The organism is Streptomyces sp. NPDC058653, assembly GCF_042716895.1.
GTDB lineage: Bacteria > Actinomycetota > Actinomycetes > Streptomycetales > Streptomycetaceae > Streptomyces.
Genome location: NZ_JBHXRM010000038.1, coordinates 1 through 57,671 on the forward strand (window position 1 = coordinate 1; position 57,671 = coordinate 57,671).

The following is a 57,671-nucleotide window of genomic DNA, read 5'->3' on the forward strand; positions in this document are numbered from 1 at the left end:
ATCAGACGGAGGCCGTGTTCACGTCCCCGGAATCCCCGTACGAGCGATCTCGTTCGGGGCATCGTTCGAGGGCAGACCATAAAGAACAAGCTGAGCGGGCGGCACAGCGCCGCCCAGCGGCCGTACCGCCCCCGTTCGACGCCCCCGCCGGCCTGCCCGGCGGCGAGGGCTCCCTTCCCGGCGGGCCGCTCCGGGGGCGACGCCATATCGTGGGTGGCGACGCACACGCGGCCCCCGGCCGCATCCCGTGCGGCCCCGGCCGCTCCGGCACCCACGAACCGAGGACCCGACACCCATGACCCGCGTGATCGCCGGCGCCGCCGGCGGACGCCGTCTCGCCGTACCACCGGGCAACGGCACCCGCCCCACCTCCGACCGAGCGCGCGAGGGTCTCTTCTCCACCTGGGAGGCGCTGGTCGGCACCTTCGACGGCCTGCGCGTCGCCGATCTCTACGCCGGCTCCGGCGCCGTCGGCCTCGAAGCACTCTCCCGGGGCGCCGCGCACACCCTCCTTGTGGAGGCGGACGCCAGGGCGTCCCGCACGGTGCGGGACAACGTCCGCGCACTGGGACTGCCGGGCGCCGAGGTCCGTACGGGCAAAGCCGAGCAGATCGTGACAGGACCGGCTCCCGGCGCCCCGTACGACATCGTCTTCCTCGACCCGCCGTACGCCGTCACCGACGATGATCTTCGCGAGATCCTCCTCACACTCCGCTCTCAGGGCTGGCTCAATGACGAAGCCGTCGCCACCGTGGAGCGCAGCACCAGAGGTGGGGAGTTCACCTGGCCGAAGGGGTTCGAACCGTTGCGGGCACGCCGCTACGGCGAAGGAACCCTTTGGTACGGTCGCGCCGCCGCACCCGAAGACGCCCGATGACCGGACCGGAGAGCGAGGGAATTCAGTTGCGCCGCGCCGTCTGTCCGGGGTCCTTCGACCCCATCACCAATGGTCACCTCGACATCATTGGCCGTGCCTCCAAGCTGTACGACGTCGTACACGTCGCCGTGATGATCAACCAGTCCAAGAAGGGACTGTTCAGCGTCGAGGAACGGATCGATCTGATCCGTCAGGTCACCGCCGAGTTCGGCAACGTCGAGGTGGAGGCCTTCCACGGCCTCCTCGTCGACTTCTGCAAGCAGCGCGACATCCCCGCCATCGTCAAGGGCCTGCGGGCGGTCAGCGACTTCGACTACGAGTTGCAGATGGCCCAGATGAACATCGGCCTGTCCGGCGTCGAGACCCTCTTCGTGCCGACCAACCCCATCTACAGTTTCCTCTCCTCCTCACTGGTCAAAGAGGTGGCGACCTGGGGCGGAGACGTCTCCCATCTGCTGCCTCCCCTCGTGCACGAGGCGCTGGCCGAGCGCCTCGGCGACAAGTGAGGGACGGGGCGCGGAACGGGGCCCCGGACCAGGTCCGTACCTGACGGCCCGTCATCTGGTGTCGGGCGCGCACCGACTGGCCGTACAGTCGTTGCGTCCGTCTCCAACCCGGCTGTAGAGAGTGGCGAGCACACGGTGGACGTGCAGAAGAAGCTCGACGAGATCGTCGACGCGGTGGGGAACGCCCGTTCCATGCCCATGTCGGCCTCCTGCGTGGTCAACCGCGGCGAACTGCTCGCCCTGCTCGACGAGGTACGGGAGGCCCTGCCCGGCTCCCTCGCCCAGGCCCAGGAGCTGCTCGGCGGCCACGAGCAGCTCTCCGAGCAGGCCCGCCAGGAGGCGGAGCGCATCGTGCAGGCGGCCCACGCGGAGCGGTCCACGCTGATCTCCGAGACCGTGATCGCCCGCACCGCGCAGGAGGAGGCGGACCGCATCCTCGCCGAGGCCCGCAAGGACGCGGAGGAGATCCGCGCCGAGGCCGACGACTACGTGGACTCCAAGCTCGCGAACTTCGAGGTCGTGCTCAACAAGACGATCGGCTCCGTCGACCGGGGCCGCGAGAAACTGCTCGGCCGGGGCCCGGGGCTCGACCAGGAGGGGTACGCCGACGAGGACGCCCCGGAGTACAGCGCCGACCCCGACACCCTGATCCGCCGCGCGGACGACTACGTCGACGCCAAGCTCGGCGCCTTCGAGGCCGTGCTCTCCAAGACCCTCGACGCGGTCGGCCGCGGCCGGCAGAAGCTGCACGGGCGGGTCGCCAGCGACGACCTGGGCCTGCACATGGCGGAGCAGGACGCGGCGGGGCGCCAGGGGCACACGAGCGACGCGGACTATCTCTCGGGTCTCGCGGAGGTGTCGGGGCAGCCGTCGCTCCAGAGCATCGGGGCGCCCGCGCACCAGCCGGTGGAGCCGGTTGCCGCGCACCGGATCCCGGAGCAGCCGGCCCAGGCCCCGATCCCGGCGCAGGCACAGGACCCGCAGCAGTACGCCGACCCCGCCGCGGCGCAGCAGTACGCGGACCCGTCCTACGGCGGCTACCAGCAGCAGGACGCGTACGCCTATCAGCAGCAGGACCCGTACGCGTACCAGCAGGCCCAGCAGCCGGTCTACGACCCCGCCGGCTACGACCCGAACTACAGCCAGGGCTACGGGCAGAACTACGACCAGGCGGCGCAGGGCTGGCAGCAGCACCCCGACGCCCAGGCGCAGCAGCCCCAGCACCAGCAGCAGGATTCCCAGGGCCAGGGCGCTCTCGACGAGACCAGCCTGTTCGACACGAGCATGATCGACATGGAGCAGCTGCGCCGGTACGAGCAGGGCCGCTGACCCCGCCCCGTGCCGGGCACGGGGCCCCGTACGGGGCGGGCGCCCGCGTACGACCGGATTGGGCTCACGGCGGCCCGTCAAGTATCCTGGCTCTTCGGTCGCGCGATGTCCGCGATCCGGCCGCCCCCTCGTCAAGCGACCCGGCGGCCCACCCCACGACTCGAAAGCAGGAGAAGCCCTGAACGCCCGCCTCGACCACCGCAACCCCCTCGTGTTCGACACACACGAGCTGGGTCGGCGTCCCGGCGCGCTCAAGCGGCTGACCCGCTCCGCGGCGGCGCCCAAGGACTTCGGCATCGACGGGGTCATCGGAGTGCCGGAAGGCGCCCCGATCGAGCTCAGGATGCGTCTGGAGTCGGTCATGGAGGGCGTGCTCGTCACGGGCACCGCCCGTGCGACGGCCGAGGGGGAGTGCGTAAGGTGTCTGGAGCCGGTGCGCCAGGACGTGGCAGCGGACTTCCAGGAGATGTTCTCGTACCCTGACGCCGACGACCGGGGCCGCAGCAAGCAGGCGGAACCGGCCGACGACGCCGAGGACGACGAGGACAGGTTCTTCATCGAGGACGGACTGCTCGACCTCGAACCTGTGCTGCGCGATGCGGTGGTGCTCGCACTGCCGATGCAGCCGGTGTGCCGGGAGACCTGTGCCGGCCTGTGCTCCGAATGCGGAATCAGGCTGGACGAGAACCCGGACCATCACCACGACGCCGTCGACATCCGGTGGGCGTCACTGCAAGGACTCGCCGAAACCATCAAGGACGGCGAGAAGGACAACATGGACGGCGCCGACCCGGGCGCCGACGAGAAGCAGGAGAAGTAGCCGTGGCTGTTCCGAAGCGGAAGATGTCGCGCAGCAACACGCGCCACCGCCGGTCGCAGTGGAAGGCTGCGGTCCCCACCCTGGTTTCGTGTGAGCGTTGCCAGGAGCCGAAGCTCCAGCACATCGCGTGCCCGAGTTGCGGCACCTACAACAAGCGCCAGGTCCTCGAGGTCTGAGCGGCTGGTGAGAGGCTCGATGTCTGAACTGTCCAATGCCAAGAAGGCAGACAACGTCAGCACGGCCTCGTCCCACACGCTTCTGGAAGGGCGGCTCGGCTATCAGCTGGAGTCCGCCCTTCTGGTGCGTGCGCTGACCCATCGCTCGTTCGCGTACGAGAACGGCGGTCTGCCCACCAACGAACGGCTGGAGTTCCTCGGGGACTCGGTGCTCGGACTGGTGGTCACCGACACGCTGTACCGCATCCACCCCGACCTGCCCGAGGGCCAACTGGCCAAGTTGCGGGCCGCGGTGGTCAACTCGCGTGCGCTGGCGCAAGTGGGGCGCGGCCTCGAACTCGGCTCCTTCATCCGGCTCGGCCGCGGTGAAGAGGGCACGGGAGGCAGGGACAAGGCGTCCATCCTCGCCGACACCCTTGAAGCGGTGATCGGCGCGGTCTATCTCGATCAGGGCCTCGACGCGGCGTCCGAGCTGGTGCACCGGCTCTTCGACCCGCTCATCGAGAAGTCCTCGAACCTCGGTGCCGGTCTGGACTGGAAGACCAGTCTCCAGGAACTGACCGCGGCGGAGAGTCTCGGCGTCCCCGAGTATCTCGTCACGGAGACCGGTCCTGACCACGAGAAGACCTTCACTGCTGCCGCCCGCGTCGGTGGTGTCTCGTACGGCACCGGCACCGGCCGCAGCAAGAAGGAAGCGGAACAGCAGGCCGCGGAGACCGCGTGGCGGTCCATCCGGGCCGACGCGGACGAACGGGCGGCGGCGGCGAAGGCCGCTGTCGAGGCCGAGAGCGGGACCGGCACCGGCACCGGGAGCGGGGCCGCTGTCGACATCGTTTCCGAAGAGGCCGCCGACACCTCTTCGGTGGCGGCTCCGCGCTCCGCCGACGCGGCCGAGTCCTGACCCTGGGCCGAGCTGTTACGTTCCCTTCCCGGTGCGCCCCTCGTGTCGAATACGGCACGAGGGGCGCAGCTCGTGTCCGCCCCGTCCCTGCCCGTCACCGCCCGCCCCTCCTCTTTCCTCCCGCGCCGGATCCCCCAACTCCCGCCCCGTGTTCGGCCAGTTGGCACCGGAGCGGGCGAACTCACCGCCCCCACCGCACCCCTGAAGGAGCATCGTGCCCGAGCTGCCCGAGGTCGAAGTCGTACGGCGCGGACTCGAACGCTGGGTCGCGGGACGGACGGTGGCCGAAACCGAGGTGCTGCATCCCCGCGCCGTACGGCGCCACGTGGCCGGCGGTGCGGACTTCGCCGCCCGCCTGAAGGGACACCGGTTGGGCGTCGCGCGCCGCCGCGGCAAGTACCTGTGGCTGCCGCTCGCCGACACGGACTCCTCGATCCTCGGGCACCTCGGTATGAGCGGTCAGCTCCTCGTCCAGCCGGAGTCCGCGCCCGACGAGAAGCACCTGCGAATCCGGATCCGCTTCGAGGACGACCTCGGCACCGAGCTCCGCTTCGTCGACCAGCGCACCTTCGGCGGGCTGTCGCTGCACGACAACACTCCCGACGGGCTGCCCGACGTGATCGCGCACATCGCGCGCGACCCACTGGACCCGGAGTTCGACGACGCCGCCTTCTACGCCGCGCTGCGGCTGCGGCGTACGACCATCAAGCGCGCGCTGCTCGACCAGTCCCTCATCAGCGGCGTCGGCAACATCTACGCCGACGAGGCGCTGTGGCGCGCCAAGCTCCACTACGACCGTCCGACGGCCTCGCTGCCCCGTCCCCGCGCGGTGGAACTGCTCGGTCATGTACGGGACGTACTGCAAGCCGCGCTCGCGGACGGCGGCACCAGCTTCGACAGCCTCTACGTCAACGTGAACGGCGAGTCCGGCTACTTCGACCGGTCGCTGGACGTGTACGGCCGCGAGGGCGAACCGTGCCGACGCTGCGGCACCCTGATCCGCCGCCGCCCCTGGATGAACCGGTCGAGCTACTTCTGCCCCCGCTGCCAGCGCCCGCCCCGCACCCGCCCGCCCCGCCTCGGCTCGTAACGCCGCGTATCGGCTCGTAACGCCGCCCCCGGGGCCGTCGTGGCGCGCGTGGACGCGGGCAGTGGACGCGGGCGCAGCACGGCATGGGCGAGGCCCGCGACGTCGTGCTGCCGCGGGCCTCGCCCATGCCGTGCTGCTGCTGGTGTGACGGCGACCGCGGGGACGCGACCGCCGGGCTGTCTCAGAAGCCGAAGTCCTGCGTCCACCACGGGCCACCGTCGGCGAAGTGCGCGCCGATGCCGATGGTCTTGTAGTCGCAGTTCAGGATGTTCTCGCGGTGGCCCTCACTGGCCATCCAGGAGGCCATCACGGCCTGCGCGTCGGCTTGGCCCCGGGCGATGTTCTCGCCGCCCAGGTTCGTTATGCCCGCCTGGTCGGCGCGGTCCCAGGGGGTGTTGCCGTCCGGGTCGGTGTGGTCGAAGAAGCCGCGGTCCGCCATGTCCTTGCTGAACGCCTCGGCCAGACCGTTCAGCGCGTTGTCCGCGCGGAGCGGCTGACAGCCGACCTTCGCCCGCTCCTGGTTGACCAGGGCGAGCACCTCCGCCTCGGCGCTGGACGGGGCGGAGGTGGACGGTGGCGTCGTCCGCGGTGGCGTGGTGACGCGGTCCTGGGTCTTCTCGGGCACCGGGGCGCTGCTGGAGGGCTTGGTGCTCGCGTTCTCGCTCCGGCTCCGTGTGGGATCGCTCTCCGGCGTCTTCGGCGTCTTGGCCGGCTTCGACGGCGTCGCGGAGGCGGACGGCTTGTCCTGCGTGGTCGGCGCGGACTGCGACGGCTCCTTCGCACCGCCGTCGCCCGTGCTCGGCGCCGCGGGGGCCTCGTCCGTCGGCTCGGTCGTCGCCCCGCCCTGCTGCTGGAGCTCCGGCGCCCCCGCGGTGCGGACCTGCTCGCCCGGGAGACTGCCACCGCCCACGGTGTACTGCTCCCCGCCGGGAAGCAGCCCGGATGCCACGGCTACGGCGCCCATGGCCATCGCGGCGGAGGCACCGAGCAGTCCGGTGCGTACGGGGGCACCGATCCCCCTCTTCCGGCCTCGGCCCGTGCCCCGGTGCCGACCTGCCGCACCGGCCGCGTGGTCCTCAGCGGCGGGTGCGCCGGCCGAGCGACTATGGCGTCCCATCTGCTGCGCCTTCCTCGATGTACCCAGGTGCGCGTGATTGCTCCCGCACCGCTCGTAGCGACAATGCGCTTCACCCATTCGGGTGACCCTCATTGCGACGGGACTGTACGCCAAGCGGGGAGGGTGAGAAGTGCTCACCGCGGTATTCGCCCATTAGCTTGCACGCATGAGCGAAGAGGTACGGATCACCGTCTGGGTACGCGGTCGAGTACAGGGAGTTGGCTTCCGCTGGTTCACCAGGGCAAATGCTCTGGAGATCGGGGAGCTGAGGGGCTTCGCCCTGAATCTGGACGACGGCAGGGTCCAGGTCGTCGCAGAGGGTTCACGTGATAATTGCCACCGTCTGCTGGAGTGGCTGCGTTCCGACGACACGCCCGGCCGTGTTGACGGTGTCACTGAGATTTGGGGCACACCGCGGGGCGGATACGACACCTTCGCCATCCGGTGATCAAGGTCGGCTGCGCGACGCCCCCGAGTCGATCCGAACGATGTCGATCATTCTCGGTCGATCTTGAAAGCGCCGGGATATGTCGGGATCGGTAGAACCGAGGTGGGGCCCGGCCTGCCCGTATGCCTCGGGCACATGCGGACGGCAGGAATGGACGAATGGTTGCCAAGGAGCGGGGTCCCGTGCCAAGCTCCCGCGTTAACGATGATCTCCACGCCCTCCGGGGCCGCAGGAGAGGCGACGTCGCACCGGGTGCGGACGCTCGCCCCTGGGCCGTCCGGCGATGACGGGCTGTGATCGTGTTGACCGTCAAACTTTTTGGTGAGACTCTGGAAGCCCCGCGCACCTTGGCTGTTTGGCAGTGAGAATCACAGTGCGGAACAACTTCTGCCGGCAGTGCGGGTGCGGAAATCCCTCAGACCCACACCGCTTCGGTCGGTCACTCAGTGTGGAGGCCCATCCATCATGGCAAAGGCGCTTCTCGGTTACGTCGGCGGTTCTGACCCGCGACTCCTCGCCGAGATGCGACGGCTTCAGCAGCGTGTCCAGGACCTTGAATCCGAGCTCGTACGGATCCAGTCCGAGAACGACGCGCTGAGCGCTGCCGCCGCACAGCACCATGGCGATTCGCCGTTCGACGGCATCGACATCGATGTACCCCAGGCGGAGCCGGCGCTCACCTGACAGCAGCCCCCGTCGGGGTCAGGTGAGAAACCCTCTCGCAAGAACATGCAAGGGACGCTTCGGCGTCCCTTCTTTCTTTCCCCCCGCCCCGTAACCGGTTCTTCTCACGACTGATGTGCCCTGCTCATTCAGCGGTGAAACCGCGTTGGGCGATGTGAGGCAGGTAGAGTCCGGCGGCGTGCACCTCAAGGCCATGACCCTGCGTGGGTTCAAATCCTTCGCCTCCGCGACGACGCTGCGGTTCGAGCCCGGCATCACGTGCGTCGTGGGTCCGAACGGCTCGGGCAAGTCCAATGTCGTGGACGCCCTTTCCTGGGTCATGGGGGAGCAGGGGGCCAAGTCGCTGCGCGGCGGCAAGATGGAGGACGTGATCTTCGCCGGGACCACCGGCCGGCCGCCGCTCGGACGCGCCGAGGTCTCCCTCACCATCGACAATTCCGACGGTGCGCTGCCCATCGACTACGCCGAAGTCACCATTACACGGATCATGTTCCGCAACGGCGGCAGTGAATACCAGCTCAACGGTGACACCTGTCGGCTGCTCGACATCCAGGAACTGCTCTCGGACTCCGGTATCGGCCGTGAGATGCATGTCATCGTCGGCCAGGGGCAACTCGACTCCGTCCTGCACGCCGATCCGATGGGGCGCAGGGCATTCATCGAAGAGGCCGCGGGCGTCCTGAAGCACCGCAAGCGCAAGGAGAAGGCGCTGCGGAAGCTGGACGCCATGCAGGCCAACCTCGCGCGTGTGCAGGACCTGACCGACGAACTGCGGCGACAGCTCAAGCCGTTGGGGCGGCAGGCAGCGGTGGCACGCCGGGCCGCCGTCATCCAGGCGGACCTGCGCGACGCGCGACTGCGCCTGCTCGCCGACGATCTCGTGAAGCTGCGCGACGCCCTCCGTACGGAGGGGGCCGACGAGGCGGCGCTCAAGCAGCGCAAGGAGGAGGCGGAACTTCGGCTCCGGAACGCCCTGGCACGCGAGGCGGAGCTGGAGGAGGAGGTACGGCGGCTGGCGCCGAGGCTCCAGCGCGCGCAGCAGACCTGGTACGAGCTCTCCCAGCTCGCCGAGCGCGTACGGGGCACCATCTCGCTGGCCGACGCCCGGGTGAAGAGTGCCACCGCCGCGCCGGAGGACGAGCGGCGCGGGCGGGACCCGGAGGACATGGAGCGCGAGGCCGCCCGCATCCGGGAGCAGGAGGCGGAGCTGGCGGCCGCCCTCGAAGCCGCCGAGCGCGCGCTGGAGGACACCGTCGCGCACCGTTCCGACCTGGAGCGTGAGCTCGTGGCGGAGGAGCGTCGTCTCAAGGACGTGGCACGCGCCATCGCCGACCGGCGCGAGGGCCTTGCCCGGTTGAACGGTCAGGTCAACGCCGCCCGCAGCCGCGCGGCCTCCGCACAGGCTGAGATCGGCCGCCTCGCCGAGGCCCGCGACGGGGCGCGGCAGCGCGCCGTCGCCGCGCAGGAGGAGTACGAGCAGCTCAAGGCCGAGGTCGACGGTCTGGACGCCGACGACCAGGAACTGGGCGAGCGGCACGACGAGGCCAAGCGGGCGCTGGCCGAGGCGGAGAGCGCGCTCAGCGCGGCGCGTGAGGCGGCCACGGCCGCCGAACGCCAACGCGCCGCCCTCTCCGCCCGCCACGACGCGCTCGCCCTCGGGCTACGGCGCAAGGACGGCAGCGGCGCGCTGCTCGGCGCGCGGGACCGTCTCGCCGGTCTGCTGGGTCCCGCCGCCGAACTGCTCACCGTCTCGCCGGGCTACGAGGTCCCGGTGGCGGCGGCGCTCGGCGCGGCAGCCGACGCGATCGCGGTGACCGACACGACGACGGCGGCGGAGGCGATCCGCCTCCTCCGTAAAGAGGACGCGGGGCGAGCCTCCTTGCTGCTGGGCGGCGAACCGCCCGCGCGGCCCGCCGCCGCCGTGCCGGGGCAGGCGACGGAGCCCGGGGGTCCGGGCGACGGGGCCCCGGCGGACGCGACCGGCTCCGTTACGACGCCGGGCGTCCCCGGACAGGCCAGCGCCGGGGCGTACGACGGCGGCGGTTCCGGCGGCGCCGAGAGTGGCGTGGCCGGGACGGGCCCGGGTGGTCCGGACGGCGCCGCACCCGCCGCGTCCGGAGCCGTACCCGGACAGGCGGACGGGGCCCGCGACGTCCCGGCCGGCACCGGCGCCGCCCACGGGGCCGCCTCCTCCCCCCTGCACGCCGCCACCGTCACCGACCTGGCCGTCCCCCGCGTCGTCGACCTTCTACAGGGCCCCGACGCGCTCATGCGCGCCGTACGGCGGCTCGTCCAGGACATGGTCGTGGTCGGCAGCCTGGAGGAGGCCGAGGAACTCGTCGCCGCCCATCCCGCGCTGACCGCCGTGACGGCGGAGGGCGACCTCCTCGGCGCGCACTTCGCGCACGGTGGCTCCGCCGGGGCGCCCAGCCTGCTGGAGGTGCAGGCATCCGTCGACGAGGCCGCCGCCGAGCTGGCCAAGTTGGCCGTACGGTGCGAGGAGTTGGCCGACACGCAGCGCCGGGCGACCGGCCGCCGTACCGAATGCGCCGCACTCGTCGAGGAGTTGGGGGAGCGACGGCGCGCCGCCGAGCGGGAGAAGTCCGCCGTCTCCGGCCGACTGGGGCGGCTCGCCGGCCAGGCACGGGGCGCCGCCGGCGAGGCCGAGCGGACCTCGGCCGCCGCCGCCAAGGCCCAGGACGCCCTGGATCGCGCCGCCGAGGAGGCGGAAGTGCTGGCGGAGCGCCTGCTCGTTGCCGAGGAGGCACCCGCCGAGGAGGAGCCTGACACCTCCGTACGGGACCGGCTCGCCGCCGACGGGGCCAACGCGCGGCAGACGGAGATGGAGGCGCGGCTCCAGGTCCGTACCCACGAGGAACGGGTGAAGGGACTCGCCGGCCGCGCCGACTCGCTCGACCGGGGCGCCCGCGCCGAGCGCGAGGCGCGGGCGCGCGCGGAACAGCGGCGGGCCAGACTGCGCCACGAGGCGGCGGTCGCCGGCGCCGTCGCCTCCGGCGCCAGGCAACTGCTCGCGCACGTCGAGGTGTCCGTCCTACGCGCCGACGCGGAACGTACGGCGGCCGAGGCGGCGAAGGCCGGCCGCGAGCAGGAACTTGTCGCCGAGCGCAACCAGGGCCGCGACCTCAAGAGCGAACTCGACAAACTCACCGACTCGGTGCACCGGGGCGAGGTCCTGGGCGCCGAGAAGCGGATGAGGATCGAGCAGTTGGAGGCGAAGGCCCTGGAGGAGCTGGGCGTCGAGCCGGCCGGGCTGATCGCCGAGTACGGCCCGGACCAGCTCGTACCGCCGTCCCTGCCCGCCGAGGGCGAGGAACTGCCGGAGGACCCGGAGGACCCGCGCAACCAGCCCCGCCGCTACGTACGGGGCGAGCAGGAGAAGCGGCTCCGGTCCGCCGAAAGGGCGTATCAGCAACTCGGCAAGGTGAACCCGCTCGCCCTGGAGGAGTTCGCGGCGCTGGAGGAGCGGCACAAGTTCCTCTCCGAGCAGCTCGAAGACCTCAAGAAGACCCGCGCCGATCTGCTCCAGGTCGTCAAGGAGGTCGACGAGCGGGTCGAGCAGGTCTTCACCGAGGCGTACCGGGACACGGCCGCCCAGTTCGAGGGAGTCTTCTCACGGCTCTTCCCCGGGGGCGAGGGGCGCCTGATCCTCACGGACCCGGACAACATGCTCACCAGCGGCGTGGACGTGGAGGCCCGGCCGCCGGGCAAGAAGGTCAAGCGGCTCTCCCTGCTGTCGGGCGGCGAGCGCTCGCTGACCGCCGTGGCGCTGCTGGTGTCGATCTTCAAGGCGCGGCCGAGCCCGTTCTACGTGATGGACGAGGTCGAGGCCGCGCTGGACGACACCAACCTCCAGCGGCTGATCCGGATCATGCAGGAGCTCCAGGAGAGCTCGCAGCTGATCGTGATCACCCATCAGAAGCGCACGATGGAGGTCGCCGACGCGCTGTACGGCGTCTCCATGCAGGGTGACGGCGTCTCCAAGGTGATCAGCCAGCGGCTGCGCTGACCACCTCGCCGTCGCCTCCCCCGAACGGCCCGGGCCGGATGGTGGACGGGGCGGCGCCGTGCCCCACTGGAAGGGCTTTCCACCCATGCCCGGTGCACGGCTCCGGGGCCGCCACGGGAGCCCATGTGACGACTACAGCGCAATCGCCCCGGCCCGGGGGCAAACCGCCCCTCCCGGAGCACTTCGGCCACGTCGTCTTCATCTCGGCGTCCGCCGCCATGGGCGGCTTCCTCTTCGGCTACGACAGTTCCGTCATCAACGGCGCCGTCCAGGCCATCAGGGATCGCTACCAGATCGGCTCCGGTGAACTCGCCCAGGTGATCGCGGCCGCGCTGATCGGCTCCGCCATCGGCGCCGCGACGGCGGGCCGGATCGCCGACCGGATCGGCCGTATCCGCTGTATGCAGATCTCGTCCGTGCTCTTCACCATCAGCGCCGTCGGTTCGGCCCTCCCGTTCGCGCTGTGGGACCTCGCCATGTGGCGGGTCATCGGCGGGTTCGCCATCGGCATGGCCTCCGTCATCGGCCCCGCCTACATCGCGGAGGTCTCACCGCCCGCGTACCGCGGCCGGCTCACCTCCTTCCAGCAGGCGGTGATCGTCCTCGGCATCGCGGTCTCGCAGCTCGTGAACTACGGCATCCTGAACATCGCCGACGGTGACCAGCGCGGCGAGATCGGCGGCCTGGAAGCCTGGCAGTGGATGCTCGGCGTCATGGTCGTCCCGGCGGTCGTCTACGGGCTGCTCTCCCTCGCGATCCCGGAGTCGCCCCGCTTCCTGATCTCCGTCGGCCGGAACGAAGCGGCCAGGGGCGTGCTCACCCAGGTCGAGGACAAGGGTGTCGACCTGGACGAGCGCATCCGGGAGATCGAGCTCAACCTCCGTAAGGAGCACAAGCCGACGTTCAAGGACCTGCTCGGAAGGGTGGGTTTCCTGCCGGTCGTCTGGATCGGCATCGGTCTGTCGGCGCTGCAGCAGCTCGTCGGCATCAACGTGATCTTCTACTACAGCGCGTCGCTGTGGCAGTCCGTCGGCATCGACCCCACCAGCTCGTTCCTGTACTCGTTCACCTCGTCGATCGTCAACATCATCGGCACCGTCATCGCGATGATCTTCGTCGACCGGATCGGCCGCCGGCCGCTGCTGCTGATCGGCTCCGTCGGCATGACGCTGTCGCTGGGGCTGGCCTCCTGGGCCTTCTCGTACAAGACGGGCAGTGGCACCGACATCTCGATCCCCAACGCCCAGGGCACGGTGGCACTGGCCGCCGCCCACTCCTTCGTGCTCTTCTTCGCGCTGTCGTGGGGCGTCGTCGTCTGGGTGCTCCTCGGTGAGATGTTCCCCGGCAGGATCCGCGCCGCGGCCCTGGGTGTGGCCGCCTCGGCGCAGTGGATCGCGAACTGGGCCGTCACCGCCTCGTTCCCGACCCTGTCCGACTGGGATCTCTCGGGCGCGTACGTGATCTACGCCGCCTTCGCCCTGCTCTCCATCTTCTTCGTCCTGAAATGGGTTCCGGAGACCAAGGGCAAGGTCCTGGAGGAGATGGGCTGACCGGCCCCGTGCCAGGGATTCCGCGCCCCGTCGGGGCCCGGGATCTCCCCACCGCCCCAAGCCGGCCACCGCCTGCGAAGATGACATCGTGGACATCGTCATTCTTGCTGTAGTCATCGCCCTGGTCGTTGTCGGCGTGATCAGCGGGTTCGTGGTCAGCAGCCACAAGAAGAAGCAGCTGCCGCCCAAGGCACCGTCGAGCACGCCGACCATCACGACCCCGCCCGCCGAGCCGCACGTCGGCGACGAGGCGGGGCCGCCGCGGGAGGGAACCCGTCGCACCATCGAGGAGGTGGGCCTCCCCGAGGCGACGGCGACGCCGCCCGCCGTCGAGGACCCCGTCGTGGCCGCCCCGCCCGTGGCGATCGAGGTCCCGGAACCGTCCGCGGGCCGTCTGGTCAGACTGCGCGCCCGGCTCGCCCGCTCGCAGAACACCCTCGGCAAGGGGCTGCTGACGCTGCTCTCCCGCGAGCACCTCGACGAGGAGACGTGGGAGGAGATCGAGGACACCCTGCTCACCGCCGACGTCGGCGTCGCGCCCACGCAGGAGCTGGTGGAGCGGCTGCGCGAACGCGTCAGGGTCCTCGGTACGCGTACGCCCGACGAACTGCGGACCCTGCTGCGCGAGGAACTGCTCGCCCTCCTGCGCACGGACTTCGACCGCGCCGTGAAGACCGAGAGCGGTCTCGACACCCCGGGCGTCGTGATGGTCGTCGGCGTCAACGGCACCGGCAAGACCACGACGACGGGCAAGCTGGCGCGCGTACTCGTGGCCGACGGCAGGTCGGTCGTGCTCGGCGCCGCCGACACCTTCCGCGCCGCCGCCGCCGATCAGCTCCAGACGTGGGGCGAGCGCGTGGGCGCGCGTACGGTGCGCGGCCCCGAGGGCGGCGACCCGGCGTCGATCGCCTTCGACGCGGTCAAGGAGGGCATCGCCGAGGGGGCGGACGTCGTCCTGATCGACACCGCGGGGCGCCTGCACACCAAGACCGGGCTCATGGACGAGCTCGGCAAGGTCAAGCGCGTCGTGGAGAAGCACGGTCCGCTGGACGAGGTGCTGCTGGTCCTGGACGCGACGACGGGGCAGAACGGCCTCGTACAGGCGCGGGTGTTCGCCGAGGTCGTGGACATCACCGGCATCGTGCTGACCAAGCTGGACGGCACCGCCAAGGGCGGCATCGTGATCGCGGTCCAGCGTGAACTGGGTGTGCCGGTCAAGCTGATCGGGCTGGGCGAGGGTGCCGACGACCTGGCGCCGTTCGAGCCCGAGGCATTCGTCGACGCGCTGATCGACGGCTGAGGGGGCCCCGTACACGGGTGTACGGGGCGGGTACGAGGCGCGTACGGGGCCTCCGTACGAATCACCTGTACGAATCACCCGTACCGAAGAAAGGGCCCTTCCGTGTGTGTGCGTGCGGTGGGGCCCTTCGTACGGAGGCGGAGGCGGAGGCGGGGCCACGGGGCGGAGGTGACGGGGCGGGCGCGGCGCGGCCACCGGCGGCGCGGTCGGGACGGCGGGGCGCGGCCTGCCGGTTCAGTCGCAGACGGACGAGCGGTGGCAGACGTACGCCAGGGTGCCGAGCAGCAGCCGCGCCTGCGGCGGGTCACCCGCCGTGTCCAGGACCGGCGCCCTGAGCCAGCGGACGGGCCCGAGGCCACCGAGGTCGGACGGCGGGGCCGTGACATGGTCGCCCGCGCCCAGACAGCGCAGATCGAGACCGGCGTCGTCCCAGCCCATCCGGTAGAGGAGTTCGGGCAGTTCGCTCGCGGCGCCCGGCGCGACGAAGAAGTGCGCCCGCCCCGTGGGCGTCGCGGTCACGGGGCCCAGCGGCAGCCCCATCCTCTCCAGCCTGACCAGGGCGCGGCGGCCCGCCGGTTCGGCGACGTCAATGACGTCGAAAGTACGCCCCACGGGGAGCAGGACGGCCGCCCCTGGCGTCTCGGACCAGGCTCTGGCGGCATCGTCCAGCGTGGCCCCGGCGGGGACCTCCAGCGCCGGATCGAGGGGATGCGCCCCGGGGGCGGGACATCCGTCGGCGCCGCAGGAGCATCGCCCCGCTGCGGCCCGCGCCCCGGGGACGACGGCCCAGCCCCAGAGTCCTGTGTACTCGGCCACCGTCGTGCACTCGGTGCCGCGGCCGCGGCGCCGTGAACCGGACCGCATCTCCCGGATTCCGCCGATCGTGAAGCCCATGCCCCCTCCAACGGGTCGAACTCGTCGGTAGTTACGACGCGGAGCCCTCCTGTGACCCTCTGTCGGCATCTTTTCGTTCGGCCTCGCCCCGGCGGCGTGGGATGACATCAGGGGTGGTGCGTTCGGCTCCGCACGCCCCTGTGCGCAACGCTCCGCCGGTTGCTGATCGTCGCCCGACAAGTGAATCGCGCCCGGCCGCGGGCGAGTTCATTCGAAGGGGTGGCGAATGGTGGCGTTTACGGAATGACCCTCGCGGGAGGGGTGATCGTAGGATTACTTTGAGTACACGAACGCTGGGGAAGTCCACACGTTCGTGGTTATGCCGCGGGCAACTCGGTTTCGTGTTCGAAGGGGCGAGATCTCCGGACAGACGGCCGTAACTGACGGCATTCTGGTAGAAGTTCGCGCGACAGGGCTTCAGTGGATGGGGGCGTTCCAGTGAGCGGCAGCGGCGCAGACGGTACGGCTACCGGCAAGCGCCCCAACGAGCAGTTGAGTTCGTGGTTCAGGCGCAGCGGATGGTCCAAGGGCGAACTCGCGCGCCAGGTGAACCGCAGGGCCCGTCAGATGGGCGCCCATCACATCAGCACGGACACTTCGCGGGTACGCCGCTGGCTCGACGGCGAACAGCCGCGCGAGCCCATCCCGCGCATTCTCTCGGAGCTGTTCTCCGAGCGATTCGGCGCCGTTGTCGCGGTCGAGGACCTGGGGCTCCGCTCCGCCCATCAGTCACCCTCGGTGTCCGGCGTCGATCTGCCCTGGGCGGCTCCCCAGACCATCTCCCTGATCAGTGAGTTCTCGCGCAGTGACCTGATGCTGGCCCGGCGCGGCTTCCTGGGGACGTCGCTCGCACTCGCCGCGGGCCCCGCCCTCATCGAACCGATGCAACGGTGGCTGGTGCCCACCTCGCCCGCCGACCAGGACGACGCGGGCCCTCCGACGGCGCGCCGCCACTCCCGGCTCTCCGCGCCCGAGTTGGACCTTCTGGAGTCCACGACGGTGATGTTCCGCCAGTGGGACGCCCAGTGCGGCGGCGGTCTGCGACGCAAGGCGGTCGTGGGCCAGCTCCACGAGGTGACCGACCTACTTCAGGAGACGCAGCCCGACGCCGCCGCGCGGCGGCTCTTCAGGTGCGCCGCCGAACTGTCCGAGCTCGCCGGCTGGATGAGTTACGACGTGGGTCTCCAGCCCAACGCCCAGAAGTACTTCGTGCTCGCCCTGCACGCCGCCAAGGAAGCGGGGGACAAGGCCCTCGGGTCGTACATCCTCTCCTCGATGAGCCGCCAGATGATCCATGTCGGCCGCCCCGACGACGCGTTGGAGCTGATCCATCTCGCCCAGTACGGCAGCAGGGGCTGCGCCACGGCCCGTACGCAGTCGATGCTGTACGCGATGGAGGCGCGCGCCTACGCCAACATGGGGCAGCCCGGCAAGTGCAAGCGGGCGGTGCGGATGGCGGAGAACACCTTCGCCGACGCGGGGGACGACGGCGAGCCGGAGCCCGACTGGATCCGGTTCTTCTCCGAGGCCGAGCTCAACGGAGAGAACGCGCACTCCTACCGGGACCTCGCCTACGTGGCCGGGCGCAGCCCGACGTACGCCTCCCTCGCCGAGCCCGTCATGGAGCGCGCCGTCCAGCTCTTCGAGAATGACGAGGTGCATCAGCGGTCGTACGCGCTGAACCTCGTCGGTATGGCCACGGTCCACCTTCTTAAGAGGGAGCCCGAGCAGGCCGCCCCCCTGATCAAGGAGGCGCTCGGGATCGCGAAGAAGGTGCGTTCCGAGCGCGTCAACACGCGACTGCGCAAGACGGTGTCGACGGCCACCCGGGACTTCGGGGAGCTCTCCGAGATGAGCCACCTCACCGAGCAGCTGACGGAGGAGCTCCCGGAGGCGGCCGCGGAAGCCGTCTGAGCGCCCCGTGGAGAGCCCCGCGCGGGCTTCCGGGCTTCCCCCCTCCACCGGTCCGCCCCGTCCACCCGCCACCCCTGATCTGCGAAAATCCCCCCACGTACCCCGCGCGTCCGGCCGCGGCAGTCGCCCGTACCACCCGACACGGCTTCCCCACGCCACGTCACACGGGCGCGTGTCGCGGCCGGATTCTTCCACCGCCGCGCGTCGCGACACAGCAGTTCATCCAGGCGTAACACTCCGGTCGACTTCGTCACTGTCGCGAAACATCGGGCGGCATCGACCGAAATCACCCCACGTCAATCTCCTCACCACCAGTCGGCCCACCGAGTTCAGAGCATCCGCACCGGGCCGTATTTCCCACCCACGAGGAGACGCCGGCCTTGAATGGCGCAGATACCGCATTCGTATTGATCAGTGCCGCGCTCGTCATGTTGATGACGCCCGGCCTGGCCTTCTTCTACGGCGGCATGGTCCGGGTGAAAAGCGCCCTGAACATGCTCATCATGTCCTTCATCTCACTCGGCATCGTCAGCTTGCTGTGGGTGCTCTACGGGTACTCGCTCGCCTTCGGCGACGACATCGGTGCCGGGCTGCTCGGCAACTTCGACCACATCGGTCTGAAGGGCATCAACGCCGAGACACTCACGGGCGGCACCGAGGGAATCCCCGTCTACGCCTTCGCCCTCTTCCAGCTGATGTTCGCCGTACTCACCCCGGCGCTGATGAGCGGCGCCCTGGCCGACCGTGTCAAATTCACGGCTTGGGCCCTGTTCATCGCCCTCTGGGTCACCGTCGTGTACTTCCCGGTCGCGCACTGGGTGTGGCAGGCGGACGGCTGGCTCTTCAAGCTGGAAGTGATCGACTTCGCCGGTGGTACGGCGGTCCATATCAACGCCGGTATCGGTGCGCTCGCCGCGGTCCTGGTGGTCGGAAAGCGCATCGGGTTCAAGAAGGACCCGATGCGGCCGCACAGCCTGCCGCTGGTGGTCCTGGGCGCGGCGCTGCTGTGGTTCGGCTGGTTCGGCTTCAACGCCGGATCCGCGCTCGCCGCCAACGGCACCGCCGCCATGATGGCGTTCAACACACAGATCGCCACCGGCGCGGCCATGCTCGGCTGGCTCGTCTACGAGCGCATCAGGCACGGCGCGTTCACCACGCTCGGCGCGGCCTCAGGAGCCGTCGCAGGTCTCGTGGCGATCACCCCGTCCGGTGCGCACGTCAACCCGTTCGGCGCGCTGCTCATCGGCGTCGTCGCCGGTGCGGCCTGCTCGTGGGCCGTCAGTCTCAAGTACAAGCTGGGCTACGACGACTCGCTCGACGTGGTCGGCGTCCACCTCGTCGGCGGCGTCATCGGCACCCTGCTCGTCGGCGTCCTCGCCATCGACGGGGTCGGCGGTGCCTCGCAGCTCGGCAAGCAGGCGATTGGCGCCTTCTCGGTGATGGGGTACTCGTTCGTCGTCTCCTGGATCCTGGCCAAGATCGTGGATGTCAGCATTGGGTTCCGGGCCTCCGAGGACGACGAGACCAGTGGAGTCGACATGGCGTTCCACGCGGAATCCGCCTATGACTTCAGCGCGGTGGGAGGCTCGCCCTCGGGGCGGAGCAGTGCGGCCGCTACGGACAAGGACCACGGCGCCGCGGCGCGGAACAAGAAGGTGGACGTATGAAGCTCATCACCGCAGTCGTCAAGCCACACCGACTGGACGAGATCAAGGAGGCCCTCCAGGCCTTCGGCGTCCAGGGGCTGACGGTCACGGAAGCCAGCGGTTACGGCAGGCAGCGTGGCCACACCGAGGTCTACCGGGGCGCGGAGTACACCGTCGATCTCGTACCGAAGATCCGCATCGAGGTGCTGGTCGAGGACGGTGACGCCGAGCAGCTCATCGAGGTGGTCGTGAAGGCCGCCAGGACGGGCAAGATCGGCGACGGCAAGGTGTGGAGCGTGCCGGTGGACACGGCGGTCCGGGTACGTACGGGGGAGCGCGGCCCGGACGCGCTCTGACCCCGGGACCGATCCGATCGGTCTGCTCCGGGCCGATGCGATCGCTCCGGTCCGGTCCGGTCCGCTGTGGGCCGGGCTGGGCCGACCCGGTCCGGGCTGCCCCGCTCCGGACCGGTCCGATGTCGGCAGGTGCCTGGTGAGCGGGCACCTGCCGGCGCCGGGCGTACTCCGTCGAGGAGCGCGCCCGGCGCCGTTCGCGTTCCGGGGACGGAGCGCGGGACCGGCGCCCAACTCGTGACAACGGTGCGCGAGTTGTGAAACGAGCGCGCTCGGAGAACGGACGCGCGCAGCGAAACCGGGCGGCCCGCACATGGGACGCCCGCCGAAAGACGGGACCTGCCGGGTGACCATCCCAGACGAGACGACCGGACAACCCGACCCCGGACCGAGCGGCTACGCGGCGGCCCGACTGCGCCTCCTCCATGAGCGGACGACGTCCGGACTGCCGCGCCGCGCCGCCCTGGCGCGGCTCACGGACGACTGGCTGCACGCGCTGTTCACCGCCGCCGCCCGCGCGGTCGGCGTCCAGGGAGCCTCACTCGTCGCCGTCGGCGGCTACGGACGGGGCGAACTGTCCCCCCGCAGCGACCTCGACCTCCTTCTCCTGCACGACGGCAGCTCCGACGCCGCGGCCGTCGCCGCGCTCGCGGACCGCGTCTGGTACCCCGTGTGGGACCTGGGGCTCGCCCTGGACCACTCCGTACGTACGACGGCCGAGGCCCGCAAGACCGCCGGCCAGGACCTCAAGGTGCAGCTCGGGCTACTCGACGCCCGTCATGTGGTCGGCGACCCGGCGCCCACCGCCGCCCTGCGCACCGCCGTACTCGCCGACTGGCGCAACCAGGCACCCAAGCGCCTCCCCGAACTCGACGAGCTCTGCCGTGAACGCGCCGAGCGCCAGGGCGAGTTGCAGTTCCTTCTCGAACCCGACATCAAGGAGGCACGGGGCGGGCTGAGGGACGCCACGGTGCTGCGCGCCGTCGCCGCGTCCTGGCTTGCCGACGCCCCCCGCGAGGGCCTCGCCGAGGCGCGCCGCGCACTCCTCGACGTACGCGACGCCCTGCATCTGACCACCGGCAGGGCCACCGACCGGCTCGCGCTCCAGGAGCAGGACGGCGTCGCCGCCGAGCTCGGTACCGGTGACGCCGACGAACTCCTGCGACAGGTCTACGAAGCGGCGCGCACCGTGTCGTACGCCTCCGACGTCACGTGGCGCGAGGTCAACCGTGTCCTGCGCTCGCGCGCCGGCCGCCCCCGGCTCCGTTCACTCCTCGGCGGCAGCCGCCCCGCCCCGGAGCGGACCCCGCTTGCCGAAGGCGTCGTGGAGCAGGACGGGGAGGCCGTGCTCGCGAGGACGGCGCGCGTCGAACGTGACCCGGTACTGCCGCTGCGCGCCGCTGCCGCCGCCGCCCAGTCCGGACTGCCGATCTCGCCCTACGTCGTCCGCAGGCTCGCCGCCGCGGGGCCCCTGCCCGCCCCGTGGCCGGCGGCGGCGCGGGAGGAGTTCGTCACGTTGCTCGGGGCGGGGGAGCCGACCGTCGCCGTCTGGGAGGCGTTCGAGGCCGAAGGGCTCATCACCCGCCTCATTCCCGAGTGGGAGCGCGTCCGCTGCCGCCCCCAGCGCAACGCCGTCCACACCTGGACCGTGGACCGTCACCTCGTCGAGACGGCGGTCGAGGCCTCCGCGCTGACCCGGCGCGTGAGCCGCCCCGACCTGCTCCTGGTCGCCGCCCTGCTCCACGACATCGGCAAGGGGCTCCCGGGCGACCACTCCGAGGCGGGCGAGCCCGTGGCGCGCACCGTCGCCCTGCGGATCGGCTTCGACCGCGCCGACGCGGATGTCGTCGCGGCGCTCGTACGCCACCATCTGCTGCTCGTCGAGACGGCCACCCGGCGCGACCTGGACGACCCGGCCACCGTCAGCGCCGTCGCCGAGAAGGTCGACTCACTGTCCACCCTCGAACTGCTCCACGCGCTCACCGAGGCCGACGCGCTCGCCACGGGGCCCGCCGCCTGGTCGGCGTGGCGCGGATCGCTCGTCACGGACCTCGTCGGCCGCGTCGCCGCCGCCCTCGCGGGCAGGACGCCCGCCGCACCGCGCCCCGTGGTGACCAGCGCGGAGCAGGAACGCCTCGCCGTCGAGGCGCTGCGCACCGGCGGCCCCGTCCTGTCCCTCCACGCCCAGCCGGAGCCTCCCCAGGAGGGCGACGAACCGGAGCCGGTCGGCGTGGAACTGCTCATCGCCCTCCCCGACCGCCCCGGGGTCCTGCCGGCCGCAGCCGGTGTCCTCGCGCTGCACCGTCTCACGGTGCGGGCGGCCGACCTGCGCATCGTCGAGCCGCCCACGGCGCTCGGCGACGCCTCCGACGTGCTGCTGCTGACCTGGCGGGTCGCGGCGGCGTACGGCTCCCTGCCCCAGGCGACGAGGCTGCGCGCCGATCTCGTACGCGCCCTGGACGGTTCGCTCGACATCCGGTCGCGGCTGGCGGAGCGCGAGGCCGCCTACCCCCGGCGGCGTGGCACGCAGGCACCGCCGCCCCGTGTGACGGTCGTGCCGGACAGCTCGGACCTCGCCACCGTCATCGAAGTACGCGCGCAGGACGCCCCGGGCCTGCTGCACCGGATCGGTCGGGCGCTGGAGGAGGCGGCGGTACGGGTCCGCAGCGCGCACGTCTCCACGCTCGGCGCGAACGCCGTGGACACCGTCTATGTTACGCGCGCGGACGGCACCCTCCTTACGGAGGGGGAGGCGACGACCGTCGCGAAGATGGTGGAGGAGGCCCTGCGCGCCTGACCGAGGATGCCCTGGAGGCAGGCACGGGGCGGCTGGACGGGGCGGGCGGCCGACCGGCGCGGGACAGGACAGGCGGCGGTCGTCGTGCGGGTCGGGACCGTCGTACGGGGCGGCGCGAGGCCGCCCACGGAGGGCCCCGTACAGGCATTCACAACGGGTCCGGCCCGGCATACCGGCCCGGCCGGATACCCTGGAGAGCAATCCACCCTGCCCCCGACCCCTGAGGACCTACGAGCGCCGTGTTCGATACCCTCTCCGATCGCCTCTCAGCGACTTTCAAATCCCTCCGCGGCAAGGGGCGGCTGTCCGAGGCGGACATCGACGCCACCGCACGCGAGATCCGCATCGCGCTCCTCGAGGCGGACGTCGCGCTCCCCGTGGTCCGTGCGTTCACCGCGAAGGTCAAGGAGCGGTCACGCGGCGAAGAGGTCTCGCGGGCGCTCAACCCCAGCCAGCAGATCATCAAGATCGTCAATGAGGAGCTCGTAGGCATCCTCGGCGGCGAGACGCGGCGCCTGCGCTTCGCCAAGCAGCCGCCGACCGTGATCATGCTCGCGGGCCTCCAGGGCGCGGGCAAGACGACCCTCGCGGGCAAGCTGGGCGTCTGGCTCAAGGGCCAGGGCCACTCCCCGCTGCTGGTCGCCTGCGACCTCCAGCGCCCGAACGCCGTCAACCAGCTCTCCGTCGTCGCCGAACGCGCGGGCGTCGCGGTGTACGCCCCCGAGCCCGGCAACGGCGTGGGTGACCCGGTCAAGGTCGCCGAGGACTCGATCAAGTACGCGAAGGACAGGGTCCACGACGTCGTCATCGTCGACACCGCCGGCCGTCTCGGTATCGACGAGGAACTGATGCGGCAGGCGGCCAACATCCGCGACGCCGTCAGCCCCGACGAGGTCCTGTTCGTCGTCGACGCCATGATCGGCCAGGACGCGGTCAACACGGCCGAGGCCTTCCGCGACGGCGTCGGCTTCGACGGCGTCGTGCTGTCCAAGCTCGACGGTGATGCCCGGGGCGGTGCGGCGCTCTCGATCGCGCACGTCACCGGCAAGCAGATCATGTTCGCCTCGAACGGCGAGAAGCTCGACGACTTCGACGCGTTCCACCCGGACCGCATGGCGTCCCGCATTCTCGACATGGGCGACATGCTCAGCCTCATCGAGAAGGCCGAGCAGACCTTCAGCCAGGCCGAGGCCGAGAAGATGGCCCAGAAGCTGGCGAAGGGGCCCAAGGAGTTCACACTCGACGACTTCCTGGCGCAGATGGAACAGGTCCGGAAGATGGGCTCCATCTCGAAGCTGCTCGGCATGCTGCCCGGCATGGGGCAGATGAAGGACCAGATCAGCAGCATCGACGAGCGGGACGTCGACCGTACGGCCGCGATCATCAAGTCCATGACGCCGGGCGAACGGCACGAGCCGACCATCATCAACGGCTCGCGCCGCGCCCGCATCGCCAAGGGCTCCGGCGTCGAGGTCAGCGCCGTGAAGAACTTGGTGGAGCGGTTCTTCGAGGCCCGCAAGATGATGTCGAAGATGGCTCAGGGCGGCGGGATGCCGGGTATGCCGGGCGCTCCGGGGTCGGGCGGCGGGCCCGGCCGGCAGAAGAAGCAGCAGAAGCAGGCCAAGGGCAAGCGGCGCTCCGGCAACCCGATGAAGCGCAAGGCCGAGGAGCAGGCCGCCGCGGCGAGGCGCGAGGAAGCGGCGCAGGCGGGTGGCGCGTTCGGCCTGCCGGCGGGCGAGGCGGACAAGAACTTCGAACTGCCCGACGAGTTCAAGAAGTTCATGGGCTGAGGCCCCGTAGGCGCCCCGGTCGGCCCTGACCGGCGGCGCCGCCCCGTCTACGCCCGCGGCATGCGACCCGGCGGTCCGCCGAGCAGCGTCGCTCCCGTCGTAAGGGCGCCCGCGTCGAGGCCGAGGGCCGCCGCGGCCGTCGCCCCGACGTCCGCCAACGTGGCGGCGTCCGGGAGGAATTCGATTCCCGCGGCGTCGGGGCGGTGGATCAGGACCGGTACGTACTCGCGTGTGTGGTACGCGTGGCCGATCGTCGGATCGTTGCCGTGGTCGGCGGTGACGATCAGACGGTCGCCGGGCGCGGTCAGGAGCGCCATCAGCTCGGCGAGCCCCGCGTCGACCTGCTCCAGGACGCTCCCGTACCGCCCCGTGTCCTGCTGATGGCCCGCGAGGTCGGTCTCCTGGACGTTCGCGACGACGAGGCCGCCGTCGCCGCCCCGTACCGCCGCCAGCGTGTGTTCCAGCACCTCCCCCGTCGCGACGGCGGGGCGCCGTACGGCGGCCTCGCACGCCAGGATGTCCGCCGCCTTGCCGACGAGGGTGACCGGGAGACCCGCGCGGGCGGCGAGGTCGGGCAGTTGCCGGGTGTGGTCGAGGTCCACGCCCAGATGCCGCACCTGGAGGCCACCGTTGCGGTAGAAGCCGGTGGCCGGCGTGTCCAGGCCGACGGTGCCGCCGTCGCCCTCTCGTACGTACGTGTCGAGTGGCCCGTCCGCGTGGCCTCCGACAGCGATGACGCGGGCGACGGGGGCGACCGCCCGCACCGTACGGGCGATGGCGAGGATGTTGTCGAAGGACAGGTCGTCCAGACGGCCCGAGGCGTTCCAGTTGATGCCGGGGTCGGCCTCCAGGTTGTCGTGGACCAGGACGGCGCCGTCGACGAGCAGCAGTGGCTGTCCCCGCAGCGGCTCGACAAGGTGCCCCGCCGCCTTCAGCGCACCGCTCACCTCGTCGAGATGCCCGGCCAGCGTGGCCACCGTGACCCGGCTGAAGTCGGCGCCCATCATGGTCTGGTGCCCGGCGAAGGTGTCGGCCCCGGGATAGCCGAGAGCGGCCCGGCCCGCGGCGACGGGGCGGCGGGTCCGGCCGGCGAGATCCGGGTGAGGACGGACGAGACCGAGTCCCAGTTCCCCGAGCGCGGGCAGCCGCAGCGGCCGGCCCAGCGTCGCGCGGCACTCGTCGAGGACATGTCCGCAGGTGTCGGCGGTGATATCGCCGGGCCGCAGTGTCCCTGCGTCCGGCATCGCGCCGACACCGAACCCGTCGATGACGACGATCACGGTGGTGCTCATGGCTCCTGGCTCCTTACCGGGCCCGGCCCTGCGCGTCGTACAGGCCGGTCAGCCGGGGCTCTCCCGTGGAGAGCCCGGAGACGACCGCGACGGTCGAGCGGGTGACGAAGATCTGGGTGCGGAACGCGAGTACGGCGGTGTCCCCGATCTCAACGTCCCCGGCGTGGGTGGGGCGTTGGAGCAGCCGGTAGTAGTCGATGTTCTCCGCGGGCGTGTCCTGGACGGGCAGACGCAGCCCGGTGCGGGGCAGCAGCGCGTCGTGGATGCGTGCGCGCGGATAGAAGCCGCCGCCGTGGATCGCGGGCCGTCCGTCGGCGAGGGTGTGGGCGACCTCGCTCACGTACACGTAGGCGGGGCGCTCGGGCTGCTGGTGGTCGACGGCGTGCAACGGAGTCGTCCCGGTCAGGGCGTGCCCCGGTTCGCCGTGGGTCGCACCCAGCTCGGCGAGGAGGGGAAGGGTGGCCATGGACGTGGCGCTCGGAGCGCTGAGCTTCAGCCCCTCGTGCCCGCGCGCGGCCAGCAACTCACGCGCCGCGATCGCGAGTTGGAAGTTCCTGGTGGGTTTCGGCGCGCCGGTCGACGGATCGCACAGCACACAGGGGAACGCGGTGACCCCCGCGAGCCTGATCCCGGGCAGCGCTTCGGCCGCCGCCGCGAAGTCGTCGAGCCCGGCGAGCGGTACGCCGCCCTCCTGCCCCGGAAAGACCTGGTCGGTGCCCTCCAGGCGGACAAGAACGTCCTGGACGAAGCCGAGCTCCCGGGCGGCGTCCGAGACTGCGCGCGCGTTGGCCAGGTCGAACACCGTCACCGCCTCCGGCCGCCAGCCGAGGGTCTCGGGGAGCAGACGGGGCGGGATCTGTACGAGATGGCCCAGGTTGCCGGCCCGTGCCCCCGCCTCGTACAGAAGCCGCGCCTCGTACGGATCGATCGCCGCGAACCGGGGGATGTGCCGGGCGATCGCCCGGACCAGCGCCGGGTTGCGCCCGATCTGCTTGACCACGAACCAGAGCGACAGACCGAGTCGTTCGGCTTCCCCGGCCAGCAGCGCGGCGTTGGCCTCCACGGCATCGGCGTCGATCACGTACGTGTCGGGCGGTACGGCGCCGGATCGGTGCAGCGAGGCAGCTACATCGACGAGTTCGGGGTTGCGGGCCAGGACGGCGTCCAGGAACACGGTCAGTCCTTCAGGTCGTGCAGCGAACGGCGGAGGATCTCGATCACCAGATCGGCGCCTGCCCGCATGGGGTTGATCCGCACGGTCCGGTCGGCGAGCTCCGGGGCGTCGTCGAGGGACGAGCTGGACAGCCGGTAGAAGAGCGGGGCGATCTCGTAGCGGGAGTTGGAGCCTACGGGGTACGGTGCGGCGCCGTGCCGCGCCGCCACGGTGGGCAGTTCGCGTGCCACGGGGCGGTCCAGGCGTACGAGCAGACAGCGGTCCTGCGCGTTGGCGATCCGTACCTCCGCCACGCCCGGCACCTCACCGGCGGCCAGCCGGTCGGCGACCTCCGCGCCGACCTGCGACTGGACGGCCCACATGACGGGCACCTGGGTGAGGGCGCGCAGCGCGTCGAGCGCTTGGTGGCCCTGCACCTGGCCGCCGCCCGAGTAGTTGTCGGCGTGGACACGTTCCACAAGGTCGGCCGTCCCGACGACGGCACCGACCCCCTCGGGACCGTGCAGCTTGAAGAGCGAGAAGCACGAGGCGTCGGCGCCCAGCTCGATGCCGGCCAACGGGGCGCGCATGACGGCGTAGTTGTCGTCCACGATCGTGCGCACTCCCGCGGCGCGACACGCCGCGATGACGTCCCCCGCGTCGTACGAGTCGGCCAGCCGCTGCCGACTGTGCTGAACGTACACCCAGCCGAACTCGCCCGACTCCAGCGCCCGGCGCAGCGCCGCACCGTCGTTGAAGTCGGCCTCGACGGTGCGGACTCCGAGCCCGCGCAGTGTCACCGCCGTCGTGCGGTAGACCGGCGCCCGGTGGATCAGCAGCGGGTCGCCGGGGCCGACGGCGGCCTGGAGCGCGGCGCGGATGGCCCCCGTACCCGCGCCCTGCACCAGCGCGGCGTCCTCGGCGCCGAAGAAGTCGGCCAGTACTGCCTCGACGCGCGCGGTGGTGCGGGGGCGGCCGAGGCCCGGCACGACACCGGCGTCTGCGTCGAAGAGCTGCTGTCCCTCGAAATGCGCGGCGGTGCACTCCAGCAATCTGAACTGCATCCGGACCGCCTCGTCCAGCGGGATCGTCGCCAGCGGGAAGGTCTGCGGCAGTCGTACGGCCATTTCAGCTCTCCTTCGTGTCCGCGCCGGTGAGGAACCGGAGCGGATTGCGCCGTGTCATCAGATCGATCAGGTCCTCGTCCACACCGGCCGCGCGCACCCGCGGCAGGAAGGACCGGAAGAGATGCCCGTACCCCTGACCGCCCTCCGAGCGCAGATAGGCGTGCCGGGAGATGTCGCAGCTGAGCAGCACCCGGTCGGCGTGGCCGACCTCCACCAGCGCCAGCAGGAGGCGCAGCCGGACGGTGTCGCTCTGGTAGCTCTCCTTGCCGACGGTGTCGAAGGCGACGTACGCGCCACTCGCGGCCAGCTCCCGGTGCACCGCCGGGGCGTCGAGCAGGTCCTGGTGGCCCAGCGAGATCCGGTACGGGGCGAGACCGGCGCCGGTGAGCAGCTCCAACTGGGCGAGCGCGCCGCGGCCGAGCTGCGCGTGGGTGGCGACCGACAGGCCCGTGGCGACCGCGGCGTGCGCCGAGGCCAGCAGGGCGCGGGTCTCCGGCTCGCTCGGGGAGTCCCCGTGGCTGCCGATCTCGCCGAGCACGCCGGGCCGGACACCTGTGGCGCCGATGCCGTCGCGGATCTCGCGTACGAGTGTCGAGGTCAGCTCCTCGACGCTCGCCCCGTCGAGCTCCGCCGGGTGGAACGCCTCGTAGTACCAGCCCGTGGCGGCCACCACCGGCACGCCCGACGCCGCGGAGATCCGGGCCAGGGCGTGCGGATCGCGCCCCATGCCGCGGCAGGTCAGCTCGATGACCAGGCCGAGGCCGTACGCCTCGCGCAGGGCCCCCAGCTCCGTGGCGACACCGGCCCCGTGCCGGTCCGCGTCCAGCACCGCGGCGCCGTCCCGGGCGTGGTCGAGATCGAGGACCAGGTGCTCGTGGGCGAGTACGTGGCCCCGTACGGCGGAGACGGGCAACGGGCCGGTGACGGTGCGCAGCGAGCGCGCCGGAGGACCGGCGTCACCGTCGCCAGGTGCTACGGCGCTGACGCCGCCGAGGGCGGAGCCGGCGCCGGCTCCGGAGTCGGGGCTGAGGTGCTGCATGTGGGGAGGGCCTTCCTGTGTGGTGCGTCTTCGCCGCGGTACGTCCGGGAGGTGCCCCCTATCCCTTGATCGGCGTGAACAGGTCCAGCCAGTAGAGGATGTTCAGCAGCACGCCGCCCACGATGACAGCGGCGGGCGCCGCCGCCATACGCACCACGGGGCGGCCCATCGATTCGTTCAACAGGTACAGCCCGCCCACGACGAGGATGCCGAGGCCCCCTCCCATGACATTGGCGGCCATCAGCGAACCGAAGAGGATCGCGAGCCCCAGCGCCTCGCCGATCGCGCTGCGCAGGTGCTCGGAGGAGTCCCGCACGCTCGGCAGCTTCCCGAGGAGCTTGCCGATCGCCGAGAGGGCCAGCACCTCGACGGCGAAGACCGCCGCGCCGACGACGGCGGCGAGGAACGGGTTCGGCATCAGGTAGCCGATGGGGTAGACGAAGGTGAAACCCGCGATGCCGTACGCGCCGGAGGCGAGCGCGGTCGTCGCGATCAGCGGTACGAAGCCGAACGCCCGGTAGAAGTCCACCTGGGCGGCCTCCGAGTAGTCGCCCTTGGCGATCAGGAAGCTCGTCGCCTCGCCGCCGCCGAAGACATGTGCCTGGGCCAGCACACAGACGCCCGCCCCGAGCAGCATGAACAGCGGCAGGTAGCGCCGCAGCCGCAGCGCGCTCGCGCTGAAGAGCGAGGCCATCGGATCGTCCGCCTCGTCGGCCGCCCCGTTCTCCCCCGCCTTCCTCTCGGCCTTCTCATCCGCCGGCGCCTCTCCCGCCACCGCCGCCTTCGCGGCCTCGGCCCGCTCCAACTTCCGCTGCGTCAGGTCCTTGTTGACGGCGAAGCCGATGAGCGTCAGGACGCCGACGGCCATCGCGATGGAGCCCGGGAAGACGTCGGGCCAGACCTTCATCGTCATGACGACGAGCGCCAGCTCGACGACCGCCGCGATCCCGCCCCGTAGCCGCCCGAACTGCTTGGTGATGGCCAGCACCGGAAAGAGCGTGAACAGGAACAGGATCGGCGTCGACATCTGCTGGAGCGCGGTCAGGAAGTCGACGGGCAGGTCGTGCGCGAGGCTGTTGGCCCCGTTGAGACCGAACACGACCACGGCGCCCCACGCCCCGCCGAGCAACGGCGCGATCCACTTCTTGGGCGACAGGATGCCCAGGATGTCGGTGGGCAGGAAGACGAGCCACGGGTTGAGCACGCCCGTGGACAGTGCCATCGGGGCGCCGAGACCGAAGATGAAGCCGGCGGAGAGGCCGAAGGACACGGCGGTGGTGGCGTTGCGCGTGGACCGCCCGTGTATGAAGTCGAGCATGAAGGGGCGCACGCCGTCGTTGAAGACGGCCAGTGCCATGTGGGAGATGAACGCGGTCAGCGCACACAGCGCTATCACGGTCAGTTGCTGTGCCAGCGAGAAGTCGAGGTCTGTCGAACTCGCTGCGAGGACGCTGTTCACGGGATGTCACTCCTCAGTGCCGGCGGGGCCTGGCCCGGCGCGGGGTCTTACGAGGTCTGTCGAGCCCCTTCGGGTTCCGTAGGGGCCGTCAGCCGCGCGCGGCGATGGCGCGGGCCATGAGCGGGGCGATGACGTCGATCTGGTCGATGGCGAAGCCGAAGACCTTCTTGCCGTCCGCCAGCAGGGCGTTCACCTCGTCCTCCGTGGGGACGGAGCGGCCGAAGGTGTGGCAGGCGGGCTGGCCGAGCAGTCCGACGAGTACGCCGAGGGAGGCGCCGGCCCCGGTGTGGCAGGTGCCGAGGTAGTAGTCGGCCTGGCCGCCGCGGAGCTTCATCGCGGCGTCCATGTCGTTGGAGGACACGATCTCGATGCCGCCGAGGCCGAGCGTCTTGACGGTGTCCGTGACCTCGGCCTTGCCGACGCCACCGGTGAGGATCTTCGTCATGGCTGGTTCCTTCTCATGTCTCATGTCCCGCGACGTGGGGGCGAGTTCCGGTCGAGCAGGGCGAGGTGCAGTCCGAGGAAGTTGATCTCGGAGTCGGGAAGGGGCGCGCCGAGTTCCGAGGCCGCGCGGGCCGAGACGGCGCGCGCCCGTGCCACCGCGTCCGGGTGTCCGGCGAGCTCCGCGGCGATCTCGGAGTCGGTGGGGAATTCCTGGATCGGTTCACCGTTGAGCAGCCTTGTCAGAGCCATCATGAGATGGCTGGTGAGCGTGCCGGCTGTCTCCTCCGTCACAGTGCGGCCCTCGGCGGCCAGGGCCTCCAGCTCGTCCGTCACGAACGCGGCGGCCTCGGGCCGGACTTGGCCGCCCTCGCGGAACAGTTGGATGCGCAGAGCGAGCCTGTCGTCCATGGTGGTCCCTCCTCCTTCGATACGACAGTAACCAGGATTTTGGATTTTGAGCAGAGGCTCGACTTCCTCTTTTTTCTCCGGTCCGGTGCCGCTGGATGTCCGCCCGCCGCGACGGGGCGGGCGGACGGCGGTCAGTACGACGGGGCGCGCTCACCCCGCAGCACCTCGGCCTGGCAGTTGGTGATGACCGACAGGTCGAGGGAGTCGCGGACGGCGCCGAGTGCCTTCGCCCCCTCCGTCCTGCCGATGATCGCGGCGCTCGAGTTGCGCAGCGACAGGTTGCGGGTCACCTCGTCGCCCAGCGGGAGGACGTGTACGCCGGCGCCGAGCCGGTCCCGTACCTCGTCGAGGTTCCACAGCGTCGCGTCGACCAGGTCGTTCGCGAACAGGTCACGCAGTTGCATGTACGACGCCTCGACCCACCGGATGTCGGAGCGCCCGGCGAAGACGCGCTCCGCGAGCATCCGCTGGTCCTCGGAGGAATGGTCGACCGCGACGCGCAGTCCGTCGGTCTCCAAGGTCGCGCCGTGCCGGAGCAACAGCCCATGCGCGCCTACGTACGTCGCGGGTCCGAGGTCCGCGACCAGTTCTACGGGGCGCTCCTCGATCAGCCGGTCGGCGGCGAAGCGCGAGAGGACGACCAGGTCGACCTTGCCTTCGATCAACGCGGTGGTACGGGCCCCGGCGCCGCGCATGAAAGTGATCGCGAACGGGGCCCCGGCCTGCTCGAACGCCGCCCGCAGCCCGGTGGCCAGACCCTCGTAGCGGTGCGAGTACGGCAGCGGCATCGCCGCCAGCAGCGTGCCGAGCCCCGAGAGCCGCCAGAGGACGGAACGGTCGGAGTCGACCAGGAACGTGCCGAGGTGCCCGCGCGCGGTCGTACGGATCGCGCCCGCCGTCTCCAGGAGCTGAAGCGCGGCCTGGATGGTGCCGTTGCCCACGCCCAGTTCTTCGGCGAAGTCGCGGACTCGGGGCAGGCGGGTGTCCGGTTCGTGGTTGAGCAGCAGGGCGGCGAGCTGCTGGGCGGCGAGGCCGTTGCGGGTGAGGAAGCGTTCGTCGAAGCCGGTCACAGAAGGGACAGTAACCAGGATTCTGGATACTGACAAGGGTGTCCTAAGAATGTCATTCGGTGGCTGTGATCCACTTCCTCCCCGTGCGGGTCAGGGCGTGCGCGCGATCAGGTAACGGAAGACGTTGGGCATCCATACGGTGCCGTCGCGCCGGACGTGAGGGTGGAGCGCCTCCGTTATCTCCTTCTCCACCTGCGACTGGTCCGTCGCCTTCACCGCCGCGTCGAACACGCCCGTCGAGAGCAGTCCGCGCAGCGCGCTCTCCATCCCCGCGTAGCCGAACGGGCAGGCCACGCGCCCCGAGCCGTCGGGCTTGAGGCCGGCCCGCGCCGCCACGTTCTCCAGGTCGTCCCTGAGCGGCGGACGGTAGCCGCCCCCCTTGCGCAGCCGCTCGGTCAGCCGCCCCGCGACCCGCAGTACGCCGGACGTCGCGCAGCGCTCCGGCGGGCCCCAGCCGGCGAGCACCACAGGGGTGCCGCGGCCCGCCCGGTGCACCGCCTCCGCCAGCGCGGGTCCGAGCCCGTCGGGATCTCCGCTCGCGACGCCGATGGGCTGGAACGCGGTGATCACGTCGTAGTCGGGGCGCTCCACCTCCGCGACGGCGGTCGCCCCACCCGTCAGCAGGCGCGCCTGGCTCCGGCCGCCGTACGACCTCGACGCACGGGCCATGGCTCGTCCCGCCGTCCCGCCCCGTCCGGGCGCCGATGACGGGCTCCCGTGGCCCGCGTGCGAGGTCGCGTACGTCCCCACGGGGCGCTCCTCGTGGACGAGCCGCTCGCGGGCCAGCGCCACGCGCTCCTGGTCGGCGTCCACGCCGGTGACCTCGGCCCCCCGGGCGGTGGCGATCAGCAGCGCCAGCCCCGAACCGCATCCCAGCCCCAGCAACCGCGTGCCGGGGCCGACCTCCAGACGCTCGTACACCGCCTCGTAGAGCGGCACCAGCATGCGTTCCTGAATCTCGGCCCAGTCGCGGGCGCGGTCGCACGCCTCCGTAGAAGGGTCTGCCGAGGCGGCGTTCACTTGCTGCTGGCGGTGCTGGACGAGCGTACGAGTCATGGATAGCGCCCCAATCCGGCGAGAGGTCCTGGTGCCCTGATTGACAGCCCCCGTGTACGTGCGCGCCTTCGTTCCCCGTATGCCAGGGAACTGCGCATCCGTGCCCGCGTCCAGTGGTTCGCGGGCAATCCTTGTGCGCTCCGGTCGTGCGCCCCGGCGCGCAGATTCGGTCTCACCGGACGTTGTCGGCCTACGGTGCGAGCCTGCGCCGGATCGCCCCCGGCCGCGCCCCGTGAACGGTGGACACGGGGCCGCCGAGAGGGCGCGCGGAGCCCGTACGGGCAAGGCGGAACGGCTCACGAGGGCCATGGGCGGGCAACGGTGCGGATTGAGCCGAAAGGGTGAGGTCGGCGGGGTCTGATCCGTCAACTCCCCACCAACGGGGCCGGTATCGGACGAATCCGCTCGGCCTGCCCCGACCGGGGCCGATGCCGCGGATCGGTGGCGCGCCCGTTAATGTCGTTCTTGTGGGCCCGCGCCGTTTCCGAGCCCCGCCGACGAGGGCGACGCCATGGCCGCCCGAACGGTCGTTCCGGAGCTTGTCTCGATCGGGTGTACGTAAATCTCGTACACGTACAGACGTAGTCATTGCTACGTACCGCCTTGTGGCGAGAAGCGAGCCTTCTCCGCAGATCTACGCACCCGCCCTCGTCAGGACGCATCAATGGCAACTGACGGGTACGTGCAAAATATTTGGGATGCCCCGGAATGGAACCCGGGAGGGCCCCGGCTCGTTGTTCACGACGTGAGCACGACACCACCTGTTCTCGCCGCAGAGCTGGCGCAGGCGTGGGCCGAGATTCAGCGGCACCACACCGAGCTGCCGGATCTTGCCGCGCCAGAGTCCCTGATCGGAGAATCGTCGTCCGCCTGCGGCGCCGAGCTCTCCTTCGAGCGACTGCTCCATGAAGCAGTCCATGGCATCGCCGCCGCCCGGGGTGTCCGCGACACCTCCCGCGCGGGCCGCTACCACAACCGCCGATTCCTCGCGATCGCCGAGGAGTTGGGCCTGGACCATTCCGAGGAGCCGCATCCCAGCAGCGGTTTCTCCCTGGTATCGCTCAACCCCGAGGCGAGACGGCGCTATCGCCCCACCATCGACCGGCTCCAGCGCGCCCTGGCGGCGCACACGGTCGCCACGACGTCCGACACCGAGCGCAGCTTCCGCGGCCCCGCCGCGCGGCACGGCTCGTCGGGCGGCGGGGTCCGCGTGAAGGCCGTCTGCGACTGCGGGCGCAATGTGCGCGTGGTCCCGTCGGTCCTCGCCCAGGCCCCGATCGTCTGCGGCGGCTGTGGCAAGCCTTTCCGTATTCCGGAAGTGGTCGCCGCTGCGAGCTGAGTACCTCCGTCGCCCGCCCGGCAGTGGAGGCCGAGTCCCGGTCGCCCGCGCGGCGCGGCGGCAGCCTCGTCCGGCAGCACGATCAGTCTCGTCCGGGAGCGGGCCGCCCCATTCAGGAGCGAGCCGCTCCGGGCGGGCGGGGCGCGACGCGCCTGAGGCGTGTGGCACAATGTCCAGCTGTACTCGACAGTCGCACAGGACCCCTCTCTCCTCCGGCTGACGCGTCCATCGGGCACACGAGTACCGCAACCCCACGCGGCATGTCGATGTGCCCAACCACGTCAAGATCCAGGAGAGACCACTTCCGTGGCAGTCAAGATCAAGCTGAAGCGTCTGGGCAAGATCCGTTCGCCTCACTACCGCATCATCGTCGCCGACTCCCGCACCCGCCGTGACGGCCGGGCGATCGAGGAGATCGGCCTGTACCACCCGGTGCAGAACCCGTCGCGTATCGAGGTCGACTCGGACCGCGCGCGTTACTGGCTGTCCGTCGGCGCCCAGCCGACCGAGCCGGTTCTCGCGATCCTCAAGCTCACGGGCGACTGGCAGGCCCACAAGGGTCTGCCCGCGCCGGCGCCGCTGCTCCAGCCGGAGCCGAAGGCCGACAAGCGTGCCCTCTTCGAGGCCCTCGCCACGGACGGCGACGAGCCCAAGGGTGATGCCATCACCCCCAAGGCGAAGAAGGCCGACAAGAAGGCGGAGGACGCCGACGCCGCTGCTTCGGCGCCCGCCGCTGAGCCGACCGAGGCCTGAGCATGCTCGAGGAGGCTCTCGAGCACCTCGTGAAGGGCATCGTCGACAACCCGGACGATGTGCAGGTCGCCTCGCGCACCCTGCGCCGTGGCCGTGTGCTCGAGGTACGGGTGCATCCCGACGACCTCGGCAAGGTGATCGGCCGCAACGGCCGCACCGCACGCGCCCTGCGCACCGTCGTGGGCGCGATCGGCGGCCGTGGTATCCGTGTCGACCTCGTCGACGTGGATCAGGTCCGCTGACAGAGTTGTGAACCGGCACCGGCCGGGGAGGGCCATCGCCCTCCCCGGTCTTTGTCGTCTTCGCCGCGGCGCGGACCGGGAACGCCGCGGCGCCCGCTCCGTGGCCCGTGCCGCCGACGTCGGAGATGCCGCGGCCCAGTGAACAGTCGCGGCATACGGGGCAGCCGCGGTCGCCGTCGTAGCCGCATCAGTCGTACGAAGTTGGAGACGTTGAAGAACAGGGGCGTGTGCAAGTGCAGTTGGTAGTCGCGCGGATCGGCCGTGCCCACGGCATCAAGGGCGAGGTCACCGTCGAGGTACGTACGGACGAGCCCGAGCTGCGCCTCGGCCCCGGGGCCGTACTGGCCACCGAACCGGCCTCCGCGGGCCCCCTGACGATCGAGACCGGCCGGGTGCACAGCGGCAGGCTGCTGCTGCGGTTCGCGGGGGTGAGCGACCGTACGGGCGCGGAGGCCCTGCGCAACACCCTGCTCATCGCCGAGGTGGACCCGCAGGACCTTCCGGAGGACCCGGACGAGTACTACGACCACCAGCTCATGGACCTGGACGTCGTCCTGGCGGACGGTACGGAGATCGGCCGGATCACCGAGATCACGCACCTCCCCTCGCAGGACCTGTTCATCGTCGAGCGGCCCGACGGCACCGAAGTCATGATCCCCTTCGTCGAGGAGATCGTGACCGAGATCGACCTCGCGGAGCAGAAGGCCGTGATCGACCCTCCGCCCGGCCTCATCGACGGCGACGCGGTCGTCGCCGGCGCCGACGACGGTGATGTCGCCCCCGGTGACGGCGGCGACGGGGCGGACGCCGCGGTGAGTGACGGCTCCGACCGTACGGGCGAGGGCGCCCCGTCGTCCGAGGGCGATCGGTCATGACGCACGCCCCCACCCTGCGGGCGGACGTGATCACGATCTTCCCGGAGTATCTGGAACCGCTGAACGTCTCCCTCGTCGGCAAGGCACGCGCGCGTGGCCGTCTCGACGTGCATGTCCACGATCTCCGCGCCTGGACGTACGACCGGCACAACACGGTCGACGACACCCCGTACGGCGGCGGCCCCGGCATGGTCATGAAGACCGACCCCTGGGGCGACGCCCTGGACGAGACGCTCGCGGACGGCTACGAGGCGGGCGCGCACCGCCCCGTCCTGGTCGTTCCCACACCCAGCGGCCGCCCCTTCACCCAGGAACTCGCCGTCGAGCTCTCCGAGCTGCCGTGGCTGCTCTTCGCGCCGGCCAGGTACGAGGGCATCGACCGCCGCGTCGTCGACGAGTACGCGACCCGGATGCCGGTGTACGAGGTGTCCATCGGGGACTACGTCCTCGCGGGCGGCGAGGCGGCCGTCCTGGTCGTCATGGAGGCCGTCGCGCGGCTGCTGCCCGGCGTCCTGGGCAACGTGGAGTCGCACCGTGACGACTCCTTCGCCCCCGGAGCGATGGCCGACCTGCTGGAGGGGCCGGTCTACACGAAGCCTCCGGAGTGGCGCGGGCGCGGTGTTCCGGACATTCTGGTCAGCGGTCATCACGGCAGGATCGCGCGGTGGCGGCGGGACGAAGCTCTCCGTCGTACGGCCCTCAACAGGCCCGACATGATCGAGCGTTGTGATGCCGCGGCCTTCGACAAGAAGGACCGCGAGACGCTCTCCATCATGGGCTGGGCGCCCGAGCCCGGTGGCCGATTTTGGCGCAGACCCGAGGCCGTGGAAGAATGAGCCGCTGCCGTACGTCCGGTGCGCGCCCCTGCCACAGGGGGAACGACGCCCACCCGACGCGAACGGCGCTCCGAACTTTCCTTTCGACATTCCGTTGATGACCTGTGGCATCAGCGAGGAAGCAGACCATCATGGCTCACCTGCTCGACACCGTCGACGCGGCGTCGCTCCGCAGCGACCTCCCCCCCTTCCGCCCCGGCGACACCGTGAACGTCCACGTACGTGTCATCGAGGGCAACCGCTCGCGTATCCAGCAGTTCAAGGGTGTCGTCATCCGCCGGCAGGGCTCGGGCGTCCGCGAGACCTTCACGGTCCGCAAGGTCTCCTTCTCCGTCGGCGTCGAGCGCACCTTCCCCGTGCACAGCCCGATCTTCGAGAAGATCGAGCTCGTGAGCCGTGGTGACGTACGTCGCGCCAAGCTCTACTACCTCCGTGAGCTGCGCGGCAAGGCCGCGAAGATCAAGGAGAAGCGCGACAACTGAGCCGAGGCTCGAACTCGCGCACGGTTCCACAGGACGGCCGGATAAGCTCTGGGCCCGATGGACACCGAACCGCAGCACATGGAGCGCGGCCCTTCTTCCACACCCGCCACAGGGACGGAAGAGGGGTCGCGTTCCGTGCGTATGCCGGGACCGCGCGACGTACTGCGCGCACTGTCGTGGCGCCGGGTCGCGGTGCTCGGCGTACTGGGCGCGGCGTCTCTGCTCCTGTTCAGCGCCTTCGTCGTGCAGCCCTTCCTGATCCCGAGCAGCTCCATGGAGCCGGGCCTCCAGGTCGGGGACCGGGTGCTTGTCAACAAGTTGGCGTACCGTTTCGGTGACAACCCGCAGCGCGGGGATGTGGTCGTCTTCGACGGCACCGGCTCGTTCGTCCAGGAGCCGGCGCGGGAGAACCCGGTCACCGGGCTGGCGCACGGGGCGGCCTCGGCCCTCGGTCTCGCCGAGCCCGCCGAGACCGATTTCGTGAAGCGCGTGATCGGCGTGGGGGGCGACAGGGTGGTCTGCTGCGACGAGGAGGGCAAGGTCGAGGTGAACGGCCGGGCGATCGACGAGCGGTACCTGTACTTCGGCGACGCGCCGTCCAGTGCGCCCTTCGACATCGTCGTACCCTCCGGCACCCTCTGGGTGATGGGCGACCACCGCAGCAACTCCCGCGACTCACGTGACCACTTGGGCGAGCCCGGGGGCGGCACGGTGCCCGTGGACAAGATCATCGGGCGCGTCGACTGGATCGGCTGGCCGGCGGGCCGCTGGGACTCTCTGGAGGGCACCGACGCCTTCAGCGACGTACGAGACCCGGACGGCGCCCATGGGTAACCGAGGACGGCCCGGGGGCCACCGGTCCGACACCCGGCTGCCGACGGGCACCAGACCGACCACAGGACGCGCCCTGCCGGGGCGCGCGGAGCGCCGCAGGCTCGCCCGCAAGGTGAAACGGCGCCGTCGCCGCTCCGCGATGACCGAGATCCCGCTCCTGATCACGGTGGCGCTGCTGATCGCGCTCGTGCTCAAGACCTTCCTCGTCCAGGCCTTCGTGATCCCCTCCGGCTCCATGGAGCAGACGATCCGGATCGACGACCGGGTGCTCGTGGACAAGCTGACGCCCTGGTTCGGCTCCCGCCCCCAGCGCGGCGACGTGGTCGTGTTCAAGGACCCCGGCGGCTGGCTCCAGGAGGAGACCACGCCGCCCCCGGACGATCCGGTGGTCATCAAGCAGGTCAAGCAGGCCCTCACCTTCATCGGACTGCTGCCGTCGGCCGACGAGCAGGACCTGATCAAGCGTGTCGTCGCCGTGGGCGGCGACACCGTGAAGTGCTGCGACCAGGACGGGCGCGTCGTCGTCAACGGCGTACCGTTGACGGAGCCGTACCTGAACCCCGGCAACCCGCCGTCGAAGCTCGATTTCGAGGTGAAGGTGCCGACGGGGCGGATTTTCGTGATGGGCGACCACCGGTCGAACTCGGCCGACTCGCGCTTCCACCTGGACGAGGAATTCGACGGCACCGTCTCGGAGGACGGGGTCGTCGGCAGGGCCGTCGTCATCGCCTGGCCACTGGGCCACTGGCGGCGGCTGGAGGAGCCGGACACGTACGCCTCCGTACCGGACCCGCGCGCCGCACCGACCACGGCGCTCGGCCCGTCGAATAGTGTGTCCTCTCAGGATCCGAACGGAATGATCCTGCTCCCGACCCCTGCGGAACTCCCGCTCGTTATGGGAGTAGTGGGCCTGCTCCGTCTCCGGAGCGGGCAGTTGCACGGAGTGAGGAGTGGATGTGGGGGATTTGGCCGTCGGCGCACGATCCGGACACGGTGAGCCCGAGGACAGGCCCGAGCAGCTCGCCGAGCCTTCCGTCGGTTCTGCCGGTTCCGCCGCGCAGACCCCATCCGCAGGCGTGTCCGCGGACATGCAGGACCAGGTGGGGCGGCCGGACGGCGAGCCGGGCGACCCCGGCGACGACGGGGCCACGGGTGTGAGGAAGCAGCGCTCGTTCTGGAAGGAACTGCCTCTGCTGATCGGTATCGCGCTGCTGCTCGCGCTGCTGATCAAGACCTTCCTGGTCCAGGCTTTCTCGATCCCCTCGGACTCGATGCAGGACACCCTGCAGCGCGGGGACCGCGTCCTTGTGGACAAGCTCACGCCGTGGTTCGGCGCGGAGCCCGAGCGCGGCGAGGTCGTGGTCTTCCACGACCCGGGCGGCTGGCTCGACAGTACGCAGGCCCCCGAGCCGAACGTGGCACAGAAATTCCTCAGCTTCATCGGCCTCATGCCGTCGTCGGAGGAGAAGGACCTCATCAAGAGGGTCATCGCGGTCGGCGGCGACACGGTGGAGTGCAAGAAGGGCGGCAGTGTCCAGGTCAACGGGAAGTCGCTCGACGAGAAGTCGTACATCTTCCCCGGAGACACGGCCTGTGACGACGAGCCGTTCGGACCGATCAAGGTGCCCGACGGCCGGATCTGGGTGATGGGCGACCACCGGCAGAATTCGCTCGACTCCCGCTACCACCAGGAACTGCCCGGTCACGGCACCGTTTCCACCGACGAGGTCGTCGGCCGCGCGATCGTGATCGCCTGGCCGCTCAACCGGCTGTCGACACTGCCCGTGCCCGACACCTTCGACCAGTCGGGCCTCAGCGCGGCGTCCGCGGTGGCGACGGGGGCTCCCGCCGTGCTCGGTGTCGCCGGCGCCGTACCGCTGGTGTTCTGGCGCAGGCGGAGGCTGACCGGCGGCCGTACCGCCGGGTAGGGTGCCGTCCCAGATCGCCGATCCGGCGGTGGTGACTCTCCGGGACGGGGGACGGCTGGGATGAGCGGAACAGGACGTACGAACGACGGCCACGGCCGCCTCGGCAATCTGCTGTCGGGGCTGGCCGTGGCCGTCGGCTGTGTGCTCTTCCTCGGCGGCTTCGTCTGGGGAGCGGTGGAGTACCAGCCGTACACCGTGCCGACCGACTCGATGGACCCGACGGTGAAGGCCGGTGACCGGGTCCTGGCGCAGCGGATATCCGGCGATGACGTGCGACGGGGCGATGTCGTGGTCTTCAACGACTCGCAGTGGGGCGACATGCCGATGGTGAAGCGGGTCGTCGGCGTCGGGGGCGACAAGGTCGCCTGCTGCGACGCCGAGGGGCGCCTGACCATCAACGGGAAGGCGATCGACGAGCCCTACGTAAAGAGGATGCCGGGTGGTCTCGCGTCGACCACCGGTTTCGGGGCGACGGTCCCGAAGGGACAGCTGTTCCTCCTCGGAGACGAACGCAGCGGGTCGCTGGACTCGCGGGTCCACCTTCAGGACCAGGGACAGGGGTCGGTGCCGACCTCGACGGTGACCGCGCGCATCGATACCGTCGCGTGGCCGCTGGGCGGCCTGATCGAGCGCCCGGACGGATTCGCGGCGCTGCCCGGCGGGGTGTCGAAGCCGGGGCCCGTGATGCTGGTGGTGGGCTCGGCGGTCCTCGGGGCGGTCCTGATCCTGGGCGGTGCGGCCTACGGGCCGGTCGTACGGCGCCTGGGCAGGCCGCGGCGTACGGGGCCGACGGGGCGGACCGACGGAGAGGTGTCGACCGGTGTCCGATGACGGGCTGCGGAAGGTCTCACGGGTGGTGCTGCTCGACCCGGACGACCGCATTCTGCTGCTCCGGGGGTACGAACCGGGCGATCCGGACGACAACTGGTGGTTCACACCCGGCGGCGGCCTGGAGGGCGACGAGACGCGGCAGGAGGCCGCGCTGCGCGAGCTGGCGGAGGAGACGGGCATCACAGAGGTCGAGCTCGGGCCTGTTCTCTGGCAGCGCATCTGCTCCTTCCCGTTCGACGGGCGACGCTGGGATCAGGACGAGTGGTACTTCCTCGCGCGTACGGCGCAGACCGAGACCAGCGTCGAGGGGCTGACGGAGCTGGAGCGGCGCAGTGTCGCGGAGCTGAGGTGGTGGACCTCCGCCGAACTGTCGACGGCGCGTGAGACGGTGTATCCGACCAGGCTCGCCGGGCTGCTGCGCACGCTGCTCGACGAGGGTCCTCCGGCTGCACCGGTGGTTCTCGCCTCTGAAATCGTCTAGGGGCGCGTGGGGCCGGAGCACAATAGGGGGACGTACGGCTGAAGGGGAACATGCCATGAGCGCCGAGGACCTCGAGAAGTACGAGACCGAGATGGAGCTGAAGCTCTACCGGGAGTACCGCGATGTCGTCGGTCTTTTCAAATACGTGATCGAGACCGAACGACGCTTCTATCTCACCAACGACTACGAGATGCAGGTGCACTCCGTGCAGGGCGAGGTCTTCTTCGAGGTCTCGATGGCGGACGCGTGGGTCTGGGACATGTACCGGCCGGCCAGGTTCGTCAAGCAGGTGAGGGTACTCACGTTCAAGGACGTGAACATCGAGGAGCTGAACAAGAGCGATCTCGAGCTGCCGGGCGGCTGAAGGAGCTGACGCAGCTGACGGCTGCTGAGCAAGGCTGGGCGCGCCGATGCGGGATGGTGCGGTTTGTCGCGGCTTGTCCTGAGTTTGTGGTTCTCGGGGCGGGGTGTGCCGGTGATGTGGGTGGTCCCGGAGCGTCCGGTGAGGGTCTGGGTTGGTTGGGGCTTCCTGCGGCTCCTGCGGCGCATGTGACTCCTGGTGTGCTGGTGGGTGACGAAGTTATCCACAACCGGTGAGTTGTCCACCAAGATCCACTCGCTGCGCGCCTTCGTCGCAGAGTCGGTGCCGGAGGTGGTGCCGACATGAACGCGACGGGGGCACTCGGGCGGTACGGCGAAGGGCTGGCCGCTCGGCGGCTGGAAGCGGCCGGGATGACCGTGCTGGACCGCAACTGGCGGTACGGCAGGACGGGCGAGATCGACATCGTGGCCCGCGACGGGGACGTGCTGGTCGTCTGTGAGGTGAAGACCCGCCGGGGAGGCTCTTTCGAGCATCCGATGGCGGCGGTGACTCCCGTGAAGGTCGAACGGCTGAGGCGACTCGCGGCCTGCTGGCTGGAGGCCTTCGGGGGGCCGCCCCCGGGCGGCGTTCGCATCGACCTGATCGGTGTGGTGCTGCCCAGGCGCGGCGCCCCGGTGGTCGAGCACGCGCGAGGGGTGGCCTGATGGGGTTCGCACGGGCCTGTTCGGTCGCGCTGGTCGGCGTCGAGGGTGTGGTGGTGGAGGTCCAGGCGGACCTCGAACCGGGCGTGGCGGCCTTCACCCTCGTCGGGCTCCCCGACAAGAGCCTGACGGAGAGCCGGGACAGGGTCAGGGCCGCCATCGTGAACTCCGGTGCGGAGTGGCCGCAGAAGAAGCTCACGGTGGGGCTCAGCCCGGCCTCCGTACCGAAGTCCGGGTCCGGTTTCGATCTCGCTGTCGCGGTCTCCGTGCTGGGGGCGGCGGAGCGTATCGAGCCGCGCGCCATCGCCGATCTGGTCCTGATCGGGGAGCTGGGGCTCGACGGCAGGGTCCGGCCGGTACGAGGCATCCTTCCGGCCGTCCTCGCGGCCGCCGAGGCCGGATACCACCAGGTGGTCGTGCCGGAGCAGACGGCGGGCGAGGCGTCACTGGTCCCGGGAGTCTCCGTGCTCGGCGTACGGAGCCTTCGCCAGCTGATCGCCGTCCTGACCGGTGAACCGGTCCCCGACGAGCCGACGGTCACCGAGGAGGGCCGTCCCGATCCGATGCTCGCCGGTCTGATGGTGCCCGGCGCCGGGGTGGGAACGGGCCTGGCTCCGGGCTTCGGACAGCGCGACGCCCACCGTCCGGACCTCGCTGACGTGGCGGGCCAGCAGGCGGCGCGTACGGCTCTGGAGGTCGCCGCGGCGGGCGGACACCACCTGTTGCTCCAGGGCCCGCCGGGGGCGGGCAAGACGATGCTCGCCGAGCGGCTGCCCGCACTGCTGCCGCCACTGACGAGGCAGGAGTCCGTCGAGGTGACGGCGGTGCACTCGGTCGCCGGGATTCTGCCGCCCGGCGAGCCACTCGTACGTACGGCGCCGTACTGCGCGCCGCACCACTCGGCGACCATGCAGTCCCTCGTCGGAGGCGGGAACGGGCTGGCGAGGCCCGGAGCGGTGTCCCTGGCGCACAAGGGCGTGCTCTTTCTGGACGAGGCCCCGGAATTCTCCGGCAAGGCACTCGACGCGCTGCGCCAGCCCCTCGAATCGGGGCAGGTGGTCATCGCGCGCAGCGCCGGAGTCGTACGGCTGCCCGCCCGCTTCCTGATGGTCCTCGCCGCCAACCCGTGCCCGTGCGGGCGGCACACCCTGCACGGAGCCGGGTGCGAGTGTCCGCCGTCGGCGATCCGCCGCTATCAGTCACGGCTCTCCGGTCCGCTGCTCGACCGCGTCGACCTGCGGGTGGAGGTCCAACCCGTGCACCGCGCGGACCTCATGGGCCAGGGCGGCCGGGGCGAGACCTCGGCCGTTGTCGGCGGGCGGATCGTGGAGGCCCGGCTGCGATCGGCGGCGCGGTTGGAGGGGACGCCCTGGACCGTGAACAGCGAGGTGCCGGGGCACGAACTGCGTACCCGATGGGTCACCGCGCCCGGGGCGCTCGACGCCGCCGAGCGTGACCTCGAGCGGGGCCTGCTCACGGCGCGCGGTCTCGACCGTGTGCTGCGGGTCGCGTGGACGGTCGCCGACCTCGCCGGACGGGACCGACCCGACGGCCGGGACGTGGGCCTGGCACTGGAGCTGCGAACCGGCATCGGACGGGGCGCCGGAGCCACGGTCGGAGGGATCTCATGACCGCGGGGACCGACGCCGACGACCGACTCGCGCGCGCCGCCCTCACACGCGTGATCGAGCCGGGCGACGAGAATGGCGGGCGGTGGCTCCGCAAGTACGGCGCCCGAGGGCTGATGGACCTGCTCACCTCGCCGGACGGGACCGACGACGAGGCTCTGGGAGAAGTCGGTCCACGACGTATCAGTGGCCTGCGCGCCCGCGCGGCGGCGGCGACCCCGGAGCGGGATCTCGCCGCCGTCACCGCGATCGGCGGGCGCTTCGTCTGCCCCGGTGACCAGGAGTGGCCGACGCAGCTCGACGACCTCGGCGCGTCACGCCCCATCGGCCTGTGGGTGCGCGGCGGGCCCGACCTGAGGCTCTGGGCCCTGCGCTCCGTCGCCGTCGTCGGGGCCAGGGCCTGCACACCGTACGGCGCGCACATGGCGGCGAGCATCGCCTCGGGTCTGGCCGAGCGGGGCTGGGTCGTGACGTCGGGCGCGGCGTACGGGGTCGACGGAGCCGCCCACCGGGGCGCACTCGCGGTCGACGGCGCGACCGTCGCCGTCCTCGCCTGTGGTGTCGACGTCGTCTATCCGCCGGGCCACGCGGAACTGGTACGCCGCATCGCGGAGCAGGGCCTGGTCGTGGGAGAGCTGGCGCCCGGCGATCATCCGACCCGCAGCCGGTTCGTCCTCCGTAACCGCGTGATTGCCGGGCTCACCCGGGGCACGGTCGTGGTGGAGGCCGAGTACCGGAGCGGCTCGCTGGTCACCGCGCGCAGCGCGCAGCGGCTCGGGAGGTTCACGATGGGGGTGCCCGGCCCGGCGACGAGCGGGCTCTCCGCCGGGGTGCACGAACTGCTGCGCGGCGAAGGCGTGCTGGTCACGGACGCGGCCGAAGTGGCCGAGCTGGTGGGGGACATGGGCGACCTCGCACCCGCGCGGCGCGGTCCCGTCCTGGCCAGGGACCTGCTCGACCCCGTCGGCAGACGGATCCTCGACGCGCTGCCCGCGCGTGGCGCCGTCGGCGGGCGGGACATCGCGAGGGAGGCCGCGACGACGGCCGACGAGGCTCTCGGGAAGCTGTACGAACTTCACTCCCTCGGGTTCGTCGAACGGCATGGCGACCTCTGGCAGTTGACGCCGCCGACGACAAGGGACGGTGGTGCGCGGCGAGCCGGTCCTTGACCTGGGGCATTCGGGTGAAAAGGTGAGGTGGATGACCATCGCAGTTCTCCCGGCGGCGCGACAGGCGCCGATACGCGTGGTGTCGGCGCCCGACCGCGAAGTCCCGGCGGCGCCCGACAGGGCCTCTCCGGACAGGTACCAGCCCGGCCTCCTCGCGCACCGCGACGAAACTGTCACGCTACGCTCACCAGGAATCCGGCCCAGACACACCTCCCCTCACTTCACGGCAGAACGGCTCAAGGCGACGAATGCCCCAGCACACCTCCGGGTCCGACCGTGCGGCGGCGTCCCCCGTGGGGCCCCCCCCGGCCCGCGGCGAAGTGCGACCCCCCGCCCCCACGGCCCTCGACACCTTGTGGCGGTCGTACAAGACCACGGGCAACGAGCGGCTGCGTGAGCAGTTGATCCTGCACTACTCGCCGCTGGTGAAGTACGTCGCCGGCCGGGTGAGTGTGGGACTGCCGTCCAACGTTGAGCAGGCGGACTTCGTCTCCTCCGGGGTCTTCGGGCTCATCGACGCGATCGAGAAGTTCGACATCGAGCGGTCGATCAAGTTCGAGACCTACGCGATCACACGCATCCGCGGCGCGATGATCGACGAACTGCGCGCGCTGGACTGGATCCCGCGCTCCGTACGGCAGAAGGCCAGGGCCGTCGAGCGGGCGTACGCGACGCTGGAGGCACAGCTGCGGCGCACCCCGTCGGAGGCGGAGGTGGCCGCCGAGATGGACATCGCCGTGGAGGAACTGCACGCCGTCTTCAGCCAGTTGTCGCTGGCGAACGTCGTGGCGCTGGAGGAACTGCTGCACGTCGGCGGGGAGGGCGGCGATCGCCTCAGCCTCATGGACACCCTGGAGGACACCGCCGCCGACGACCCCGTCGAGGTCGCCGAGGACCGCGAGCTGCGCCGGCTGCTGGCCCGCGCCATCAACACCCTTCCCGAGCGCGAGAAGACCGTGGTCACCCTCTACTACTACGAGGGGCTCACGCTCGCCGAGATCGGCAACGTCCTCGGCGTCACCGAGAGCCGCGTCAGCCAGATCCACACCAAGTCGGTGCTCCAGCTCCGCGCCAAACTGGCCGACGCGGGGCGCTGAATCGTCCCTGCCCCACTTGTGCGGACGGCCTCCGCCGTACAGTAGGCGTGTGCCCAGGATTCGAGCGGCCTCTGTGGCCGAGCACCGGACCATGCAGCGCGGCGCCCTGCTGGACGCCGCACGCTCCCTCCTGTCCGAAGGCGGTACGGAGGCGTTGACCTTCCCCGCCCTCGCCGAACGCACGGGTCTCGCCAGGTCGTCGGTCTACGAGTACTTCCGCTCGCGCGCGGCCGTCGTCGAAGAGCTCTGCGCCGTCGACTTCCCCGTGTGGGCCGCCGAGATCGAATTCGCCATGGCGGAGGAGCCGACCCCCGAGGCCAGGATCGAAGCGTATGTGCGCAGGCAGTTGAGCCTGGTGGGCGACCGCCGTCACCGCGCGGTGGTCGCCATCTCCGCGAGCGAACTCGACGCGGGCGCCCGGGAGAAGATCCGGGCGGCGCACGGCGGACTCATCGCGATGATCGTCGACGCCCTCTCGGAACTGGGCCACGAGCAGCCGAGGCTGGCCGCGATGCTCCTCCAGGGCGTTGTGGACGCCGCCGTGCGGCGGATCGAGCTGGGCGCGGCCGAGGACCCCGAGGTGATCGCCGAGGCGGCGGTGTCCATGGTGCTCCAAGGCGTACGCGGTACCTGACTCCTGTACGACTCCGGTGCCGCACCCACGCGGCCGCGGCGAGCAGGGCGGCAGCATGCAGGGCGTCGGCGGCTGCGGCGGCTGTCTCCTCGGCCATGATCACCGCGTCGTCTGGCGGGACGGGCGACCGCGCTCCGGCCGGGGTCCGTACGGCAGCGGGCTCGGGGATCCCGAAGACCGGCAGCAGTCGCGCCGGGCCGCGGTCGAGCAGGTCGTCGGGGAGCAGGGACAGCGGATCGAGATAGGTCTCACCGCGCAGAAGACCCCAGTGCAGACAGCCGCCCTCGCAGTGGAAGGGCCCCGGGCCCAGCACGGCCACGACCTGGCCCGCCTCCACCTCGTCGCCTTCGGTGACGACGGCGGTCACCGGTTCGTAGGTGGTGCGCAGCGGCGGCTGCCCGGTGCCGGTCAGCGTGATCGAGAGGACGCCGCGACCCGCGACCTTGCCCGTGAAGGACACCCGGCCGGGGGCGGCGGCCCGGACGAGGGTGCCAGGAGCGGCGGCCAAGTCCACGCCCCGGTGGCCGGGACCGTAGGGCGTGGCGGGCGGCTCCCATCCCCGTAGAACCGTCGGCCGTGGCCCCACAGGCCAGGCCCGGTCGCCGCTGACGACGCCCTCGCGGCCTGCGTCCCTCGCCCCGCCGACCGGGGCGTCGACCTTGCTCCCCGCGGCGACCGGGGCGTCGGCGGCGCCGACAGGAGGGGGCGGGGGCGGCTCGGAGTCGGCGCTCGCCTCCTGGTCGTCTGCGGCCCGTGCTTCGGGCGAGGGTCCGAACAGGACGGTCGCCACTACCCCGGCGAGGGCGGCGACGCCGAGGGAGAGGCACCGGGAGACGATCCCGCGCCGGGAACGACGGCCGGGTCGGGTGGAAGCGTGGACGAGTACTTCGTGGACAGTGATCATGTGGTTCACGCTGCCGCATTCGGCGGATTTAAGTGGATCATGCTCGGAATCTGTGGATAACCCGTGCGTTGTGAACAACTCCGTCACCCTCGCACTCCGTCGCAGGGCACTGTGCGGGTCCCGTACACTTCCTGTGGCGATCCGGGTCACCGGATCGACTTCGCACGCCCCGCCGCCGGCCTTCGCCGGTGTCCGCGCTTCTCGGTCCCTAGTGGCAAAGCGTTCCGGGGCGTCAGGCGCGTCCGCCGTCCGGCGGACGCGACAACCGAGTACCTCAAGGAGTACGGCCATGGCCGTCGTCACGATGCGGGAGCTGCTGGAAAGCGGCGTCCACTTCGGTCACCAGACCCGTCGCTGGAACCCGAAGATGAAGCGTTTCATCTTCACCGAGCGCAACGGCATCTACATCATCGACCTGCTCCAGTCGCTGTCGTACATCGACCGCGCCTACGAGTTCGTCAAGGAGACCGTCGCGCACGGCGGCTCCATCATGTTCGTGGGTACGAAGAAGCAGGCCCAGGAGGCCATCGCCGAGCAGGCGACGCGCGTTGGCATGCCGTATGTCAACCAGCGTTGGCTGGGCGGCATGCTCACCAACTTCTCCACCGTCTACAAGCGCCTTCAGCGTCTGAAGGAGCTCGAGCAGATCGACTTCGAGGACGTGGCCGCCTCCGGCCTCACCAAGAAGGAGCTCCTGGTCCTCTCCCGCGAGAAGGCCAAGCTGGAGAAGACCCTCGGTGGTATCCGCGAGATGCAGAAGGTGCCCAGCGCCGTCTGGATCGTCGACACCAAGAAGGAGCACATCGCCGTCGGTGAGGCGCGCAAGCTCCACATCCCGGTCGTCGCGATCCTCGACACCAACTGCGACCCCGACGAGGTCGACTACAAGATCCCGGGCAACGACGACGCGATCCGCTCCGTCACCCTGCTCACCCGCGTGATCGCCGACGCCGTCGCCGAGGGCCTCATCGCCCGCTCCGGCGCCGCCACCGGCGACTCCAAGCCGGGCGAGAAGGCCGCTGGCGAGCCCCTCGCCGAGTGGGAGCGTGACCTCCTCGAAGGCGACAAGAAGGCCGACGCCGAGAAGTCCGCGGACGCCGCCGAGGCGCCTGCCGACGTCCAGACCTCCGCCGAGACGGAGAAGGTCGCCGACGCCGAGCAGGCCGACGAGGCCCCTGCTCCGGCCGAGGCCCCCGCCGCCGAGGCTCCGGCCGCGGACGGCGACAAGGCCTGACCTCAAGGTTCGGTTGCTGACGGCGGGGGCCACGGCCCCCGCCGTCCACCCGTAGATCTTCGACTTCCGAGAGAGATTCACAGACATGGCGAACTACACCGCCGCTGACGTCAAGAAGCTCCGCGAGCTCACCGGCGCCGGCATGATGGACTGCAAGAAGGCCTTGGTCGAGGCCGACGGCGATGTCGACAAGGCCGTTGAGGTACTTCGCGTCAAGGGTCAGAAGGGCGTCGCCAAGCGCGAGAGCCGCAGCGCGGAGAACGGCGCTGTCGTCTCCCTCGTCTCCGACGACAACACCTCCGGTGTCCTGCTGGAGCTGAAGTGCGAGACGGACTTCGTCGCCAAGGGTGACAAGTTCCAGGCCGCGGCCAACGCGCTGGCCGCCCACGTCGCCACGACCAGCCCGGCCGACATCGACGCGCTGCGCGCCTCGGAGATCGAGCCCGGCAAGACCGTCCAGGCGTTCGTCGACGAGGCCAACGCCAACCTCGGCGAGAAGATTGTCCTGGACCGCTTCGCGCAGTTCCAGGGCGCGGGCAGCTACGTCGGCACGTACATGCACCGCACCATGCCCGACCTGCCGCCGCAGGTCGGCGTCCTGGTCGAGCTGGAGAAGGGCGGCGTGGACGACGCGACAGTCGCCGCCGTCGCCAAGGACGTCGCCCAGCACATCGCCGCCTTCGCGCCGAAGTACCTCACCCGTGAGGAGGTTCCGGCCGACGTCGTCGAGAACGAGCGCCGCGTCGCCGAGGCCACCTCCCGCGAGGAGGGCAAGCCCGAGGCGGCTCTGCCCAAGATCGTCGAAGGTCGTGTCAACGGCTTCTTCAAGGAGGTCACCCTCCTCGACCAGCCGTTCGCGAAGGACAACAAGAAGTCCGTCAGGAAGGTCCTGGACGAGGCGGGCGTCACGCTGAAGCGCTTCTCGCGCATCCGCGTCGGTGCCTGACGTTCCGGACATCGTCCCGGGGCCGAGCACCCGGGACCGCGCAGTCGTACGCGATCGACGGTGGACCCGGCTAGGGTCTACTGCAGTCGCCGGCCGAACACGCGCCGGACGGCCGCAGATCTGACGAGGAGGCCATTGCCGCTAGGGACAGGGACCCATCGGCAATGGCCTTCTTCGTATGTGCACGAGGAGACCCCCATGAACAAGGGCGCGGACGCCACCCAGTCCACCGACGACAACAGCGACCCCGGCAAGAAGGCCGGGCGCTTCATGCTGAAACTGTCCGGTGAGGCGTTCGCCGGCGGGGGCGGGCTCGGCGTCGATCCCGACGTCGTACACGCCATCGCCCGCGAGATCGGCGCCGTCGTGCGGGACGGGGCGCAGATCGCCATCGTGATCGGTGGAGGCAACTTCTTCCGGGGCGCCGAGCTCCAGCAGCGCGGCATGGACCGGGCGCGCTCCGACTACATGGGGATGCTCGGTACGGTCATGAACTGCCTGGCCCTCCAGGACTTCCTGGAGAAGGAGGGCATCGACTCCCGGGTCCAGACCGCCATCACCATGGGGCAGGTCGCCGAGCCCTACATCCCGCTGCGCGCCGTACGGCACCTGGAGAAGGGGCGCGTCGTCATCTTCGGCGCCGGCATGGGGATGCCGTACTTCTCCACCGACACCACCGCCGCCCAGCGCGCCCTGGAGATCGACGCGGAAGCGCTGCTCATGGGCAAGAACGGCGTGGACGGGGTGTACGACTCCGACCCCAAGACCAACCCCGACGCGGTGAAGTTCGACGCGCTGGAGTACGGCGAGGTGATCACCCGCAACCTCAAGGTCGCCGACGCCACGGCCGTCACTCTCTGCCGTGACAACGCCCTGCCGATCCTCGTCTTCGAACTGCTCACGGAGGGCAATATCGCGCGCGCCGTCAAGGGTGAGAAGATCGGCACGCTCGTGAGCGATCAGGGCACCCGGGCCTGAACTCCGGCTGCCCCGCACGGGGATGGACAAAGCCCTGCCGGTCGGACACCGTGCAGGAAGAAGACGCGACGCAGGTTCCGCCGGCCCCGTAAGCACCGGGCCCACTCAAGACACGCAGGAGCAAGTGGTGATCGAAGAGACCCTCCTCGAAGCAGAGGAGAAGATGGAGAAGGCCGTCCTGGTCGCCAAGGAGGACTTCGCCGCGATCCGCACCGGTCGTGCGCACCCGGCGATGTTCAACAAGATCGTGGCGGACTACTACGGTGCCCTGACCCCGATCAACCAGCTCGCCTCGTTCTCGGTGCCCGAGCCGCGCATGGCCGTGGTGACCCCGTTCGACAAGAGCGCGCTGCGCAACATCGAGCAGGCCATCCGCGACTCCGACCTCGGAGTGAACCCCAGCAACGACGGAAACATCATCCGCGTGGTGTTCCCCGAGCTCACGCAGGACCGCCGCAAGGAGTACATCAAGGTCGCCAAGACCAAGGCGGAGGACTCGAAGATCTCGATCCGCTCCGTACGCCGCAAGGCCAAGGAGACGATCGACAAGCTGATCAAGGACGGCGAGGTCGGCGAGGACGAAGGCCGCCGCGCGGAGAAAGAGCTCGACGACACCACGGCGAAGTACGTCGCCCAGGTTGACGAGCTGCTCAAGCACAAGGAAGCCGAGCTGCTCGAGGTCTGATGAACGACTCTTCCTGGGGGGCCCCGCCGACTGCCGGCTACTGGGGACCGCCTGACCAGGGGGCTGCCCCGGCGGGTCCCGCATACGATGCGCTTGACGCACAGCAGACTCGGCCCATGCCCATCGTGCCCGACGTACCCGCGAGCGGCGGGGCCCAGGATGACGACCGGGGGGCTGCTCGGCCGGGCGGCCCCCTGTTCCGTGACGAAACGCCGCAGGAGCCCATGTCCGCCCCTCCGCCACCCCCGCCGAAGAAGCGGGCGGGCCGTGACCTCAGGGCGGCCATAGGTGTCGGTGTGGGACTCGGTGCGGTGATCGTGGCGTCCCTCTTCATCGTGAAGGCCGTCTTCATCGGCGTCATGGTGGTCGCCGTCGTCGTCGGGCTGTGGGAGTTGACCTCCCGGCTCGACGAGAAGAAGGGCATCAAGGTGCCCCTCGTCCCGCTCGCGGTCGGTGGCGCCGCGATGGTGGTCGCCGGGTACGTACGGGGCGCGGAAGGCGCCTGGGTCGCCACCGCGCTCACCGCGCTCGCCGTGCTCGCGTGGCGGATGACGGAGCCGCCCGAGGGCTACCTCAAGGACGTGACGGCGGGCGTTTTCGCGGCGTTCTACGTGCCGTTCCTGGCGACGTTCGTCGCGATGATGCTCAAGGCGGACGACGGCGCGGAGCGAGTGCTCACGTTCCTCGTGCTGACCATCGTCAGCGACACCGGTGCCTACGCGATCGGCTGGCGCTTCGGCAGCCACAAGCTGGCGCCGCGCATCAGCCCCGGCAAGACCCGCGAGGGGCTGTTGGGCGCGCTGGCGTTCGCCATGGCGGCGGGCGCGCTGTGCATGCAGTTCCTCATCGAGGACGGCACCTGGTGGCAGGGGCTGCTGCTCGGTCTCGCGGTGGCGGCCAGTGCGACGCTCGGGGACCTGGGCGAGTCGATGATCAAGCGGGACCTCGGGATCAAGGACATGGGCACGCTGCTGCCCGGTCACGGCGGCATCATGGACCGCCTCGACTCGCTCCTGCCGACGGCCCCGGTGGTGTGGCTGCTGTTGGTGGTGTTCGTCGGCTCGGGCTGAGCCGTACCCGTACCGGTTACCCTGGTAAGGCCCGCCGTCCTGGACGGCGGGCCTTACTGCGCTCCGTCTGCGCCTTGCGGTCGCGGAGCCCGTCACATGAGGTCTCCCGGCACCGGCAGTGTGCCCACGTCACTCCCGCGGTCGGCGGGAAACACCGGCCTCGTCGTACCGAGGAGAAAACAGCTCATGGCACCGCCCAACCCCGGAGAGCTCACCTTCGTCGCGCCCCGTGGCGCCAAGAAGCCACCGAGGCACCTCGCCGACCTCACGCCTGAAGAGCGTCGTGAGGCCGTCTCGGCGCTCGGCGAGAAGGCGTTCCGTGCCAAGCAGCTGTCGCAGCACTACTTCGCGCGGTACGCGCACGACCCCGCCGAGTGGACGGACATCCCTGCCGCCGCACGCCAGAAGCTCGCCACGGAGCTGCTGCCGGACCTGATGTCCGTGGTGCGGCACATCTCCTGCGACGACGACACCACCCGTAAGACACTGTGGCGCCTGCACGACGGCACGCTCGTCGAGTCGGTCCTGATGCGTTACCCGGACCGGGTCACCATGTGCATCTCCTCGCAGGCGGGCTGCGGCATGAACTGCCCGTTCTGCGCCACGGGGCAGGCGGGGCTCGACCGTAACCTCTCCACGGCGGAGATCGTGCACCAGATCGTGGACGGCATGCGCGCGCTCCGTGACGGCGAGGTCCCCGGCGGCCCCGCACGGCTGTCCAACATCGTCTTCATGGGCATGGGCGAACCGCTCGCCAACTACCGCCGCGTCGTCGGCGCCATTCGCCGGCTCACCGACCCCGAGCCGGACGGTCTCGGTCTCTCGCAACGCGGCATCACCGTCTCGACGGTGGGTCTTGTACCCGCGATGCTGCGGTTCGCCGACGAGGGCTTCAAGTGCCGCCTCGCCGTCTCGCTGCACGCGCCCGACGACGAGCTGCGCGACACCCTCGTGCCGGTCAACACCCGGTGGAAGGTGCGGGAGGTGCTGGACGCCGCGTGGGAGTACGCGGAGAAGTCGGGGCGCCGCGTCTCCATCGAGTACGCCATGATCCGCGACATCAACGACCAGGCGTGGCGGGGCGATCTGCTGGGGCGGCTGCTCAAGGGGAAGCGGGTGCACGTCAATCTGATCCCCCTCAACCCGACACCCGGGTCCAAGTGGACGGCCTCCCGCCCCGAGGACGAGAAGGCCTTCGTGGAGGCCATCGCGTCGCACGGGGTGCCCGTGACGGTGCGCGACACGCGTGGTCAGGAGATCGACGGGGCGTGCGGACAGCTGGCGGCCACGGAGCGCTGAGCGCGGCCCAGGGGCCCCGTTGGGGTCCATGTACCCTGGGGTTCGATCAAATTACATATTCCGACAGGGGAGCGCCACAGCGCTGAGAGTGCGGCAGAGGCTCGGAAAGAGCCTCACGGTCGCAGACCCTCTGAACCTCGCCCAGGTCATTCTGGGTAGGAAGTTCGGTCATCACTCATGCTGTTGCGCCCTGCCCTGCTCCGGTTCGCCGGCGCGGGGCGGGGCCGCGTCTTCTCCTGGACATCCCAGGAGGAATTCAGTTGCGTACCACGAAGAAGATGGCGGTCGGCGCCGTCGCCGCGGCGTTGGGAGTCTCTACGCTCGCCGCGTGCGGCGGCGGGTCGGAGGATTCCGCGTCGTCGGACGGCGCGAAGTCCAAGAGCGTGACGCTCGTCGCCCATGACTCGTTCGCCGCCTCGGACTCCGTACTGAAGGAGTTCACGGAACGGACCGGCTACACCGTCAAGGTGCTGAAGAGCGGCGAGGCCGGCGAGGCTCTCAACAAGGAGATCCTCACCAAGGGTTCGCCGCAGGGCGACGTCTTCTTCGGCGTCGACAACACCCTTCTCTCGCGCGCCCTCGACAACGGCCTGTTCACGCCGTACGAGGCGAGGGGTCTCGACCAGGTCCGCGCCGACGTGCGCCTCGACGACGCCGAGCACCGTGTCACCCCTGTCGACACCGGCGACATCTGCGTCAACTACGACAAGAAGTACTTCACGGACAAGAAGCTGGCACCGCCGGAGTCCTTCGCAGACCTGACGAAGCCCGCCTACAAGGACCTCCTGGTCGTCGAGAACGCCGAGCTGTCCTCACCGGGCCTCGGCTTCCTCCTCGGCACCGTCGCCGCTTACGGGGACGACGGCTGGCAGGACTACTGGAAGAAGCTCAAGGCCAACGGCGTCCAGGTCGTCGACAGCTGGGAACAGGCCTACAACGAGGACTTCTCCGGCTCGGCCGGCGGCAAGAAGGCGAAGGCGGAGCGGCCGCTCGTCGTCTCGTACGCCTCCAGCCCGCCCGTCGAGGTCCTGTACGCCGATCCGCAGCCCGAGGAGGCGCCGACCGGCGTCGCGAAGGGAACCTGCTTCCGCCAGATCGAGTTCGCCGGTCTGCTCCAGGGGGCGAAGAACGAGGCGGGCGGCAAGGCCCTGCTGGACTTTCTGGTGAGCAAGACCTTCCAGGAGGACATGCCGCTCAACATGTTCGTGAATCCGGTCGTCGACGGGGCGAAGCTGCCCGCGCTCTTCACCGACCACGGCGCCGTCGTCGACAAGCCCCGGACCGTCGCCCCGGAGAAGATAGCCGAGAACCGCGACGAGTGGATCCAGTCGTGGTCCTCACTCGTCGTCAAGTAGGCGCGGACGCCGCCCGGAAGGACGAGCGGAGTACGCGTACAGGGGCGGGTCCGGGTGCCGGTCCGCCGCGCCGGTGGCCGATCCGAGGACGGGGCCGGGACGCCGGCGTCACGGTGCGGGCGGCGCGTCGCCGGGGGAGCGTCCTCCGGCTCTGCCTCATGGCCGTGCCCGTCGCGTTCTTCGCGGTCTTCTTCGCCTACCCCGTCGTCGCGATCGTCGGCCGCGGGCTGAAGTCCGACGGCTCCTGGCACTGGGGCAGGTTCGGCGACGTGCTGAGCCGGGCCGACATCGGACAGGTGCTCTGGTTCACGACGTGGCAGGCCTTCGCCTCCACCGCTCTCACTCTGCTGATCGCCCTTCCCGGTGCGTATGTCTTCGCCCGCTTCGATTTCCCCGGCAAGCATCTTCTGCGCGCCGTGGTGACGGTGCCGTTCGTCCTTCCCACCGTGGTCGTCGGCACGGCGTTCCTCGCGCTGCTGGGGCGCGGCGGGCTGCTCGACGAACTGTGGGGTGTGCGGGCGGACACGACGGTGTGGGCGATCCTGCTCGCGCATGTTTTCTTCAACTACGCGGTGGTGGTCCGCACCGTGGGCGGCCTCTGGGCGCAGCTGGACCCCCGTCAGGAGGAGGCCGCGCGGGTGCTCGGCGCGGGGCGCCTCGCTGCCTGGTGGCGGGTCACGCTGCCCGCGCTGGGCCCCGCCGTCGCCGCCGCAGCGCTGATGGTCTTCCTCTTCACCTTCACCTCCTTCGGCATCGTCCAGATTCTCGGAGGTCCGGCCTACTCCACCCTGGAGGTGGAGATCTACCGGCAGACAGCGCAACTGCTCGATCTGCCGACCGCGGCCGTTCTGACGATGGTGCAGTTCGCCGCCGTCGGCGCGATTCTCGCGCTCCACGCCTGGACCGTACGGAGGCGGGAGAGCACCCTTAAACTCGTCGATCCGGCGCAGACGGCGCGCAGGCCCCGCGGAATCGGCCAGTGGGCCCTGCTCGCCGGCGTGCTCGGCACCGTCCTCCTCCTCATCCTGCTGCCCCTCGGCGTGCTGATCGAGCGGTCCCTCGACGGACCGGCCGGCTACGGCTTCGACTACTACCGGGCGCTGCGTTCGGTGGAGGCGAGCGGCGGCACGTTCCTCGTACCGCCGCTGGAAGCCGTCTGGAACTCCCTTCGCTACGCCCTGACGGCCACCGTCATCGCCCTGGTGGTCGGCGGGCTGGCCGCGACGGCGCTCACCCGGCGAGCGGGACGCCTCGTACGGGGCTTCGACGCCCTGCTGATGCTTCCGTTGGGCGTCTCGGCGGTCACCGTCGGCTTCGGATTCCTGATCACCCTCGACAAGCCGCCGCTGGATCTGAGGGCGTCGTGGATCCTGGTGCCGCTGGCCCAGGCCCTGGTGGGGGTCCCGTTCGTCGTACGGACCATGCTTCCCGTCCTGCGCGCCGTGGACGGGCGGCTGCGCGAGGCCGCCGCCGTGCTGGGGGCGTCACCGCTGCGTGCGTGGCGGGAGGTCGATCTGCCGATGGTGCGGCGGGCGGTGCTGGTGGCCGCCGGGTTCGCCTTCGCCGTCTCGCTCGGTGAGTTCGGTGCCACGGTCTTCATCGCGCGACCGGACCGGCCGACGCTGCCGGTGGCCGTCGCGCGGCTGCTGGGCCGGCCGGGTGATCTCAACTACGGGCAGGCGATGGCGCTGAGCACGGTGCTGATGGTGGTGTGCGCCGTGTCGCTGCTGGTGCTCGAACGTATCCGTACCGACCGTTCCGGAGAGTTCTGATGGCCCTGC

The 57,671-nt window shown here is 70.7% G+C and carries 54 protein-coding genes, 1 pseudogene and 1 riboswitch (1 of these 56 running past the window's edge); of the genes and pseudogenes, 43 read left to right on the plus strand and 12 right to left on the minus strand.

Annotated elements, in window-relative coordinates; translation table 11 throughout:
- Positions 1-295: 295 nt before the first annotated feature.
- From rsmD to mutM, 7 genes are all read left to right on the plus strand, one after another.
- Positions 296-877, plus strand: coding sequence for a 16S rRNA (guanine(966)-N(2))-methyltransferase RsmD (rsmD, locus tag ACFWU9_RS27165; RefSeq protein WP_384322887.1), 582 nt, complete (start codon positions 296-298; stop codon positions 875-877).
- Positions 878-903: 26 nt separating this feature from the next.
- Complete coding sequence (gene coaD / locus ACFWU9_RS27170; RefSeq protein ID WP_384323011.1) at positions 904-1,383, plus strand: pantetheine-phosphate adenylyltransferase; 480 nt, start codon at positions 904-906, stop codon at positions 1,381-1,383.
- A 135-nt stretch (positions 1,384-1,518) separates the two neighbouring features.
- Positions 1,519-2,712 carry a cell division initiation protein gene (locus tag ACFWU9_RS27175; protein ID WP_384322889.1) on the plus strand — a complete coding sequence of 398 codons (1,194 nt, stop codon included), beginning with the start codon at positions 1,519-1,521 and terminating at the stop codon, positions 2,710-2,712.
- 211 nt (positions 2,713-2,923) lie between these two features.
- Entirely contained in the window at positions 2,924-3,532 is a 609-nt protein-coding gene (locus ACFWU9_RS27180; RefSeq protein WP_329380995.1) for a DUF177 domain-containing protein, read from the plus strand.
- 2 nt (positions 3,533-3,534) lie between these two features.
- Positions 3,535-3,708 (plus strand): 50S ribosomal protein L32, encoded by a 174-nt coding sequence (gene rpmF, locus ACFWU9_RS27185; RefSeq protein ID WP_003965982.1) that lies wholly within the window; start codon positions 3,535-3,537, stop codon positions 3,706-3,708.
- Positions 3,709-3,727: 19 nt separating this feature from the next.
- Entirely contained in the window at positions 3,728-4,609 is an 882-nt protein-coding gene (rnc, locus tag ACFWU9_RS27190) for a ribonuclease III (protein ID WP_384322891.1), read from the plus strand.
- 214 nt (positions 4,610-4,823) lie between these two features.
- Entirely contained in the window at positions 4,824-5,699 is an 876-nt protein-coding gene (mutM, locus tag ACFWU9_RS27195) for a bifunctional DNA-formamidopyrimidine glycosylase/DNA-(apurinic or apyrimidinic site) lyase (RefSeq protein WP_384322893.1), read from the plus strand.
- A gap of 181 nt (positions 5,700-5,880) precedes the next feature.
- On the opposite strand, the gene ACFWU9_RS27200 is transcribed toward mutM, so the two are convergent.
- Positions 5,881-6,816 carry a CAP domain-containing protein gene (locus ACFWU9_RS27200; protein WP_384322895.1) on the minus strand — a complete coding sequence of 312 codons (936 nt, stop codon included), beginning with the start codon at positions 6,814-6,816 and terminating at the stop codon, positions 5,881-5,883.
- A 166-nt stretch (positions 6,817-6,982) separates the two neighbouring features.
- Here ACFWU9_RS27200 and ACFWU9_RS27205 point away from each other — a divergent pair, with 166 nt between their 5' ends.
- The 5 genes from ACFWU9_RS27205 to ftsY all read left to right on the plus strand — a co-directional run bounded on the left by ACFWU9_RS27205 (position 6,983) and on the right by ftsY (position 14,825).
- On the plus strand, positions 6,983-7,264 hold the full coding sequence (locus ACFWU9_RS27205) for an acylphosphatase (RefSeq protein WP_384322897.1): 282 nt from the start codon (positions 6,983-6,985) through the stop codon (positions 7,262-7,264).
- Between the two features lie 465 nt (positions 7,265-7,729).
- Entirely contained in the window at positions 7,730-7,948 is a 219-nt protein-coding gene (locus tag ACFWU9_RS27210; RefSeq protein ID WP_189105231.1) for a hypothetical protein, read from the plus strand.
- A 178-nt stretch (positions 7,949-8,126) separates the two neighbouring features.
- A complete protein-coding gene (locus ACFWU9_RS27215) occupies positions 8,127-11,975 on the plus strand; it encodes a chromosome segregation SMC family protein (protein ID WP_384322899.1) in 3,849 nt (1,282 codons plus the stop codon).
- Positions 11,976-12,100: 125 nt separating this feature from the next.
- Entirely contained in the window at positions 12,101-13,525 is a 1,425-nt protein-coding gene (locus tag ACFWU9_RS27220) for a sugar porter family MFS transporter (protein ID WP_384322901.1), read from the plus strand.
- A gap of 88 nt (positions 13,526-13,613) precedes the next feature.
- Positions 13,614-14,825, plus strand: a complete 1,212-nt coding sequence (gene ftsY / locus ACFWU9_RS27225; protein WP_384322903.1) for a signal recognition particle-docking protein FtsY — start codon at positions 13,614-13,616, stop codon at positions 14,823-14,825.
- Positions 14,826-15,059: 234 nt separating this feature from the next.
- On the opposite strand, the gene ACFWU9_RS27230 is transcribed toward ftsY, so the two are convergent.
- Entirely contained in the window at positions 15,060-15,719 is a 660-nt protein-coding gene (locus ACFWU9_RS27230) for a bifunctional DNA primase/polymerase (protein ID WP_384322905.1), read from the minus strand.
- A 438-nt stretch (positions 15,720-16,157) separates the two neighbouring features.
- Between ACFWU9_RS27230 and ACFWU9_RS27235 the strand changes: the two genes are divergently transcribed.
- From ACFWU9_RS27235 to ffh, 5 genes are all read left to right on the plus strand, one after another.
- Positions 16,158-17,633, plus strand: coding sequence for a hypothetical protein (locus ACFWU9_RS27235; RefSeq protein ID WP_384322907.1), 1,476 nt, complete (start codon positions 16,158-16,160; stop codon positions 17,631-17,633).
- Positions 17,634-18,013: 380 nt separating this feature from the next.
- Positions 18,014-19,300, plus strand: coding sequence for an ammonium transporter (locus tag ACFWU9_RS27240; protein ID WP_384322909.1), 1,287 nt, complete (start codon positions 18,014-18,016; stop codon positions 19,298-19,300).
- Positions 19,297-19,635 carry a P-II family nitrogen regulator gene (locus ACFWU9_RS27245; RefSeq protein ID WP_078074856.1) on the plus strand — a complete coding sequence of 113 codons (339 nt, stop codon included), beginning with the start codon at positions 19,297-19,299 and terminating at the stop codon, positions 19,633-19,635. The genes ACFWU9_RS27240 and ACFWU9_RS27245 overlap by 4 nt, the downstream gene beginning before the upstream one ends.
- Positions 19,636-19,978: 343 nt before the next feature.
- The gene (locus tag ACFWU9_RS27250) at positions 19,979-22,429 is read left to right on the plus strand and encodes a [protein-PII] uridylyltransferase (protein ID WP_384322912.1); all 2,451 of its coding nucleotides are present in this window, start codon (positions 19,979-19,981) and stop codon (positions 22,427-22,429) included.
- A gap of 239 nt (positions 22,430-22,668) precedes the next feature.
- Entirely contained in the window at positions 22,669-24,219 is a 1,551-nt protein-coding gene (gene ffh / locus ACFWU9_RS27255) for a signal recognition particle protein (RefSeq protein ID WP_384322914.1), read from the plus strand.
- A 47-nt stretch (positions 24,220-24,266) separates the two neighbouring features.
- On the opposite strand, the gene ACFWU9_RS27260 is transcribed toward ffh, so the two are convergent.
- From ACFWU9_RS27260 to ACFWU9_RS27300, 9 genes are all read right to left on the minus strand, one after another.
- A complete protein-coding gene (locus tag ACFWU9_RS27260; protein WP_384322916.1) occupies positions 24,267-25,511 on the minus strand; it encodes a phosphopentomutase in 1,245 nt (414 codons plus the stop codon).
- 13 nt (positions 25,512-25,524) lie between these two features.
- Complete coding sequence (locus tag ACFWU9_RS27265) at positions 25,525-26,685, minus strand: alanine racemase (RefSeq protein ID WP_384322918.1); 1,161 nt, start codon at positions 26,683-26,685, stop codon at positions 25,525-25,527.
- A gap of 2 nt (positions 26,686-26,687) precedes the next feature.
- Positions 26,688-27,791: an aminotransferase class V-fold PLP-dependent enzyme gene (locus ACFWU9_RS27270; RefSeq protein ID WP_384322921.1), complete on the minus strand. Its 1,104-nt coding sequence runs from the start codon at positions 27,789-27,791 to the stop codon at positions 26,688-26,690.
- A gap of 1 nt (position 27,792) precedes the next feature.
- The gene (locus ACFWU9_RS27275) at positions 27,793-28,830 is read right to left on the minus strand and encodes a phosphotriesterase (protein ID WP_384322923.1); all 1,038 of its coding nucleotides are present in this window, start codon (positions 28,828-28,830) and stop codon (positions 27,793-27,795) included.
- A 58-nt stretch (positions 28,831-28,888) separates the two neighbouring features.
- Positions 28,889-30,289, minus strand: coding sequence for a YhfT family protein (locus tag ACFWU9_RS27280; protein WP_384322925.1), 1,401 nt, complete (start codon positions 30,287-30,289; stop codon positions 28,889-28,891).
- An 88-nt stretch (positions 30,290-30,377) separates the two neighbouring features.
- Positions 30,378-30,734, minus strand: a complete 357-nt coding sequence (locus ACFWU9_RS27285; protein WP_384322927.1) for a DUF2620 domain-containing protein — start codon at positions 30,732-30,734, stop codon at positions 30,378-30,380.
- 20 nt (positions 30,735-30,754) lie between these two features.
- Complete coding sequence (locus ACFWU9_RS27290; RefSeq protein WP_384322929.1) at positions 30,755-31,141, minus strand: transcriptional antiterminator; 387 nt, start codon at positions 31,139-31,141, stop codon at positions 30,755-30,757.
- 131 nt (positions 31,142-31,272) lie between these two features.
- Entirely contained in the window at positions 31,273-32,211 is a 939-nt protein-coding gene (yhfZ, locus tag ACFWU9_RS27295) for a GntR family transcriptional regulator YhfZ (RefSeq protein ID WP_384322931.1), read from the minus strand.
- A 90-nt stretch (positions 32,212-32,301) separates the two neighbouring features.
- Positions 32,302-33,267, minus strand: coding sequence for a methyltransferase domain-containing protein (locus ACFWU9_RS27300; protein WP_384322933.1), 966 nt, complete (start codon positions 33,265-33,267; stop codon positions 32,302-32,304).
- Between the two features lie 745 nt (positions 33,268-34,012).
- Here ACFWU9_RS27300 and ACFWU9_RS27305 point away from each other — a divergent pair.
- The 17 genes from ACFWU9_RS27305 (at position 34,013) to ACFWU9_RS27385 (ending at position 47,419) form a co-directional block, all read left to right on the plus strand.
- On the plus strand, positions 34,013-34,606 hold the full coding sequence (locus tag ACFWU9_RS27305) for a hypothetical protein (protein WP_384322935.1): 594 nt from the start codon (positions 34,013-34,015) through the stop codon (positions 34,604-34,606).
- Between the two features lie 306 nt (positions 34,607-34,912).
- A complete protein-coding gene (rpsP, locus tag ACFWU9_RS27310) occupies positions 34,913-35,359 on the plus strand; it encodes a 30S ribosomal protein S16 (RefSeq protein WP_384322937.1) in 447 nt (148 codons plus the stop codon).
- A 2-nt stretch (positions 35,360-35,361) separates the two neighbouring features.
- On the plus strand, positions 35,362-35,601 hold the full coding sequence (locus ACFWU9_RS27315; RefSeq protein WP_003980229.1) for an RNA-binding protein: 240 nt from the start codon (positions 35,362-35,364) through the stop codon (positions 35,599-35,601).
- Between the two features lie 233 nt (positions 35,602-35,834).
- Positions 35,835-36,476, plus strand: coding sequence for a ribosome maturation factor RimM (gene rimM / locus ACFWU9_RS27320; protein ID WP_384322939.1), 642 nt, complete (start codon positions 35,835-35,837; stop codon positions 36,474-36,476).
- Between the two features lie 14 nt (positions 36,477-36,490).
- Positions 36,491-37,312 (plus strand): tRNA (guanosine(37)-N1)-methyltransferase TrmD, encoded by an 822-nt coding sequence (gene trmD, locus ACFWU9_RS27325; protein WP_384323013.1) that lies wholly within the window; start codon positions 36,491-36,493, stop codon positions 37,310-37,312.
- Positions 37,313-37,443: 131 nt separating this feature from the next.
- The gene (rplS, locus tag ACFWU9_RS27330; RefSeq protein WP_384322941.1) at positions 37,444-37,794 is read left to right on the plus strand and encodes a 50S ribosomal protein L19; all 351 of its coding nucleotides are present in this window, start codon (positions 37,444-37,446) and stop codon (positions 37,792-37,794) included.
- A gap of 57 nt (positions 37,795-37,851) precedes the next feature.
- Entirely contained in the window at positions 37,852-38,628 is a 777-nt protein-coding gene (gene lepB, locus ACFWU9_RS27335) for a signal peptidase I (protein WP_384322943.1), read from the plus strand.
- Entirely contained in the window at positions 38,621-39,625 is a 1,005-nt protein-coding gene (gene lepB / locus ACFWU9_RS27340) for a signal peptidase I (RefSeq protein ID WP_384322945.1), read from the plus strand. Before lepB (ACFWU9_RS27335) ends, lepB (ACFWU9_RS27340) begins: the two co-directional genes overlap by 8 nt.
- Entirely contained in the window at positions 39,594-40,556 is a 963-nt protein-coding gene (gene lepB, locus ACFWU9_RS27345) for a signal peptidase I (RefSeq protein WP_384323015.1), read from the plus strand. Before lepB (ACFWU9_RS27340) ends, lepB (ACFWU9_RS27345) begins: the two co-directional genes overlap by 32 nt.
- Before the next feature lie 60 nt (positions 40,557-40,616).
- Positions 40,617-41,387, plus strand: a complete 771-nt coding sequence (gene lepB, locus ACFWU9_RS27350; RefSeq protein ID WP_384322947.1) for a signal peptidase I — start codon at positions 40,617-40,619, stop codon at positions 41,385-41,387.
- The gene (locus tag ACFWU9_RS27355) at positions 41,377-41,868 is read left to right on the plus strand and encodes an NUDIX hydrolase (protein ID WP_384322949.1); all 492 of its coding nucleotides are present in this window, start codon (positions 41,377-41,379) and stop codon (positions 41,866-41,868) included. The genes lepB (ACFWU9_RS27350) and ACFWU9_RS27355 overlap by 11 nt, the downstream gene beginning before the upstream one ends.
- A 55-nt stretch (positions 41,869-41,923) precedes the next feature.
- A complete protein-coding gene (locus tag ACFWU9_RS27360) occupies positions 41,924-42,232 on the plus strand; it encodes a DUF2469 domain-containing protein (RefSeq protein ID WP_003965949.1) in 309 nt (102 codons plus the stop codon).
- 299 nt (positions 42,233-42,531) lie between these two features.
- Positions 42,532-42,894 (plus strand): YraN family protein, encoded by a 363-nt coding sequence (locus tag ACFWU9_RS27365; protein WP_384322951.1) that lies wholly within the window; start codon positions 42,532-42,534, stop codon positions 42,892-42,894.
- Positions 42,894-44,522, plus strand: coding sequence for a YifB family Mg chelatase-like AAA ATPase (locus tag ACFWU9_RS27370; RefSeq protein ID WP_384322953.1), 1,629 nt, complete (start codon positions 42,894-42,896; stop codon positions 44,520-44,522). Before ACFWU9_RS27365 ends, ACFWU9_RS27370 begins: the two co-directional genes overlap by 1 nt.
- On the plus strand, positions 44,519-45,688 hold the full coding sequence (gene dprA / locus ACFWU9_RS27375) for a DNA-processing protein DprA (RefSeq protein WP_384322955.1): 1,170 nt from the start codon (positions 44,519-44,521) through the stop codon (positions 45,686-45,688). Before ACFWU9_RS27370 ends, dprA begins: the two co-directional genes overlap by 4 nt.
- Positions 45,689-45,936: 248 nt before the next feature.
- Positions 45,937-46,785: an RNA polymerase sigma factor WhiG gene (gene whiG, locus ACFWU9_RS27380; RefSeq protein ID WP_384322957.1), complete on the plus strand. Its 849-nt coding sequence runs from the start codon at positions 45,937-45,939 to the stop codon at positions 46,783-46,785.
- 73 nt (positions 46,786-46,858) lie between these two features.
- Positions 46,859-47,419: a TetR/AcrR family transcriptional regulator gene (locus tag ACFWU9_RS27385; protein WP_384323017.1), complete on the plus strand. Its 561-nt coding sequence runs from the start codon at positions 46,859-46,861 to the stop codon at positions 47,417-47,419.
- A 292-nt stretch (positions 47,420-47,711) separates the two neighbouring features.
- On the opposite strand, the pseudogene ACFWU9_RS27390 reads toward ACFWU9_RS27385, so the two are convergent.
- Positions 47,712-48,614 (minus strand): annotated as a pseudogene (locus ACFWU9_RS27390) (peptidoglycan DD-metalloendopeptidase family protein); the annotation flags it as partial.
- Here ACFWU9_RS27390 and rpsB point away from each other — a divergent pair.
- The 9 genes from rpsB to ACFWU9_RS27435 all read left to right on the plus strand — a co-directional run.
- Entirely contained in the window at positions 48,613-49,557 is a 945-nt protein-coding gene (gene rpsB, locus ACFWU9_RS27395) for a 30S ribosomal protein S2 (RefSeq protein WP_384322959.1), read from the plus strand. The pseudogene ACFWU9_RS27390 and the gene rpsB sit on opposite strands and share 2 nt — an antisense overlap.
- 85 nt (positions 49,558-49,642) lie before the next feature.
- Complete coding sequence (tsf, locus tag ACFWU9_RS27400) at positions 49,643-50,503, plus strand: translation elongation factor Ts (RefSeq protein ID WP_384322961.1); 861 nt, start codon at positions 49,643-49,645, stop codon at positions 50,501-50,503.
- 198 nt (positions 50,504-50,701) lie between these two features.
- Positions 50,702-51,481: a UMP kinase gene (gene pyrH, locus ACFWU9_RS27405; RefSeq protein ID WP_384322963.1), complete on the plus strand. Its 780-nt coding sequence runs from the start codon at positions 50,702-50,704 to the stop codon at positions 51,479-51,481.
- 127 nt (positions 51,482-51,608) lie between these two features.
- Complete coding sequence (frr, locus tag ACFWU9_RS27410) at positions 51,609-52,166, plus strand: ribosome recycling factor (RefSeq protein ID WP_078074826.1); 558 nt, start codon at positions 51,609-51,611, stop codon at positions 52,164-52,166.
- Positions 52,166-53,236 carry a phosphatidate cytidylyltransferase gene (locus tag ACFWU9_RS27415; RefSeq protein ID WP_384322965.1) on the plus strand — a complete coding sequence of 357 codons (1,071 nt, stop codon included), beginning with the start codon at positions 52,166-52,168 and terminating at the stop codon, positions 53,234-53,236. The genes frr and ACFWU9_RS27415 overlap by 1 nt, the downstream gene beginning before the upstream one ends.
- A 186-nt stretch (positions 53,237-53,422) precedes the next feature.
- On the plus strand, positions 53,423-54,535 hold the full coding sequence (gene rlmN / locus ACFWU9_RS27420; RefSeq protein ID WP_384322967.1) for a 23S rRNA (adenine(2503)-C(2))-methyltransferase RlmN: 1,113 nt from the start codon (positions 53,423-53,425) through the stop codon (positions 54,533-54,535).
- Positions 54,536-54,590: 55 nt separating this feature from the next.
- Positions 54,591-54,715, plus strand: a riboswitch (TPP riboswitch).
- Positions 54,716-54,795: 80 nt separating this feature from the next.
- Positions 54,796-55,890 (plus strand): thiamine ABC transporter substrate binding subunit, encoded by a 1,095-nt coding sequence (locus ACFWU9_RS27425; protein WP_384322969.1) that lies wholly within the window; start codon positions 54,796-54,798, stop codon positions 55,888-55,890.
- Between the two features lie 158 nt (positions 55,891-56,048).
- Positions 56,049-57,662, plus strand: coding sequence for an ABC transporter permease (locus ACFWU9_RS27430; RefSeq protein ID WP_384322971.1), 1,614 nt, complete (start codon positions 56,049-56,051; stop codon positions 57,660-57,662).
- A 5-nt stretch (positions 57,663-57,667) separates the two neighbouring features.
- A protein-coding gene (locus ACFWU9_RS27435) for an ABC transporter ATP-binding protein (protein WP_384323019.1) crosses the window boundary here: on the plus strand, positions 57,668-57,671 show its 5' portion. It continues 1,079 nt past the right edge of the window; only the first 4 of its 1,083 coding nucleotides appear in the window; the start codon lies at positions 57,668-57,670; its stop codon lies beyond the right edge, outside the window.

Bases quoted from the DNA above. Each gene is read 5' to 3' on its own strand.
- rsmD (WP_384322887.1), top strand. From the start codon at position 296: ATGACCCGCGTGATCGCCGGCGCCGCCGGCGGACGCCGTCTCGCCGTA.
- rnc (WP_384322891.1), top strand. From the start codon at position 3,728: ATGTCTGAACTGTCCAATGCCAAGAAGGCAGACAACGTCAGCACGGCC.
- ACFWU9_RS27200 (WP_384322895.1), bottom strand. From the start codon at position 6,816: ATGGGACGCCATAGTCGCTCGGCCGGCGCACCCGCCGCTGAGGACCAC.
- ACFWU9_RS27205 (WP_384322897.1), top strand. From the start codon at position 6,983: ATGAGCGAAGAGGTACGGATCACCGTCTGGGTACGCGGTCGAGTACAG.
- ACFWU9_RS27210 (WP_189105231.1), top strand. From the start codon at position 7,730: ATGGCAAAGGCGCTTCTCGGTTACGTCGGCGGTTCTGACCCGCGACTC.
- ACFWU9_RS27230 (WP_384322905.1), bottom strand. From the start codon at position 15,719: ATGGGCTTCACGATCGGCGGAATCCGGGAGATGCGGTCCGGTTCACGG.
- ACFWU9_RS27245 (WP_078074856.1), top strand. From the start codon at position 19,297: ATGAAGCTCATCACCGCAGTCGTCAAGCCACACCGACTGGACGAGATC.
- ACFWU9_RS27260 (WP_384322916.1), bottom strand. From the start codon at position 25,511: ATGAGCACCACCGTGATCGTCGTCATCGACGGGTTCGGTGTCGGCGCG.
- ACFWU9_RS27270 (WP_384322921.1), bottom strand. From the start codon at position 27,791: ATGGCCGTACGACTGCCGCAGACCTTCCCGCTGGCGACGATCCCGCTG.
- ACFWU9_RS27275 (WP_384322923.1), bottom strand. From the start codon at position 28,830: ATGCAGCACCTCAGCCCCGACTCCGGAGCCGGCGCCGGCTCCGCCCTC.
- ACFWU9_RS27285 (WP_384322927.1), bottom strand. From the start codon at position 30,734: ATGACGAAGATCCTCACCGGTGGCGTCGGCAAGGCCGAGGTCACGGAC.
- ACFWU9_RS27290 (WP_384322929.1), bottom strand. From the start codon at position 31,141: ATGGACGACAGGCTCGCTCTGCGCATCCAACTGTTCCGCGAGGGCGGC.
- ACFWU9_RS27300 (WP_384322933.1), bottom strand. From the start codon at position 33,267: ATGACTCGTACGCTCGTCCAGCACCGCCAGCAGCAAGTGAACGCCGCC.
- ACFWU9_RS27315 (WP_003980229.1), top strand. From the start codon at position 35,362: ATGCTCGAGGAGGCTCTCGAGCACCTCGTGAAGGGCATCGTCGACAAC.
- rplS (WP_384322941.1), top strand. From the start codon at position 37,444: ATGGCTCACCTGCTCGACACCGTCGACGCGGCGTCGCTCCGCAGCGAC.
- lepB (WP_384322943.1), top strand. From the start codon at position 37,852: ATGGACACCGAACCGCAGCACATGGAGCGCGGCCCTTCTTCCACACCC.
- lepB (WP_384322945.1), top strand. From the start codon at position 38,621: ATGGGTAACCGAGGACGGCCCGGGGGCCACCGGTCCGACACCCGGCTG.
- lepB (WP_384322947.1), top strand. From the start codon at position 40,617: ATGAGCGGAACAGGACGTACGAACGACGGCCACGGCCGCCTCGGCAAT.
- ACFWU9_RS27360 (WP_003965949.1), top strand. From the start codon at position 41,924: ATGAGCGCCGAGGACCTCGAGAAGTACGAGACCGAGATGGAGCTGAAG.
- ACFWU9_RS27365 (WP_384322951.1), top strand. From the start codon at position 42,532: ATGAACGCGACGGGGGCACTCGGGCGGTACGGCGAAGGGCTGGCCGCT.
- ACFWU9_RS27370 (WP_384322953.1), top strand. From the start codon at position 42,894: ATGGGGTTCGCACGGGCCTGTTCGGTCGCGCTGGTCGGCGTCGAGGGT.
- dprA (WP_384322955.1), top strand. From the start codon at position 44,519: ATGACCGCGGGGACCGACGCCGACGACCGACTCGCGCGCGCCGCCCTC.
- whiG (WP_384322957.1), top strand. From the start codon at position 45,937: ATGCCCCAGCACACCTCCGGGTCCGACCGTGCGGCGGCGTCCCCCGTG.
- rpsB (WP_384322959.1), top strand. From the start codon at position 48,613: ATGGCCGTCGTCACGATGCGGGAGCTGCTGGAAAGCGGCGTCCACTTC.
- tsf (WP_384322961.1), top strand. From the start codon at position 49,643: ATGGCGAACTACACCGCCGCTGACGTCAAGAAGCTCCGCGAGCTCACC.
- pyrH (WP_384322963.1), top strand. From the start codon at position 50,702: ATGAACAAGGGCGCGGACGCCACCCAGTCCACCGACGACAACAGCGAC.
- ACFWU9_RS27415 (WP_384322965.1), top strand. From the start codon at position 52,166: ATGAACGACTCTTCCTGGGGGGCCCCGCCGACTGCCGGCTACTGGGGA.
- rlmN (WP_384322967.1), top strand. From the start codon at position 53,423: ATGGCACCGCCCAACCCCGGAGAGCTCACCTTCGTCGCGCCCCGTGGC.
- ACFWU9_RS27430 (WP_384322971.1), top strand. From the start codon at position 56,049: ATGGCCGTGCCCGTCGCGTTCTTCGCGGTCTTCTTCGCCTACCCCGTC.